This is a genomic window from Nitrospira sp. (genome assembly GCA_029194675.1).
GTDB lineage: Bacteria > Nitrospirota > Nitrospiria > Nitrospirales > Nitrospiraceae > Nitrospira_D.
In genome coordinates this window covers 1,152,299-1,209,969 of record JARFXP010000001.1, presented here as the reverse complement: position 1 = coordinate 1,209,969, position 57,671 = coordinate 1,152,299, and the positions used below count along the sequence as shown (strand labels likewise).

The following is a 57,671-nucleotide window of genomic DNA, read 5'->3' as shown; positions in this document are numbered from 1 at the left end:
CAGGCTTGCCGGTACGACTACCAGCTCGGCGACACGTAAGGCCGGATCGTCGAAACGAAGGGGGGCGAAGCTGGCCGGGCGACCGGACTGAACTTTCGATCGTACGCACTGCACCAGGAGCTGATCGACCTGCCCCGGTGGGGCTTGAGAGACCACGATGGCCTGACCGTCCTGCACGTCACGCCGCAACCGTTCGATCAACCCCCGAGAGAATACGCTATTGACGCTGGCGACCAACGCAAAGCCAGGCACTTCGGCCGCCAAGGCTTCCCATGTCCGAGGATCGTCGAGAGGAAATTCACGGATCGGCATCCATCGGACGGGAATCGTGACGCGCGGCCCTTTGCCGAGCGCCTGTTTCAGCTGCTCCTCCTCAGAACCGGAAAGGACGATTAACTGACGAATCCCCGCCCGTTGCAGGGTGAGCACGGTCCGTTGAAAGAGCCCGATCCCTACGACGCTCGTCAGAGGTCCCACGTCGCGGACCTGTTGCCCGATCGGACCGCCGAATACCCCGACAGATGGCAGCAGAATCGCTGTCGCCAGTCCTTGGATCTCGGCTCTCCTCTGAAGGATGCTCTTACTCATGTTTTCATAGGCAGCGATGCGCGATCACCAGTGCTCTCTTGCGCAGGTCCCCTCTCTATTCTATCGGGCATCCTCCCATGGTGAAGACTTTCTCATAATCTTGGCAAAACTTCCAACTCAGCCTTTCGTACGTCTTCGATGAAGTCGATCTCGGTCCAGGGCAACCCTCCGATCCGTTCATGACCGACCCGCACGTCCTGAAAATACTGCCGCAGCGCGTCCTCGTACTCCATATCCCACGAACCGCTGTCGATGTAGCCTCGGAGCGACGAAACAACACGAGGTGTGTCGGCATGCCGAACTCGAAGAAATCCAACCCCTTCACCGGCGTAGTCATACTGTTCCGGCATATTCTTCGTCAGCGCAATAACTCTCCCCCCTGCCACGACCACCATGCATTCTTCTCCGGTCTGCTTCACCGTCTCATCCATCAACAGCGCATTCTCAGAGGACGACGACACCAGACGCCGTAGGATCTCCGGATGGAACAGCACGTCGGCATCCATCACGATAGTGTCGTCGTCGAGCGCGGTTCGTGCGATCCACAGCGAGGAAATACTGCCTCTGTGAAACTGCTCGTTGACCAAAAACGTGACGTTGACGCCACACGCATCCTGTTCGACCGCCGCACGAATCATCTCCTGCTTGTACCCGACGACGATCTCTGCCCGATGAATGCCGACGGAAACCAGCGACTCTAAGTAGCGACACAGGAGTGACCGGCCGCCGATCTCGATGAGGCATTTCGGGCGATGTTGGGTCACCTCCCACAGGCGTTTTCCCACTCCCGCTGCAAGGATGACCGCCTTCATGCCGATTTGCACACGTGCTCGAAGGCGTCGAGAAACCCGCCAAATTGCGCCTCGGACAATGCCCCCATATTGGCCACGCGGAAAATCTTGTTTTCCAGGTTGCCTTGACCGGCATAAATGACATAGCCCTGCTGCTTCAGACGATCATGCAACGCGTCGTAAGCAACGCCATCCGGCAGGTGATAGGCCGTGATGGTATTCGATTGTCGGTCCGTCGGGAGAAGGGCCTTCACACCGAGCTTGGCCATTCGTTCACGGATCAGGGTCGCCATCGTCTTGTACCGTTGGATTCGATTGGGCACGCCTTCTTCGAGGAGTTCGTTGAGTGCTTCGTCGAAGGCATAGTAGACCTGCACCGCGGGCGTGAAGGGAATCGTGCCTCGCCCCTCGTTGTTGATGTAATGGGTCAGATGGAGATACCACGAGCGCTTCGGGTACGAGCGCATTTTTTCGACGAACCCCTTCCGCACCAGCACGAACGAGACGCCTGGAAACCCCTGAATACACTTTCCTGCCGTCCCCACGACCATATAGATGTGCGACCGTGCGATGTCGATTGTCTCGCCCGCCAACGCACTGACGGCATCGAGCACAAACACCCGATTCTGATTATCGACGACCTCGGCAATCTCGTGGACAGGATTGAGGAGGCCGGTGGTGGTCTCATGGTGCACCATGCCGACGGCGTGCACTTCCTGATGCTGACGCAGGGAAAGCAGTAATTTTTCCGGATCGGGCCGAGCCGTCCATTCATACTTCAATTCGTTCACCCCCAGGCGATGGAGGCCCACGATTTGGGACATCCGTTCACCATAGACGCCGTTGTTGAGGATGAGCATACGGCGGCCGTGAGGAAGCGACGACATCAAGGCGGCTTCGACGGCAGCCGTCCCTGATCCGGTCATCACGACGGCGACATAGTCCGATTCAGCTTCGGGGACAAAGGCTTTGAGCAGTTTGGCTTGGATGCGGTGAAGCAGTTCGTAGAATTCATCCTCTCGATGACAGATGTCAGGTTTCAGCAGTGCCTGCCGTACCCGTTCGGACACGTTCACTGGCCCGGGATTCAGAAGAACCACGCTTCTCTCCGTTATTCGTCAACCGTGAATCGTTAATCGGAAAAGTACGGATTGTTCTTCCCGCACCAACTAGCGATTCACGAATAACGTTTCACGAGTCACGTCAGTCGATCGCTTTCATGAACCGGCGAGTGATGTCCGGCGGATCGTGCAGAACACGGCCGGCATCTTCCACAAATTCGTTCACCTTGATGAGCAACATGCTTGGCCCATCCTTCTTCAGCATCTCCTTGAACTCGTAGACGAGATCATCGCGATCAAGTACCCGTTCCACATTCGCGTAGCCTGCGGCCTTCGCCACTTTCTCCAGCGGGACCACGTTGGAGATTGTGGGCTGGTTCCCGGTCGTTCCGTACACTTCGTTGTCGAATACGACGTGGATGAAGTTTTTCGGTTTCAACGCGCCGACCGTTGCGAGAGTGCCCATTCCCATTAAGACATTCCCATCGCCATCGAAGGTAATCACCTGTTTATTCGGCTTTGCGAGTGCGACACCGAGTGCGATCGCCGGGGCATTTCCCATGGAGCCGATCATGTAGAAATGAGTGGACCGATCCGCAATCTTGTGCGCCTCGCGCGAGGGAAACCCGTTGCAGATAATGACGGGCTGATCGGTCAGCAGCTCCAGTAAGGCCGCCATAGCCTGCGCTCGGCTGATCAATGTGCCTTGCTCGGGTCTCATCTCACCACCTCTTCCCACCTTACGCGCCAACCGTGAATCGCTGACGCTGGCGGCCGCTTATGCCGTTCGATCAGCGACCGACCAGTGATGCATGACCCGCCCACGTTCACGGATGCAACCCCTTCACGACGCCCTTCGTGATGAGCAACGCGACCGGAATCTGGTGCTGCATGAACGTCTGAGCCACCCACCTGAAATCGGCGACGGCCGTTTTTTCGGTCAAGGTACGGTGCAGAATTTTGACTGTATCGAGCAATTGAGGCATCACTTCTCCCATCACCAGATGTTCTGGAGCGTCCTTTCCCCCTTGACCCCGCCATGAAACAATCAGGATGCAGGGTTGCTTATAAATCATATTCAGAGAAATGAGCGTATTGAGAGAGGTGCCGAGTCCAGAATTCTGCATGAGCACGGCGGGCGTTTTCCCGGCCATATAAGCACCGGCAGCCATACCGACCGCTTCATCCTCTCGGACCGCAGGGGTGTACAGCCGACGGTTCATGAGCTCCGCAATGACTCCGCCGAGAATAGAATCCGGTACGCCGGTGAAAAAATTGACCCCCATGTCCTGCAGGGCTTGTACGAACACGTCGCTTTCAATCATTGGAAGTTTCTACCTGGAGTAGTACTGATACCGTCTCGCGGAAACCGGCGCATTATAAGATGCGCCCCACGAAGTTCTCAAGAACGATCCTCGGTTGAGTTGAATTCTCTTGCATGTTAGCGTTGGTGCCAATGCGGTTGTTGTCTGATCCGCTTCCAGAGATGAAGGACCCTATCCGACCAGCATCGCTTACTTGGCCGTTGGTCCTGATCGTTACGATCGTGATCGGTGCTGGCTCAGTATGGGCCGTTCCCATGACAGATGACCCGAAGGGATTCCACGACATTCCTTGGGGCACCTCATTATCTTCTCGCCAGGACCTGGAACCGATCCAGGCAGATCCGCATATCATGGAATATCTCTACAGAACAGAGCCATTGTCATTCGCGGGAACCGAGATGACCAGGATCCTCTATCTTTCGGTGGACGATCAATTCGCGCGAGTCATCATTCGCTATCAAGGGGACCAGGTTCATCGGCAGGTACTGAGCTTCTTGGAAAACCGCTTCGGTCGGCTGGAGCGCATTCCAGGGCAAATGGCGCGGGGCCTTACTCAACAATACAACTGGCGCGGGAGCGACACCGAAATCAATCTGACATATCAAGCCGGTACAGAACGTGGCTACATTTTTATCGATAGTCGCTCGCTCGCACCACGGTTCAACGATTACATCACCGATTTTGCGCAGTAGTTCGATGAAGGCCTCAATCTGAGCAAGTCACACGATCGACGATCGTCATGCTTTGCCTATGCGACTCATGACCGTCCACATTGAGCGTTTCCATCGTAAACGATCGGAACGGATTCGAAGACATTCCCTGAAAGACGATCAAGGTTTATGTTTGGCATAGTTTTCTTTACGGAAGTGACATGACGATTTGAAAATGAGGTCGATCGCGCATCGTATTTTGCGAAAGTCAGCTGCTGCCGGAGAAGCTCGCTGACGAGACCTCGCCTACAGCCTTTCGACCCCGCCATAACCAGGCCGGACAAAAGTTTCCATTGACAAGCACCGTACGCTTTCGCATCATGTGGCCCATATGACCAACGCCGCAAGACTTCGGGCTGCCTTGAGCAGGCCGGGTGCCCTGAAGATAGTCGGGGCCCACGATGCACTCAGCGCCCGTCTCATCGAACGTGCCGGTTTCGACGGTGTTTGGGCAAGTGGGTTCGCCATTTCGGCCTCTCTAAAGTGCATCCCCGACGCCAGTTTTATCACCTCCAGCGAGCAGCTCGATGTCGAACGGAATATCGTTGAGGCCGTGAATATCCCTGTGATCGCTGATTGCGACACCGGGTATGGGAACGCCCTGAATGTCATGAGGACCGTCACCGACCGTGAGCGGGCCGGTGTGGCTGCTATTTGTATTGAAGACAACGTCTACCCCAAACGCTGTAGTTTCTACGCGGGGGTTCGACGTGAATTGATCCCTATCGAAGAGCACTGCGGCAAGATTCGAGCGGCGAAAGCCGCTCAGCTTTTCCCGGAGTTCATGATCATTGCCAGAACCGAGGCCCTCATCGCTGGGTGGGGACAGGAAGAAGCACTGAAACGGGCTGAGGCTTATGCAGACGCAGGTGCCGACGCAGTCCTTATCCATTCGAAATCGAAAAAGTTCGACGAACTGAAGGCTGTATACAAATTGTGGTCCGGGCGCGCCCCGCTGGTCGTGGTCCCGACGATTTTTGACCAGACCACCGCGGCCCAAATGGAGGAAGCCGGAGCAAAGATCATCATTTATGCCAACCAACCAGTCCGGGCGGCCATTCGTGCGATCACAGACACGCTGGATCTCATTAAGAAGGACACGCGCCCCGGAGCGGCGAACGACCGAATCGTCACGCTACCTGAAGTGTACGACATTGTCGGTGTCCCACAAATGGAGCAAGACGAGAAACAGTTCCTGCCGGTGGGGAGCGAACGAATCACCGCGATTATCGCCGCCGCTGGGTTCGAAAAACAGCTCCTGCCGTTGATCGAGGACAAGCCAAAGTGTCTGCTTGACATTAAAGGGAAAACGATCCTCGATCGTCAGATCAACGCACTCAACGAATGCGACATCAAAGAAATCGCTTTAGTTCGCGGGTATAAGAAAGAAGCGATCTCGCTACCCAATATTCGCTACTACGACAATGATCGTTATGAGGAAACCGGTGAGCTAGCTTCGCTTTTCTGTGCTGAAAATGAGTTAAGAGGGCGAACCATTGTCCTGTACGGCGATATCATCTTTGATACCGCGATCCTTGAAAAGTTGCTCAAGAGTCCCGCCGACATTGCTTTGGTGGTCGACCTGGCCTGGTTTGATCAGGAACAGCGCAATGCTCAGCCGACCCATCTTAACCCGGATCTTGTCTCACTGGCCGCCCCACCCGGCAAAAGCTATTTATCCAGATTTGTGATGCCGGAAGGTGAACACCAGGTAGTTAAGATTGGCCAGCAGCTTCCACGCGAACTGGCGCATGGTGAATTTATCGGCATGGCCATGTTCTCAGAGAAGGGCACTCAAGCCCTTCGCGAGTGCTACCACAGGGCCCAGAAGCAGCATCAATCATCCCCGTTCCACGAGTCAGCAAACCTTGCCAAGGCATCTTTCACCGATATGCTGCAAGAACTGATTGACCAGGACTATCGCATCCAAGCCGTACCGATTTTTAAGGGATGGATGGAAGTCGATTCCTTCGAAGAGTACCAAAAAGCCTGGGCAAAGATTCGCCAGTAATTCTCGTCATCGGACAGGAGGTGGTCTCTCTTGCCACCAGAAATATTCCTTAAAGGTGGCGTGCCACCTCGCTTCTGATCCGCAGGCTCCATTGCTGAATTGATTAGGACAATATTCCCAACAAAGCTATGATGGTGACACCGACGATGAGTGGCCGAAAATCTTACGTGCCTTTAGATAACCGTTATGCCGAACGTGTAGCCGTCACGTGTCGAGTACGTTATGTCGGTGAAGTTCCGACACAGCCTCATCAAGGCGAAGGACTCACAAAAAACATCTCCGTTTCTGGTTGCCACGTCATCAGCGACCGTCCGGTAACGCGTGGAACATTATTGACCCTTACCATGGCGCTCCCCGATGGATTACCCCAGCTTTTATTGAAATCGGCGCATGTGGTGTGGGTGTCAGGTTGTCAGTTTTCCGTCCGATTCATGGATCTGAACCGAGACCATCGGAAGCGGCTGCAATCGTTCATTTGGAAAAGCATCTCCCACCACACCGTGAGCAATCAGCGAACTCGATTTCGCCTCATGTAGACGGGTCTCTGCTCCCTCCGTAATAGTCACGATCCTTTTCATGTGCTCGCTGAGAACGCTCGTCATCTTCTAAGGTCTCTCATACTGCGTCCTGAACGAGGCCTCCCTTTAAGCGGTTACATAACACATGGATTTATTGTCAATTATATTCACCCCACTTTTGGTTTTGGCGCTACCCCTCATCTAGTGGGAAGCCAAGAGTGACTCTGAGCGCTAGCCTTCATCCATAAGAGATCTCCAAATAAAGGAAATGATTTTGCAGACTGGCAATGCGGGAGGCAAGAATCATAGGAACTGGTGGGGATCCGACAATTCGAAACAGGCATACAGCCAGGAGGTGTAGCGATGGGGCAGATGAAGCACTTAAGACGATCAGAAACGCCTTGCTCATCTCATTCGATTGAGCGCCGCAGAATGAGAAGGAGCTGTGTCTCTTTTGGCCTTATGTACTCAGGCCTTAATGGGGACGATGTTCTCATTGGAGACGGTAGTGCTGTTGACCTATCCGAAGGTGGGTTGGGCATTCGTGGAAATTGTCCCGTCAAAATTGGTATGGAGTTGACCTTGTTTTTATATGTCCTGGACGAGGAGGAACCCCTGTTTGTTTCGGAAGCGACGGTCGCCTGGACGGCGGGATCTCTGTTTGGTGTGGAAGTGAAGGAAGTGAGCCTCCATGATGCCGATCGGATGCTGTCGTTTCTCCGCGCTCATTCGGTTGGTCAAGCCTAGTTGGTTCGATGACCCGACAATTGCCGCCTGGTTGGGAATGCCAAATAGTAGTTGTTGAGAGCCATGTCGCCCTAGACACCACAAACTTCAGAAGGCCCCACCTACTTCTAGCGTCGCTATACTCTCAAGCGTTCGACTTTATGAGCGATTCCAACTTGTCTCCCATACAAGCATTATGCTAATTCATTGGTGAGTGAATACTTACTCACCATGAATAAAGCAAGGACATCTCCTCGTCATCGGCATCAATCGTCACGAACCTCAGGTCATGGGCGACAAGCCAGCCTGATCAGCGCTGCGACATCGTTGTTTGCGGCCAACGGTTTTACGGGAACGACTACTAAACAAATCGCCAAGGCTGCCGGTGTCAGTGAAGCACTGCTCTTCAAACACTTTCCGACCAAGCATGCACTGTACACAGCAATTCTTGCAGAAAAGGCTCAATACTCTGGGTTGCGAGAAGCCGTTGAAGAAGCAACCAAGAAGCGAGATGATGAACGGCTCTTCACGTTGCTTGCCAGCTATCGAATCAGCAAGAGCGTAGATCCGACGTTGCTTCGCCTACTCCTTTTCAGTGCCTTGGAAGGACATGAGCTGTCCAACATGTTCTTTCAGCAGCAATATCGAGTCTTTCACGATCTGCTCGCCGGCTACATTCGACGACGCATCGAGGATGGCGCTTTCCGTCCGGTCGATCCAGTGCTTGCCGCCAAAGCCTTCTTCGGTGTCATCCTCCACCACCGGCTACTGCACGATATCTTCGGGTTACCCATGCACCTATCCCATGAAGCATCGGTGGTCGAATATGTTTCTCTTTTTCTCGGCGGGCTTGTCCGGTAGTCACCGGACTCGTAGCTGAGCGGCACCACCATGAGTCGACTCGTCCGACATCCATTTCTAGCCCTTGGAATCGGCATCTTTTTTGTCATCACCCTTCTTGTCGTCTTTCGCCTGAGCACGGGTGCCAAGGCCGATACGAAGAAGGCACGGCTCATTACGGTAGGCGTTGTGTCCCCGCTACGACAGGATCTCGATATTCGTCTAGCCTACACAGCGGACATATCACCCAATCAAGTCGTGAATATATTCTCACGGGTCGACGGATACATCGCGAAACTGCATGTCGATAAAGGTGATTTTGTTAGAACGAACCAGTTACTCCTTGAAATCGATCATACCGATTATCAACATGCCGTCAATCAAGCAAAAGCCAACCTTTCATCCGCCAAGGCGAAGGTCTCACAACAGGATGCGGTGGTTCGCAATGCCAAGCTTACGTTCGATCGCATGCAGATCCTCATCAAAGACCAATTTGTCTCACAGCAAGATCTGGATGATGCGCAGGTTAACTTGGACGCTGCCAGAGCAGCACACGAAGCCCTACAAGCACAGCTCAACCAAATGGAGGTGGCCCTGGCCCAGGCGGAGACTAGCTTAGCCTACTCTTACATCCGAGCCCCGTTTCCCGGCTATATCGCAGAACGAAATTTAGACACCGGGGCTTACGTAACCAGTGCAACTGCAAGCACCTCGACAATGTCGCGAGGCATCATGAGCCTGCACGACATCAATACGGTCCGTGTGCTGATCGAAGTCGTCGAGCGCGACATTCCACTAGTGAAGATTGGCCAAAAGGCTGAGCTCCGTGCCGAAGCGTATCCGGACCAGGTGTTCGAAGGAACCGTTACGCGTATCGTCCAGGCCTTGAATCGCTCGACACGTACTATGACAGTGGAAATCGACTTACCTAATAGAGACCGCCGATTAAAAGGCGGAATGTTTGCCCGAGTCGAGGTCATGGTGGCAACCCATCACCAAGCGTTACAGATTCCCATTGATGCCGTCAGTCGACTAGAAGATACGCAATATGTCTATGTCGTCCGAGAGGGGAAAGCCCAGCGGGTGAGTGTTGAGCTCGGTGCCCATAACAACAATCGGGTCGAAATTCTCAAGGGCTTAAGCGGGGATGAACAGGTCGTCGTCTCGGGAAAAGATTTGGTGCACGATGGGACGCCCGTACAAACCCAACCGCCTACGAAGTCATGAGCGCTGAGAACTGAGTCCTGAGTCAAACCATGGATAAGACGTAACATGATTGGTGCCAGCAATTATAGACTGTTTTTCTACTCAGTACCCAGCACTCACTACTCACCACTATCGTTATGTGGCTGACCTTACTCGCCTTGCGCAATCGCATCGGCATTCTGATGCTCTCACTCGCGATGGTGGTATTGGGGCTGACATCTCTGCAGCGGTTGCCGGTTGATCTCTTTCCGAAAATCCAGGTTCCGGTCGCCTTCGTTGGTGTTATTTACAAAGGAGCATCTCCTCTCGACATCGAGCAGAGCGTCGTCTACCCGATTGAAAAAGCCGTCAGTTCCGCTTCCAATGTCAAACATGTCGAATCGTTCAGTAAACAGGGTCTCGGAGCCGTGCAAATCTGGTTCAACTGGGGGGCCGACATTAATGTCGGCCAGATGGAGGTGATGCAGCGCATCACCCAGATTTTGAATAGCCTCCCACCGGGCATTCTGCAGCCCTTTATCGTCAAGTTCGACGTCTCCAACATACCCGTTTCGATCGTTTCGGTATCCAGCGATGGGCTGGACGAGCGGGCGCTTTATGATCTCGCCTACAACACGATCGCCCCACAGATTGAGCAGATCGCCAATGTTGCCGCAGCAACCGTCGAGGGAGGCAAGATCCGCCAAATCAATATCAACCTAGATCCTGCGCTCCTCAGTGCCCGTGGGCTCTCCATTCTCGACGTCGTGAAATCCGTCAAAGCCTCCAATTTGATTCTGCCTTCCGGCAATATCAGAGCCGGCAACCTTGACTACAATGTATTTACGAACAACCAGTTTCGAGCGGTGGATCCGATTCAGGACGTCATCGTGAAGGTGAATCAGCTGGGCAATCCGGTTCGCGTGCGCGACATAGGGACCGTAACAGACTCATCCGATATCCAAACAAACATCGTTCATGCCGATGGTGCGAGATCCGTGTTTCTTCGTGTGAACAAGCAGCCGATCGCCAACACGGTTGAGGTTGTGGATGCCCTGCGCGCAGCCCTCCCCAAGATGTTCGGCATCCCTGGAGGAGTGAAACTTGGCATTTCGTTCGATCAGTCTCTCTATATCCGTCAATCCATCCACAATCTGATGGAACAGGCCCTCCACGGCTCGCTATTGGCCGCAGCCGTGATTCTGATCTTCTTGCGCAACCTCACGAGTACCGTGATCATTTCCGTGGCCATTCCGCTCTCCATGCTCGTGACGTTTATCGTTCTTTATTTTACCGGTCAAACCCTTAACGTCTTCACGCTTGGCGGGCTCGCACTCGGGATTGGGCGACTGGTTGATGACTCAATCGTGGAACTGGAGAACATCCAGCGCCATCTTAATACCAATTCCAGCCGGTGGAATAGTATCCTCGAGGCCGCCCGGGAAGTAGCGATGCCGATCTTTGCGTCGACCGTCACGACGGTGGTGGTCTTCCTCCCGATGTTCTTCGTCGTCGGTATCGCGCGTCTGTTGTTGATACCGTTGACCGTGACGATCGCGATTGCACTTTTCACTTCTTTCTTAGTCTCCCGTACAGTCACACCGGCGCTCTGCTACAAATTCCTCAAACCTGAGCACGAGGCCTGGCGGTCAATGCCGAGCTGGCTTACCAAACTGATGGAGTGGAGCTGCGACCGGTATGAATCTCTCGATGGAAGTTACGAAGGCTCTTTACGGTGGGTCCTGGGACATCACCGGATCTTTATCGCCTTGGTGCTGCTGCTCTTTATCGGCTCACTCACTTTGGTTCCCCTGATCGGAACGGAGTTCTTGCCGGTTTCCGATGAGAGTCAGTTTCGCATTGTCCTCCGGGCGCCGGTCGGCCAACGGGTCGAAAAGACCGAACAGCAGGTTTCAGAAGTCGAACGGGTGCTCCGAGCCAATATTCCCTCGACCGAATTGGAGACGATCGTCTCGAGTACGGGTATCCTGTCGCAAGGTCGTTCGTCGCTCTTCAACCCCAACACAGGACCCCATACATCTTCGATTCAAGTGTACTTGGCCTCGCCGGACAAACGGAACAGAACTCAAGTCGAGATCATGAACGATGTGCGCCCTAAGATCGTCAAACTGTTTCCCGGGGTCTCGATGTATTTCGATCCCGGCGGTCTCGTCAAACGCGTCACGAGCTTCGGCTCTCAAAAGGCCGTTGATGTGGGAATCTATGGCTATGACTTCCAAAAAGCGAGAGACGTCATTGCCCGTGTCAAGGAGATCATGGAGCAAACTCCTGGCCTGGCGGATATTGAACCGAGTCGGGAAGAAAACCATCCGGAGGTCAACGTCACAGTCGATCGAGAGAAGGCGGCACTGCTCGGCATCAGCGAAGCCGACGTGGCCAATGCTGTCCTGTTTTCTCTGAACGGAAACGGCCAAACCGACCCGATCATTTATACGGATTCGCAAAGCGGTAATGAATACTTCATCAGCGCCTGGCTTGCTGAGGAGCATCGAAAGAATCTGAGGGACTTAGAGAGTATTCTCCTCACCACCAAAGCCGGCGAGCCTGTGTTGCTGAAGAACCTGGCTTCGCTCAAGTTGAACGCAGGACCCGTGAAAGTCGATCGAAAGTATTTCCAGCGCGTGGTTCACATCACGGCTAATCCTACTACCCGGACACTTGGCGAGATTGCCGAAGATCTCGAGTCGGCGTTCGCTACACTCCAGTTGCCGGCAGGCTTCAGCATCAAGTTAGCTGGGCAAATTCAGCAGCAGCGCGAAACCTTCCAAGGATTGCAGTTTGCGATCATTTTGGCGCTCTTGTTGGTCTACATGGTCATGGCCGCACAATTTAAGTCGCTCATCGACCCCTTCATCATCATGTTTTCAGTGCCGATGGGATTCCCGGGTGTCATCTTAATGCTGTTCCTGACGAATACGACGCTGTCCACCACATCGATGATGGGCATCATCATGATGTTTGGGATTGTCGTCTCAAACGGTGTCCTGCTGGTCGATTACACCAACGTGCTGCGGCGCAGAGGGGAATTGCTTCACCGAGCAGTCGTGACCGCCGCACGGACTAGACTGCGTCCGATTCTCATGACCTCACTGGCCACGGTCTTCGGCCTTCTTCCCATGGCGATCGGCCTTGGAACAGGCGGAGAAACCAACGCGCCTCTGGCACGGGCGGTCGTCGGAGGGTTGAGCGTCTCTACACTCCTCACGTTATTTCTCGTTCCAACGACGTACGCGATTTTAGAAGAACGGTTCCCGAGAAGACTTGACTTGGAAATGCGAGATCAACAGCAAGCTCAGGCCAGTGGAGGCCTCGCTCGGGAGTAGTGCTCGTTAACCCTCAACAGCGTTTGGGAACAAGGATTTCAGTTGCATAGCCAGCCCGATATCCCCAGTGACTTGCAAACGCCCCGACATCGCCATGGTCATCCCGCTCAGTCGTCCATTTAGGACCCCGATGCAGTCTTCTCCAGTCATCGATAAGATCACATGTGGATCAGTATGGGTTCCATCCTTCACGACGCAGGTCCCATTGTGCACCAGCAGATGGTACTGGCCGCCTTGATTCCCCCGAAGGTCGAACTGGTAGACGGCATCAAGATCCTCAGCTGCATCTTTATCAAGTTTTGATGGAAGTGAGTCGAGCACTTCTTTGACAGTCGTGGTTTTCATGTCTTGACGATACCTATGACATTGGATGATTAAGGTATTCGGGGGCGCTATTCTCACCTAACGCCCCCGAAGCGAGGTCGATATGGACAAAAGTTCAGTACCGGAGTGTGGCGGTCGCAACACTACGCCGAGCGCCGAAAAACTCCTTTGAAAACGACTCAACGACGGTGGGATCATAGCCCTTGCAGCTGAAAATGTCGAGGTAGGCGTGATTGGTTTCATTGGCAAAATGGCCGCTGATCAATGAGGTTGAGATCAGTTGCACCATGGAGTAACCGGCGACACGGCCTTCGCCGAAATTGACGACTTGGCATTTACCGTAGCGCTTCATGCCGATGAGCTCACAGAGCTCAACCACATAGCGCTTGATATGATTCGCATCACGTATAAGATCGGGATTGCAATCGTGGAGATCAACAGCGGTGCAGAGCCCCCATGCCTTGCCGCTTCCCACCATGTCTTTGACAGGATGAGGAGCAGCCGCAGGGGCGTTGGATGGTAAGATCGCGGACTCGGAACTGGCCGAGGTACTCATAGAGGGTTGATCCCTTTCTGTAAAATGGTTGTGTTGACAGGAACTCTCATGCGTGAACTATACCATAAATTCTTTTGCTGCGAATAAGAACCGTGAGGAATATTTTGGCTTTGAGGGGGTGGGGTACGCTATTCTCAATCGGTTGACAAGGTTCTGGAGCTCAGGAACAATATGGAAATGTCATCCGTCCCCAACGCTTCCCGGACCGAGTTGCCCGACCGTTTTTGCACTTGGTGCAAGGTTCTCATGAGGAAGCGGCTAGTGGGCGGCAACCAGTTCATCCATTACACGTGCCCAAAATGCATCTTTCAGCACACCACCAGGCGTGGATCGGAACTTCGGACACCGCGTCGATAGCCTCTCTCCTGAACCTGGTAGTGGTCCTGAAGCTCCGACGCTAATAATATTTCTCCCGATGGATGGGACAGAGTCCTTTGGCTTGGATGGTTGCCGTTACCTCCTTGATCATGTCATTGTTGCCGCACAGATAGACAGCTAAATCGCGAACCGAAGTAACCTATTCCCGGATGAGACCGTTCACTCGCCCTTTAGCTCCGGTCCAGGTAGGTCCAGGCCGAGACAGGGTGATCACAAAGGAAAACTGCGGGTGACGCTCCGCCAAGGCTTGGAGCTCATCTTGGTAATACAAGTCGTGCTCATACCTCAGGCCCCAAATAAGCGTTACCGATTGAGTGCTACTTCGTTCGAGCTGCGTCAATAGCATGGACCGAAACGGGGCAATTCCCGTCCCGGTCGCCACCAAGAGGATCCGCTTGGTCGGATCCTCTCGTAAATAAAAAGAACCGGCCGGCCCCTTAAAACTTACTGTATTGCCTTCGCGAAGGCTGAAGAGGTAAGTCGAACCAGGCCCTCCCGGTACTAGGTTGAAGAGCAGCAGCACGCGGTCAGAGATCAAGGGAGGTGAGGCAATGGAATAGGGCCGTGTGGCCGGGTACGGATATCCTTCCTTTGGCACGTCAAATGAGATAAATTGCCCTGCCTTAAAGATGATCTCTTTGGGTTCGCAGAGTGTGAGCTCTAGTTCGCGGACATCCTGTGTCAAATCCATGACCCGACTCACCTTAGCCCGAAAGAGTCCCATTGTCGTCCTGCTCCCTGCCTTACCCTATAGGACTTTTCTTTACCGTAACACATACGCTCATTCATATCCGGAGAATGCTGATGTGTCATTCTTTGCCGGCTCGCGCTCCTCCTCCTCGGATGCGAGGGCACCGACGACAAGCTGTGTAGGATGGGCGACACGGACCAGCCGGATTCATTTCCAGAAGTGAACCAGGCTACCGGATGGCCTTGGCTATCCCTCCAATATCAACTTTTTCTGATGAGAAATGGGAGCTAGGCGTGGTTTGCCGTGGCGTTATGGTTGGCAACCCCTACCCACGAGAAAAATTACGTTGGATATGATCGTCGAGTGTATGGGTCAATCGCTCTCGATCCTCAGGACTGATCGAAACAATCTTCGCGCCTAATGTAGGCGTACGCACGTGAATGACTTCCAGCTCGCAGGTCAAGGATCTCCCCTGCTCAAGTTCTATCACGAGTTGGAGCACATCACCGCGCTTCACGAACAGCCGGCTTTCGAGACGGACGCCGGACTGGCTGACATCCAGCACCTTACACGGCGCCGAGAGAGCGCCGCGCTGGAGCCGGCCGAGACGGCCGGCATCGACACGCGAGTGCTTGCGCTTGAAACCCATAACCATCCTCCTCGCTCCGGCATCATAACAGGAGGATGGATCATGCCGAAGCAAATGCTTAAAGCTTTCCGCCGACCAAGACTCGCACCTGTTCCATGCGTTTGCGGTTGACGCCAAAATCGCTGTAGCCGGTGCGGGAAGCAGAACGAAAGTGAATTGTCTTCGTGGTCTCATCGAAGAGAAACTCCACGTCATCGACGAAGCGGAGCAGCAGGCTGGTGAACTCGTAGTGGAGATAGGACTCGTCCTCATCGACCAGCTTGGTCCGAGGCAAGGTTGTGAGCACCGCTTTCAACGCCTCTTTCGCTTCCGCGCGAGACTTCGTGTACTGGAACGGCGCGATGGCATGGCTCTCATCAGTGGCATGCGTCGAGACGCAATTCGGACTGGAAGGGCAAGGTGAAAGCGCACGCGGACTCATTTGGTCCGCACTTTACCCGCTTCCATCAGCACCCGCAACCAAATCTCTGCAACGACCACAACATGATGAGAGTCAATAGGAGATACTCGTCAGCGTCGGTATTGTTTCAGCTGGACCCACCACCTCTACCGAGACTTGTCCAATGATACGCCCGTCTTGGGACTCGACATCCACCCGCCAATCGCCTGGATCAAGGCCCTGCTTGAAACTATAGGCTCGATAGCCGCCCTCGCGCCCACCCGAGATCTTGATGGGAATTCTATCCGCATGCATGAACGGCCTCTCGCTGTTGGGACGGAAGTACCAATGGTGGTAAATCGTGGTGTTGAGCTCGACCGGTGCAAAGACGGCGGTGAAGCAATAGATCGGCTGGTTCGAGGGATAGGTCGTATCCGAACGTTTCCAGAACTCATACCACTGTTTCTCAAACGCCAGTTCGAACTGGTCTCCGGCTCGCTTTACGTCATGATAGATTCCACCGAATTTGAGCGACAGCGGCACGGGCGGGATCCAATTCAGGAAATAAAACCCGACCAGGATACCGATCAGTGCCGCGGCAGGAACGGTCACACCGATTGCTTCGCCTCGTGATCGGTCCGGATTATTCCGATAGATCAACTGAGCCACTCGCAAGATGACCCCTACGCTCACGATCGCTCCAACCACAAAAACCGCAGCATTCATGTAGCCGGTCATCACGGGAAAGAAGAACGTGAAGAACGCAAAACAGACCACTGCATAGAGGCTGATCAGCAGCCGAAGATTTGAGAGTCGATCTCGCAAGAACTCGTTGGCTACCAAGAGCATGATAAGCAAGGCAAAGAAGACCGCCGTGCCGGTAAGTGTGGCGCTTCGCGAGTAGAAGATTGTGTAGGCACTGAAGAGACCACCCAACAAGAACTGACTCGCCATGGGATAGTAGGGACGGCTCTCCAATACCCAACGCATGAAGGGAGAACATGATGCGAGCTGGGCACGATCAGGTGGGGGCTCAATTCCCAATCGTCCCGTCAGTACGATCAACACACCCAGTAACGCCAGGTACAGCATCAGCACGAGGTTATCCAAAAGCCGATCGATGCGTGTGAGGGTGAGCGTGTCGTAGATCACACCAGAAAGGAAGAACACGGCCGGCATGAACGGTTTCGCAAGCGTGGATTGGATCTTCGCGAGCGGACTCATGTCATCACTGTGCGAAAATGTCGGGAATTGATCAACGGAAATTTGGATTCACGGGACCGGGTTGATCGGCTGTGCCCGTGAGCAATACGGGCTTCTTGATGGTGACTCACACGAACGCCGGTAAGGGAGCATATACGACGGGGTGACCAATCAGCCGCTCCAACCATGGCGCCATCGCCGATTCGTGGAGCGGAGCGTGATTGAGGCGTGCTTCGATCCTGAACTGCCCGTTGATTCCGACGATGCCGATGATCGCCGAGGCATCCTCAGCATCAGGCAACACCGCGCGCGTTTGAAATTCGCAGAGCGTGGTGTACAGGAGGCCGTAAGGTCGAATCGCATTCTGCACCTCCGGTAGATCATCCAGCGGGCAGTGGACGGAACAACGATACACGAGCCGCGCGCCCGGCTCGATCCTCTGGAATTCTGCTAAGGCTGCTTCTGAAAACCCAGTGAGGTAGGCACGAACTCCGGCCGGTTCCGGATGGAACGTCTCCGCAAGCTTGCTGGCCGGCACGAGGAATTCAAACGCATCGGATGAGTTGTACTCGAACTGGCAGGGGCCAAACGCATCTGGCCAGGAGCAGAAGAACGGAATGGAAGCATCGGTAGGTCGGACGATCACCACGTTCTTCTCTACATGGGTCTCGATTGGCAGGTCCAAAACGGTAATCGCGTCGAGGAAGGCTGCTCGCCTCTCATCCAACCAGCTGGTCCGATCGGCATCCCCGCGAATTTCGCCGGGCGTGATGACGACCTGAGTCTGGAGGCGGACCCGGATGAACGAGTGGGCATGCCGAAACCCAATCCAGAACATGGCACGTTGATCATGAAGCTGCAGGACTTCTCGAATGCGCCAGGGATGGCTGATGGAGCAATACGTGCCGATATTTTGATGACGCTGATAGATCGTATGGTAGGCTCCCGATAGCAGAAAGAAATCCCCGCGCCATTGTTCCCGTACGTGGATGAGCGTGACGTCTTCCGTGGCCCAGGGGTCAAGCTGATCGAAGTCGTCGAGCGACCCGACCGTCCATTCCTCTACATAGCAGATCACGTCGCTGGCGGGCGAGACCGGCTTTAACCCGAGTGAGGCGAGCCGGTCCCCCACGGCAAGCGCATGACCGAAGCTCAAGGACGTCGTCGTTTCCCATCGCCGCTCACGCACCGTGAGGGATCCTTCAAGACAGATTGAGGTTATCGTCAATTTTCAGAAGATCAGTGCCCCTCCCCACGGGGCTGCCACGGGTCACTGTTGCGGGAGACGCCGTGCCGGGCGTAACGCCTTGTTGTCAATCGTCGTGTCGGCGATCAGCCGATCCAGTCCGTCTCTTATGGTCATCGCCAATTGTTCCCGCATATCGTCTTCACTGAACCAAAACACAGTTCGACTCCGCCCCCCTTCAATGGTGCGGATGGTCGTGCTTCGATCGACGAGGTTCCGGGCCTGAATTGTAAACCGGTTGCTGGTGTCGATCACGGTGGAAAAGACGCGGCTCTTCGCGGTAGCGGAGAAATCTTTCACCTGTCCGCTGATGACAATATCGGCATCCGCTGCGGATCCTGGCGAGGCCACACGCACGTCCCATACCCGATCTCGCCACCCGCGAGTTCTTAAGCGATCGGCGAGTCGCTGAGTGATCAAGCCCGCAAGCCCATCACCTGACACATCGAAATATGTGGTTCCTCCCCAGAGATGAGTACGCGTCCCCACACGGCTCTTGTCCGCCCGTCGATCGTCAAACGGTTCGATGGCGATCTTGATCGGATCGATGTCGGTCAATTGCACCATAGGTGGCTTTTCACGCAAATCCAGATGACGCACCTGTCCTGTTCCTCTACAGCCGGCCAACATGGTCGCCATCATGATGACACAGACCAGAACTCGTAATGACGATTGCTTCACGGGCTCCTCCCTGTCAAAGTTCAAAAAGAGTGGCGGCCCAGTCTACCCAAGTTCGGCGCCGGAGACAATTAGGATAAAAAAGTTAGGGGGTGACGAGGGGGTGCATTGACCGAAAGGTTTCGCATGCCACCTGAGCCAGCCGTCCCTCCCGTACTCGGGGGTCGCTTAAGGGCACATAGCGAACGACCTTCAGGAACGATCGTTCTGCCAGCACGGCAGCGATCTGGGCCTTGCGGTCATGGGTGATCGGCAGCGTATAGCCTTCTCCCCATTTCCACTCCCATAACGACGGCGCCAGAGAAAGTTCCAGGTCTCTTCCTGCGAGCTGGTGAAATCGGCCAAGCAGCTGGCGCTTGTATCGTCCGATCTCCGAACCTTCCAGTAAGAGTGCATAGGCCACGTGGTGTCCCCACCAGACCAGCGTACGGAACGTGAACTTGTTCCCGCCGGAGAAGTGTTTGGGACAATCAAGGTATTGATAGGGGAAATCCTCCAGATGCTCGCCTTTTACCAGCTGATGGATGTGGGGATCGAAATCGGGAGGGACGACAAACGACAGACCTTTCAGGTCATTCCGCAATGCGTCATGCGTCGCCTCAAGCATGGCTCGTATTTTGGTCGTGATCGCAGCCTTTTTCCGAAAGAACTGTGCGTCCGCCAGCAGCGCGGTCTCATCGTCGGTGAACAGCATAGACTGGGCAGTTATGGCACGTGGTTGGTTCACGAGGATGATGAAAAAGCTCGTCCAGCAAGGCCGCAGCGAGCGAACGGCCGAGGCGTACGCGGTTGGTACGTTGAGGCCTTGAGTGATGCGAGAACGACGCTGGAGAGCTTTTGCAACATTCTCAAGCTACTTGTGGCGCGTTTCAAACGCCGAGACCGTCAGCTCGTACTGCCGTCGGCAGTCGGCACAGCGCAACCGCACGAGATCCTGAAACACATCCATTTCACGAAGCGACAGCGAGGTATGATGTGTCGAGACGCAAGTTTTAAGGAGCGCCTCGCCGTGCTGTTCATCCTTCGGTGCGTCCTCTTCGGGCCTTCGTGACGCCGAGGGCTCTTTTGAACTGACCGTGGCAACCGTTAGATAATGGGCCGACTTGCATGAACTGCAGGAGAGCACCACCGCACGCTCGTCCGTCATTCGCTTGATGGTCACACACAGGGGATGGACCGACCAGCACTGTTGCAGAAACGCCCCGCTACGGATGACCTGCGCCATGATCGTCTAGCAGAGGCTGTTGAAAAAGCCAGCCAGCGGCGTTCTCGCGGCGCTTAGAGACTCAACGTACGGCTCAGAGTACGCTTCGCCTCTTCGCTTGCTGCGGCCTTGCTGGACGGCCTTTTTGACCAGCCTGCGGGCTCCTGTGAAATGGTGTGAGACTTCTGAAAAGCGCTATGTCACCCCGGGCGCCCGAGCAGAGGGTGGGACGAAGAACCGGAATTCAGAGCATGGCCCCCACGGGCGCCTCATCTTTCTTCGGAGAAGGAGAGACGGCCCCCTCCTGGATCGAACGACAGGTTTTGCACACCCGCGGGCGTGCTTTTAAGAAGGAGACCTTCCCACTGGCAAGGCAACTGTAATGAACAAACTCGTCACAGACCGTGCAACGAGACCAGCCTCCCCGGAGCATCGTCTTGTCCCGATAGAGGTCTTCTCGGCACACCCGGCAAAGGCGCGGCTCGATCGGAAGCGTCATCGGCTCCCACTCGCCACCGGCTTTTCGAATACTCATGGGAAGGGAGTATAGCGGGGCGACCGGCGGAAAAACAAGCGAAGGGGTAGCCGGGCTTCCTGAATCAAGTTTCCGCTTCAGCTGCGCCACAGCCGCCACACAGATGAGTTCCACCAGCCTCCCTATTTTAGTCCCTTTCGGCGCAGTTGCTCGGTCAGCTCCTCATACACATGTCGACGGTGGCCGACGGCCATCAGGTGAACGACTCGCCCCTTCCGATCGACGGCATAGACGATGCGAAAGCGGCGAACGCGATATTTTCGGAGCCCGTCGAGTTCTCGCTGGAGCGGGTTTCCACATTCGGGATCAGCAGCAATTGCACGAATGGCCGCCTTGATCGACCGTTTCAGATCGGGATGGAGCGATCGAATCACCTCCGCCACATGCGGAGGGATGTCCGGACGGAAGAGGGTCACGCCGAGCGGCGTTTCTTGTTGGGCGTCAAGGGTTCGCCGAACACATCCTCAAACGACAGCCCGTTGTTCTTCCTCCTATAAAACGCCCAGCTCTCGGCAATTTGACTCATAAGCGCGGGATCGCTGAGGACATCCAACGTTTCCTTGAGGCGAGTGTACTCGTCAACATTGATCAGAACGGCAGCCGGACGGCCGTTCTTCGTCACGACCACTTCCTCTTCGCGCTCTTGCACCGCCGTCACAAGCTCCGGCAAGCGGGTTTTCACCTCCGACAACGGTAATGTTTTTGCCATAACCAACCTCGTTCTCAATATTGACCATAATTCTGGTCATGATCATATAGTGGCAGAAGGGATGCCGTCAAATTGAGAGAACGGTGGCCGCTGCGCGATGCGAATCGGGGAGTGCGTGAGCCGTGAACATATTGGGGCTAGGCGTAATGTCATCACGACGAGCAATCAGAAAACTATTTCCGATCCCATTGTTTCTCCTCGTCAGCGATCGGGATCGTCCTGCACGATGGCATTGTGTTGGTTCCCCCAAACCGGGAGATGGCAGACGCCGCCTCGAAACGCCAGTCGTAATTCTCCATAATGGAAGAAGAATCGTCAAAATTCAGAACTTGTAGATAGCTTTTAGCTCTCGCTGTAGCACGTGTAATCCCGCTTCAATGTTGTTTTTCGGAAAGGGGATGTAAGCCACCCCGGATAAGTTTGTAGGGATGTTTACTCCATCCTCATGCAGCAAGACGACAAGATTTCTACCATAGCGGCCCTGAAAAAAACCGATCTCGTGCATCACGTTCTCGCGAACCCGAGCCTCGTCCTCATTCGCAACATCGTCACCAGTCATCACGATGACAGCACTGTCACACCGAGCAGCATTCTCGATCAGTTTCTCAATAATTGTTCGGCCCAGATTTGGTTCCTGCGCAAGCTCGATGGTCAGCAGCTCTACATCTTTTTCGATAAACGCTTGTACAGCCCGCCAGTCATTCGAACGCCCATGGGTAATGAAAACGCGTCGAGCTGCCTCTTGCTTAGGTTGTTCCAGCTCACTGTTCGCACGTATCTCAAAGACTTGATCAATATCGCGAACGAGGCGCTCGACCTGTGCACGAGAGAAATGCACAGGTGCGGGCTGTCCCGGGACAGTAGAGACCATCGTAGTATCGGGCTCAGTCTCTATGGGTTGGAAGTCGGCATAGAGATCGGGAAGTAGCTTCTTTAGTGTCTCAAGGTGACCGGCGGCCTGAGCAAAGTAGTGTTGAACCAGCTCCGGGCGGAAATTCGCCCGAGTGAGAACTTGCCCCCCACTTCGGTTTCTGCTTACGTTCTCGCTCATTACAGCGGCGATGGCCTTCCGAATTCCGGAGAGTTTCGCCATTACATTAGACAGGTCGCTCATAGGCGTAAATGATCACTCAGCCGGACAGGCGCTGATGAAACGCGGCGCATTCTCCGCTGATCCAGTAATTCCGTCAAGACTCATCTAGGACGGATGCTGGTTGATCACTTCTACCGTTTGACTCATCCCCCATCGTTGGTTGTTCTCCGTGCGAGTTGAGGAGTTCTCAGGAATACAGACTATATGAACATCGAGGAGTATTCCGAACAGAAACGATTCGATGTCGATCGATTTCTCGATCTCGTCGCACCCCCGTCTGTTACCCCACCGACAACCTTGCACGAAAGCATGCGCTACAGTCTGCTGGCGGTGGGAAGCGGATCAGACCGATCTTGACGATCGCGGCGGCGGAAGCGATAGGCCCCGGGGGAGAATACGATCTCACGGAGGGCGACCTAAAACTCCTTGCGAAGACCAGGGGCATTTTGAGCCTGATCCCCCATACGCATCAATGCCTCTTGAGGGCAAGCAGGTCGAGGCTCGTTGCGGGCTTACTTCTACCCAATCTGGTCTATTCCACTCCTAAGGAAAATTCTCTCTTGTGAAAGAGCAATTGACTGCCGTATTTCAAGAAGAGCCGGAGGGCTATATCGCGTTCGTGTAAGAGCTGCCCGGCCCTGGCCCTAACGGAGTGGCGGTCCATCGACCCGGATCGGGCGCGGCTATTTGCCATCGCCTGCATCCGGCTTGGTGGCTTGTGATATTCCAAGCCATCGGAGCGCGTCTTCAGGCTTATCGAACGCCTTGAGAAGCATGCCACGGTTCACTGCAACGGTTTCGCCGAACCTCCGCGGGTCAAGCACTGGTTCTTTTAGTACATAGGCGAATTGTGTGGAAGGGGAAACACCCCGTTGTGCAAAGTCCCTGATCGTGTGCGCGACGAATTCGCCGAAATAGAAGCGTTCCATGGTTTCAGGTTTTCCGACGAGCTTCCGGCCATCAAAGAACACTCTCTTGGTATTGTGCCGGGCAACAGCCTCAAGGATTTCTACAAAGTTTCGTTTAGCCTCTGCTAACGAAAACTTCCCCATTGCCTCTACGTTGAGGAAGCCTGATTCAAAGCGTATCGCTGATAGCATGCCCATGAGATCACCGGTCCTTCCAGCCAACGACTTGCAAGGACCAGACGCGCGCCGAGGCGTGGACGGGGCTATCGGCTCCAGCCGCAGGCCGCGAGCGCCGTGCGGCAGCGGTGGCTGATTGCGCGGCGTCCTGTGGGATCATAGGGAAAGGTCTACACATGAGTGGCGAATGGACAGCTCTTGTCACCATACAGAGTGATGCTGTCCTTCGCAACCTGCAAGTGCGAGAAGAGAGTACAGACTTAGATGGTTGTGGTACTATGCCGCGCATGAACGCGGCAGTGAGTCTGCTCTGGCTGTTGCTTTCCGTGCTTGGTGCGCTCGCGCTTGCCCACGTTGTCGGTGCTGTTAATCCTTCTGAGAAGGTGAATGGGCTCTGGCTGGTCGTTGCAGCTGCTTGTATCTATGTGCTGGCCTATCGGTTCTATGGGCGATGGCTGGCCAAGCAAGTCGTTGGACTGAACAATCAACACGTGACGCCGGCGGTGCGGTTGAACGACGGCGTGAATTTTCACCCCACCAACAAGGTCGTGCTCTTCGGCCACCACTTTGCTGCGATTGCAGGGGCGGGGCCCTTGCTTGGTCCGGTCTTGGCCGCGCAATTCGGATTCATGCCCGGTTTTCTCTGGCTGGTGATTGGCGCGGTGCTCGCTGGCGCGGTCCAGGACTTCATTATCCTAGTGGCTTCCATGAGGCGCAACGGGCGCTCCCTCCCCGAGATTGCGCACGATGAATTGGGTTCCATCACCGGGACGGCAACTGCGGTGGCAGTGCTCTTTATCGTGGTAGTCGCGTTGGCGGGTTTGGGGTTTGCCGTCGTGAATGCCCTCTATCACAATGCCTGGGGTACGTTTACGATCGCGATGACGATCCCGATCGGTTTCCTCATGGGCTTTTATCTCCAGAGGTTTCGCCCAGGCGCAATCGCGGAAGTGTCGGTGCTCGGTATCGTTCTATTACTGGCCGCAGTGTTCTTTGGCCGCGTGGTCGCTCAATCATCCTATGCGTGGCTCTTCGAGTTCGACAAGCCGGCGCTGGTCTGGCTGTTGGCCGGCTATGGCTTTCTCGCCTCGGTGTTACCAGGCTGGATGCTGCTGGTGCCGCGCGGCTATCTCTCGACCTTCATGAAGCTTGGAGTCGTGTTTCTGCTCGGGTTCGGCGTCATCCTCATGGCACCGACGATCGAGATGCCGCGCGTCACGACGTTTGCAAATGGTGGCGGTCCGATTATCCCAGGCACGCTCTTCCCCTTTCTCTTCATCACGATTGCCTGCGGGGCGATCTCAGGTTTCCACTCCTTGGTGTCGTCCGGCACAACGCCCAAGATGATCGAGAAGGAATCGCAAGCGGTGGTGGGGTATGCAGCGATGTTGCTGGAAAGTTTCGTCGGTGTGATGGCGTTGATCGCGGCCTCGGTGCTGATTCCCGGCGACTATCTGGCGATTAATACGACATTGGATTGGGATGCGCTGACGGCCATGGGTTTTGTACCGTCGCGGATTGCCGAGTTGTCTCAATTGGTCGAAGTTGATGTTGCCGGACGCCCGGGTGGAGCTGTGTCGTTGGCGGTCGGCATGGCGTCCATCTTTTCCGCACTACCCGGCATGTCTGGCTTGATGGCCTATTGGTATCAATTCGCGCTGGTGTTCGAGGCGTTATTCATCCTGACGACGATTGATACGGGAACGCGCGTAGCACGGTATCTCATCCAAGAAATGACGGGGCGGGTCTATGCGCCCTTTCGCCGAATGAATTGGGTGCCGGGCGTTATATTGAGCAGTGGTCTGGTCGTGGGAGCCTGGGCCTATTTGATCGGAACAGGGAGCATTTCGACGATTTGGCCGATGTTCGGTGCCGCGAATCAGCTGCTGGGTATGCTGGCGCTCTGCATTGGGACGACAGTGTTGATCAAGATGTGGAAGTCTCCCTACCTCTGGGTGACGGCGCTGCCGATGCTTTTCGTGGGCGTGATTACATTGACTGGATCTTACGAAATGTTTTGGATGTTCTTGAAGAAAGCCGGATCATTGGCGGCGGGACAGGCCTTTGCCCTCTATCTGGACGCGGTGTTGGTAGCACTGGTGGCGGTGCTGGGTTTGGTTGTCTTGAGCGACAGTATCAGGCAGTGGTATGGCTATGTGGTCTTGAAGAAGCCGTTTACGAGCAGCGAGGTAGTGGTGTTGGCGGGTGGAGGGTCAGCAGGGCGGATGCAGACGGCAATCCATTGCGATGCTGAGAAGGGCTTTAAGTTGCCGCATGGGACCGGGTGCTGTTAGAGCGCCCTGGCCAATCTCCCGTGCTCGCGCACCCTGCACACAAGGTTTATCATATTCATCAGTTAAGGGAGCTGCTCGGTGCATGCGCGCAGTAGGAGATCGACCAGGACGCTCTTTGGAATTAGAAAGTAACAGAAGGAGGCAGTTGTGGCTGATCAGTTTTCATTCGACGTGGTGTCGGAAGTGAATATGCAAGAGCTGAAGAACGCATTGGATCAGGCGACGAAGGAGATCAAGCAGCGGTTTGACTTCAAGGACTCGAAGACGGAGATCACGCTGAAGGAAAAGGAAAAAGAGTTGGCCGTCGTTTCGGATGATGAGTACAAGCTGAAGGCGGTGCAGGAAATTATCAAGGCCAAATGTGTGAAACGCGGCGTATCGCTGAAAGCGTTCACACAGGGCGCGATTGAGCCGGCATTGAGCGGGACTGTGCGGCAAGTGGCCAAAATTCAGAGTGGACTTGCCTCGGACAAAGCGAAAGAGATCACCAAAGCGGTCAAAGATTCCAAACTGAAAGTCCAAGCGCAAATTCAGGGTGAACAAGTGCGGGTGTTGGGCAAGAGCAAGGATGAATTGCAGTCCGCGATCGCGTTCTTAAAGGGCGAAGATTTCGGCATCGACTTGCAGTTTACGAATTATCGCTGAGTGAAGAATGGAACGGCACCCGTGTCGGTTTCCGTGCTCACCGAGTGCGCACCACGGAGATTCCTAGGTTAAGGTGCCTGCTCATGTGGCGGCTGCCATCCTGTCTACTTTTCCTTTTGGTTGTCGCGCTCTGCGGCTGCGATCGCAGCGATGCAATCGTCGTCATTCAACTCCATCCGAAGAATCCGGATATCATGTATGTGGCGACGAACGACTATATCTATAAGACTCGTGACGGCGGGCAGACATGGACGAATCTGTCCAAAGGAATGAGTTACTCCCGTGTGATCGCCATGGCGATCGATCCTGTTTATCCCGCGACGGTCTATGCAGGGACGAAGGGCGATGCCGTCTATAAGAGCCATGACGGTGGGCAGCGCTGGACCTCGATGCGTTCCGGGCTTGATGATGCGACAATCACCTCCGTGGTGAATCAGTTTCTCTTCGATCCGGCCGATGCGCAACACATCTTCCTTGCCACGACGATGGGCGTGTTTGAAACCAAGAACGGCGGTGAGCATTGGACGAAGAAAATGGAAGGGATGAAAGAGGTATTGATGGTTGTGACGCTGGGCATGGATCCGACCAGACCTTCCATTCTGTACGCCGGCACCAGCGGCGGCGTCTACAAGTCGATAGACCAAGCCGGCCGTTGGGAAAAAGTGAACAACGGTTTAGTTCCACCGGATATGCTGAAAACGTCGCGGGCGCTGAATGTTACTTCGGTCCTGGTCGATCCATACGAGCCCGATACCATCTATGCGGCCACGCTCGCGGGGCTGTATAAATCAACGGATGCGGCCAGGTCTTGGAAGCGAATCGGAGAGTCGCTTGCCGACCAGATGATTGTTGCCATGGTGCTGGATCGAACGCGTCGAGACGTGATCTACATAACGGGGCGCGATGGAGTGCATCGCAGCGAGGATGGCGGTGTGATGTGGAAGCTGATGAACAGTGGGCTTGTGACCACAAACGTCAGAACAATCGCACAAAGTGCGACGGAGTCGAAGGTCTTCTATGCCGGCACGAACGGCAGCGGTTTGTATCGCAGCAAAGATGCGGGGGAGACTTGGGAGGCGATGCCCGCGCTTGTGGGTAAGTCGTAAGCATGGGGCTATCGTCTCCGGCTGTTCAGGTCGGAGTCTCCGATAGAGGCACCGACTCCGCGTTGCGGAAGTGCGGAAGTTCCGTCACGATTTTGGGCGCGGTCGACTTCGAAGCCGATGCTGCTGGGCATGGTGGTGTCCTGTATGTCCGTCCCTGGCCGATGCGGGAGTTGGCTGTCCTGTACATCCTCCCCTCTCCGCGGGCGAAGTGACTCTGCCACATTGCTATAGGGAGATACCGAGGCTCCGATGTCCGCACCGAAGTGTGAATTCAACTTGGTGTCCTCGATGTCTCCTCCAATGCGTGAGCGCAATGTCGTGTCTTGAATCTCCATCCCGGTCGGTGCTGACGATGGCGGACTTTTGGCTTTGAACTCCTTCTTGATCGTCTCTTCATCCGCTTGGATCTGCGCTTTGGCTCGGCCGCTGGCTTCATAGTCGACTTCGCTGAGACCTTGCTGTGCCTCGTTCAATTTATCCAGGTGTCCCTTGAGTCGAAACAGTTTTGCACGTGCTTGTGCGACGGTTCCGACAATCTCGCTGAGCGTGAATTGTCGAGCAAACGTGCCGAGCTTCGGGCTTTGTCCGGGGCCCCCGCCTAATCCGGAGTTTCCAGATCCCACACCGAATCCGGTGGAATTGAAAATGCCCTTTTGTTGTACGGCTTTGAGTATGTGGTTAGCTTCATCGATTAGGTTAACGATTTGTTCCGGGGCGTCACTCTCGGTCAGGCAGCATGAGACAAACGCCCGATAGCGACCTGAAAATTTGGAGGCTACATTCTGCAAGTCCACGATCTTTATCGGATCTCGGTCGGGGAGATCGAATCCCTGTTGGCGTGCACTTTCTCTGAAAGATTCTGCCGCCTGTTGGTCGTAGAGTGCCTCGCACTCCGAGCTCTTTTTCGTCGAAATCTGCTGGTCGGGCGTCTTGCTTGAGCACCAATAGATCGGTGCCGGCTGGTTGAGCGGATTATTAGGATTGAAATCCTTTGCAACGGCCTGTTCTAAACAGACGAACGGAACGATGAGGAACAGGAACTGTCTTGAGTATGAGCAAATCGAATGACAGGTATACATGAAAGCATTCTCTAATCGAAACTCCTTGAAGTCAACGAAACTCTACGAGTCGGATGGGCTAGGAATATTTCGGTACTGGCTACAGGACTGGGACGTAGCTTGTTGTAATTGAAAACAAATTGATCGGGCCCGATCAGTTCCACGTGGTCGGTTATCCTTTCTCCTGCATCTGCATTAAACTCACTAAGTAACTTAAAAGTCAGTTGACAACCAAAAATGCGCGAGTATACTTCGCTTGACGTGGGCAAAAGTGGAGAGTAGTGGGAAATAGTAATTCAAGCGAAGGCTTTCATGTTCCTGTGCTTGGACAAGAAGTGTGTTTCTGGCTTATTTCTGATCGATCAAGGACGATTTTGGATTGTACGGTGGGATATGGTGGGCATGCAGAAATGCTCCTAACAGCCAGCTCAGTTAAGACCACGGTCATAGGGCTGGACCGAGATTCTCAAGCCATTGATTTCTGTCGGCGGCGTTTGAACCGATTCGGAGACCGTGTTGTGTTGCGACAGGGGAATTTTCGGAACTTGAAGTCGCATCTTGCTGAAACCGGAATCGCGACGGTCGATGGTGTGCTTTTCGATTTTGGGGTTTCGTCTCCACAGTTGGATGATCCATCGCGAGGGTTCAGCTTTCAGCGAGAAGGTCCGCTTGACATGCGCATGGACCAAACGATCGGGGAAACTGCCTCCGATCTGGTGAACCGCAGTTCCGAACACGAGCTCGCGGACATCATCTTTCAGCATGGAGAGGAGCGATATGCCAGGCGAATTGCTCGAGCAATCGTGCAGGGCAGGCAACACCGTCCGGTCGAGACCACAGGAGCACTCGTTTCCATCATCGCTCGGTCCGTGCCGGCGTCTTATCGCCACGGACGGATCCATTGTGCAACGCGGACATTTCAGGCACTACGGATTGCGGTGAATCATGAGATGGATTTCTTGGAGCCGTCGCTTCGAGATGCAACCGAAGTGCTGGCCTCCAGGGGAAGAATCTGCGCAATCTCCTTTCATTCCCTCGAAGACCGTATCGTCAAGCATGCTTTCCGGTCCCTCTCGCAAGGACCGGAAGCCGCCCTTTCCATACTCACCAAGAAACCGGTTCTTCCTTCTCAGGCAGAGTGTGAAGCGAATCCCAGGTCGCGAAGCGCGAAATTGCGAGTCGCTGAACGTCAACCGAGGATGGGGCTTTTATGAAGACCGTCGCCGCTTTTGTAGGATTCTGTCTCGTGTTGGTGTTTGTGTGGGAGCGTGTAGACGTGGTTCGGATCGGTTATGAAATCGAGCGGTTGAAGCGTGACAAGACGACGCTGGAACGTCAACGGGATGAACTCCGCGTCAAGGTTTCCGCATTGAGTGCCTCCGACCGGATCGCGAAATTGGCGACTGAAAAACTCGGTATGAGTTTGCCTCAGCAAGGGCAGATTGTAGTGGTTCAGTCCGGGCCGCGTGGTTTCCATCCCCCGGATATTGCGCCGGTTGGGCTGAAAGTCGCCAGGAATTATCTTCCCAGCGGGAGGCTCTAATGGCCGGCTCTCTTTCTCGCGGTCGTCGGTATGTCCTATTGCTGCTGCTGCTCTCTGGTTTTGGGGTGGTTCTGTTCCGGTTGGTCACGTTGCAAGTATTGCAAGCGGCTGAACTCTCGGTCAAAGCTGATCGACAGCATCAAAAGACGGTGACGTTGGAAGGGGCGCGCGGTACGATTGTCGACCGACACGGCAAGATTCTGGCCATGAATGTGGAAGTACCGTCCGTATTCGGAGTTCCGAACACATTGGATAACCCTCTCAAGACCGCTCGACAGTTGTCGCCGATTCTGCATGTGAGGACCGAGGAGTTGGAACGAAAACTTCGACAGGACCGGAGTTTCGTATGGTTGGCTCGAAAGCTGGATCCTGAGCAGGGGCGTCAACTCGATCGTTTGTCGCTTGATGGAATTGGTGTTGTAATGGAAGGCAGGAGGTTCTATCCCAAAGGGCCGCTCCTGGCTCATGTGTTGGGTTTTGCGGGAATGGACGGTGAGGGTTTGGAAGGCGTCGAGCATCGCTACGAATCGCACTTGCGCGGTGAAAAGCGGATGATGGTTCTGCAACGTGATGCCCTGGGGCGTACGGTGTTTCCCAAGGGAATGACGGAAGGAAGTCCGACGTCCGGCCATAGCCTCACGCTTACGATCGATGAGGTGATTCAGTATATCGCTGAGCGAGAGCTTGAGGACGCGGTTGGACGTGCGCAGGCAAAGTCAGGAACAATCATCGTGCTCGATCCAAAGACCGGAGCGGTGTTGGCCATGGCGGTCAGTCCGCGGTTTGATCCCAACACCGTATCGGCTCTCAGCCCTGATCGCTGGCGAAACAGAGCGCTTACGGATGCCTATGAACCAGGGTCTACGATGAAGGCGATGATGGCTGCCGCCGCCATTGAGGAACGAGTGGTACGGCCGAATACGATGGTATTCGGTGAGCATGGTCATATGACGGTCGCGAACACCGTGATTCATGATCATGAGCGACTGGGATGGGTCTCTTTCGCGCAGGTGATTCAGAAGTCCAGCAACATCGGAGCGGCGAAAACCGGTATGGCGCTGGGGCAACAGCGTCTCTATCGATATCTCCAAGCGTTCGGTTTCGGACAGCGAACGGAGATCGACCTTCCGGGAGAGGGGGCCGGATTGGTGAGAAATCCAAGAGACTGGGGGCGTCGTTCAGTCGCGTCTATCTCCATAGGGCAAGAGATAGGTGTGACTCCGCTTCAAATGGTAGCTGCGGTCGCGGCTATCGCAAACGGGGGCGTGTTGATGAAACCTTATGTGATTTCAGAAATACGAGATGCTGATGGCCACATCCTTAGACAGATACCTCCTCAAGCCAAGCGACGGGTCATTTCTCCGGAAACGGCGCGCAGCGTGACGAAGATTCTTGAAGGTGTCATCACGGACGGCACCGGCGCGAAGGCGGCTATCCGAGGGTTCCGGGCGGCCGGCAAAACCGGTACGGCCCAAAAGATCGACTCCCGAACAGGTTCCTATTCGGCCACTCGATTTGTCGCATCTTTCACCGGATATGTACCCACAGACAACCCTCAGCTGGCCATGATCGTGGTGATCGATGAACCTCAACGTGATGCATGGGGTGGGGCTGTCGCCGCTCCCGTGTTTAGCCGTGTTGGGGAACAGGTGTTAAGTTACTTAGGCGTGCCGCCGAATGAGCCTGTCATGTTGGCGATGGCGTCGCGAAGATTGTGATCGTATTTGGACATGTCGATGACCTTGGCAACCTTGCTTCAGGCGCTGGAAGGACAGGTGAAGATTCTTGATCGTCACGGAGACTTGGACCTGTCCGTACATGCGATCACCGATGATTCTCGGGCCGTCTCTGCCGACAGTCTCTTTGTAGCTGCAAAAGGCGAGCGGGTCGATGGACATGAATTTATTTCAGAGGCGAAGAGAAGAGGAATGCTCGTATTAGTGTCGCAGCAGCCGGTGAGGGAGGTGTCTCTTACGTTCGTCCGCGTTGACGACTCCAGAAAGGCACTCGGTTTGCTGGGAAGCCGCTTCTATGGAGATCCCTCGTCGCACATTCGGATGATCGGCGTGACTGGGACGAACGGAAAAACCACCACGACGTATGTCTGCAAAGCGCTCCTGGAAACCCTGGGCCATCCGGTGGGTTTGATCGGAACCGTCGTCTATCAGATCGGTGAGCGCATGATGCCGGCGACGCACACGACGCCAGGTTCTCTTGAGCTGCAACAGCTGCTTGCCAAGATGGTCGCAGGCGGATGCACCACGGCGGTTATGGAAGTGTCTTCTCATGCTCTGGCGCAGGATCGCACGAGCGGATGCGAATTTGACGTGGCGGTCTTTTCGAATCTGACTCAGGATCATCTCGATTTTCACAAGACCTTGGAGGAGTACTTTCGCGCAAAACTGAGACTTTTTACAGGATTGAAGAGAGGGCTGAAGGCGAATAAGCGAGCGATCATCAACATCGATGACCCCTATGGAAATCGTATTGTCGAGCGAAGCCCAGCGCCGGTTTGGACCTATGGAATAAAGGCCAAGGCGGATCTGCGAGCTGAAGCGGTGCGGTTGTCTCTTCAGGGAACAAACTTTACCGCCGCGACTCCGGTCGGAAGCTTCCCCATCGAGAGTCGGCTCGTGGGCGAGCACAATGTCTACAATTTGCTAGCCGCCATCGGGGTTGCGCTTCACGAAGGGGCCACTCCTGCGCAAATTCGTGAGGCTGTGGCAAAGATCATGAACGTGCCGGGACGGTTCGAACGTGTGATCGCAGGCCAGCCGTTTACAGTGGCCGTGGATTACGCCCACACCGAAGACGCGCTCGTCCGATTGCTGACGGCGGCACAAGCGCTGAAAACGGGACGCATCATCACAGTCTTCGGGTGCGGTGGAGACCGTGACCGTGGAAAGAGGCCGAAGATGGGAGAAGCGGCCGTGCGCTACAGTGACGTCGTGATATTGACTTCAGACAACCCTCGAACCGAGGACCCCCTCTCAATTCTGGAACAAGTCGAAGTCGGGGTGATCGAGGCGCTGCGGCAACGGCCACACGTACAGTACCGAAAAGTGCCTGATCGGCGAGAAGCCATCGAAGAGGCGGTGCGTGAGGCCCGCAGTTCGGATATGGTTTTGATCGCCGGTAAAGGGCATGAAGACTACCAGATCATCGGCACGAAGAAAGTTCATTTCGATGATCGCGAGGTGGCGCGCGACGCCATCGAACGACTCTGAACCCGCGTCTAGCTCACGCGAGCAGGGGCCGGTCGGTGCCTTGAAACATCAGATGACTCTGTTTACCGTCGAAGAATTGCGGGAAGTAGTCAGCGCGAGGGTCTTGGCCGGTGAAGGGACCGGTTGGACAAAGCACCGTATCCGGAGGATCAGCCTGGATACTCGGTCTCTTCGACCTGGAGATCTCTTTCTCGCACTGCGAGGAGATCGATTTGACGGCCACGACTTTGTGGCCGCAGCGCTGTCGCGCGGGGCGGTGGGAGCGATCGTGCTCGATTCCTATGATGTGTCGAGGCTTGCCTTGAACTGTGACTCGAAGCGCACCCAACCATTTATCTTCGGCGTCAGCGATCCGCTCCATGCCTACCAGCAGTTGGCCGCGTACCACCGAAGTCGATTTCAAATCCCCGTCGTTGCTGTCACGGGAAGCAACGGCAAGACGACGACGAAGGAAATGGTCGCCAATGTCATGGCCCAGCGCTGGAAGATTCTCAAGACCGAAGGCAACCTGAACAACCGTGTGGGCGTTCCGCAGACCGTGCTCCACCTCAACGATCGACACAAGGGGGCTGTCATCGAGATGGGAGTTGATAATCTCGGCCAGACCGCCAGGCTGTGTGAAATAGCCCGACCCACGATCGGGATCATTACGAACATCGGCCCCGACCACTTGGAGTTTTTCGGAACCATGGAGGTATCAGCTCAAGCAAAGGCGGAGTTGCTCGATCTGCTTCCTTGCGATGGGACCGCCATCCTGAACGCAGATGATCCGTTTTACGACTATCTTGCCGCGCGCCCTCGATGTCGTGTGGTGTCATTCGGCCTTTCATCAAAGGCTGATGTGCGGGCAAGGGATGTGAAATCCGACGGCCGCAATGGGACGATCTTTCAGCTGCTGTTACCAGGAACAGTATGCCACGCCCTTGTTCATATTAGAGTCCAGGGTGATCACAACATCACGAATGCCTTGGCGGCTGGAGCGGTCGGTTCTATCCTGGGTTTGCCCGGTGGGGTCATCGCTCAGGGGCTGTCCCGTTTCCGGTCCGCTGCCATGCGGTCACAGGTCTTAGTCAAGCAGGGCGTGAAGTTGATCATCGACTGTTACAATGCAAATCCTGCCTCCATGAAAGCGGCGATGCAATTGCTGGTGCAAACGGAGGCGAAAGGAAAAAAAATTGCAGTTCTTGGAGACATGCTGGAACTCGGTCCGAATGCCGATCAGATGCACGAGGAAGTCGGCAGATTCTTGGCACGCCAAGGAGTCGATCTGCTGGTGGCTTGCGGCGGGTTAGGGCGAAGTCTCGCCACAGGAGCGAAACAGGCAGGACTGGATCCATCCCATATTCTCGAAGCGCCGGATGCACGCGCCGCCGCGGCCGCCGTGAAAACTGTCGTAAGAGCGGGTGATACCGTGCTGATCAAAGCCTCGCGCGGCATGAAATTGGAGCTGGTCGCTGACGCACTCCGAGGAGCAACACGTACGACGAAAAAGGCTTCGTAACGGTCGCCCAGGCTATGCTGTATATCTGGCTCTATCCGCTCCACACAAAGTTCTCGTTTCTAAATGTTTTTCGTTATCAGAGCTTTCGCATTATTTACGCCGCCGTCACGGCGTTCCTGATCGCATTCGTGCTCGCGCCGTGGGTGATTCGCAAGCTTCAAGAGATCAAGCTGGGGCAACAAATACGTGACGACGGTCCAAAGCGACATCTGGCGAAAAGTGGAACACCGACGATGGGCGGCATCCTCATTATCTTTGCGGTCACGCTGTCGACGCTGCTCTGGGCCGACATCTCACGTCCCCATATCTGGCTGGTTCTTGCCGCGACGCTGGGGTTTTGCGCCATTGGGTTTGTGGACGACTATCTCAAATTCATCAAGGCTCGTTCGAAAGGACTCTCGGCATCGCAAAAGTTCACGGCTCAAATAGCCATTGCGCTCCTCGTGGCGCTGATTTTGTACTCGCTGCCCGGCTACACCACGAAGCTGAGTGTGCCGTTTTTCAAGAATTTCATGCCCGATTTAGGATGGTTTTATGTTGTCTTTGCCGTTTTGGTGATCGTTGGAAGTTCCAATGCCGTCAACCTCACTGATGGTCTCGATGGGCTGGCGATCGGTCCGGTGATGATTGCGGCGTTGGCGTACACCGTGGTCGCCTACGTCACCGGTCACCGGTTGATGTCGGAGTATCTCCTGATCCCCCACATCGACGGTGCCGGAGAGATGGCGGTCTTTACGGCAGCCATCCTCGGTTCAAGTCTGGGGTTCCTTTGGTTCAATACCTATCCGGCCTCCGTCTTTATGGGAGATGTCGGTTCACTCCCGCTTGGAGCGGCCCTTGGGACGGTGGCGGTCATCAGCAAGCATGAGTTGTTGCTGCTGATGGTTGGTGGTGTCTTCGTGATCGAGGCTGTCTCGGTCATTTTTCAGGTTGCTTCATACAAATCCCGAGGGAAAAGAATCTTTCTCATGGCTCCGATTCACCACCATTTTGAGATGAAAGGCTGGGAAGAACCGAAAGTCGTCGTGCGTCTGTGGATCATCGCCATTTTGCTGGCTCTCTTGAGTTTGAGCACGCTGAAGTTGAGGTAATGGGCATGGTGGGGATGGACATCACGCAGTTGACAGGAGCTCGCGTCACAGTCGTGGGACTGGCACGGAGCGGCGTAGCGGCTGTTCGCTTGTTGCAGGAGGCCGGAGCGTTGGTGACGGTGGCCGACCGGAAAGATCGAGGAGAGCTGTTCGAAATGCTTGGATCTCTGGATCAGGCGGCAACCAGGCTCGTGCTGGGCAGTGATTATGAATCGGCTCTCGACCAGGCTGAACTTGTGATTGTTAGTCCTGGAGTTCCCTATCGGTTGGAGGCCCTTGAACGGGTTCGTCGTCGAGGTACGAAGGTCATCAGCGAACTTGATCTCGCATCGCGGTTTCTTTCCGCTCCTATTCTGGCCTTGACCGGCACCAATGGGAAGAGCACGACGGTTACACTGATCGGAAGGATGCTGCAAGAGAGTGGAAAGCGGATATTTGTCGGCGGGAATCTTGGCACGGCGATCAGTGAAGCCGCCGTACAATCGCTGCGAGCCATGAAGATGGGCGGTCCATGCCCGTACGACGCGTTGGTCGTGGAAGTGTCCAGCTTCCAGCTGGAAACCATCGAGCAGTTTCATCCATGGATTGCCGCGATTCTCAACGTGACGGTGGACCATCAGGATCGCTATGAGTCGATCGACGAATACGTCGCGGCCAAAAACAGAATCTTCGAGAACCAAACTCCGTCCGACTACGCCCTCTTCAATCTGGATGATTCGAGGGTGGCACCTCTGCGGCGAAGCGCGAGGGCCAACGTACTCGGTTTTACGAGGACCCAGACGTTGCCTTCTGATCTGACAGGGGGAACCTATCTCGATCGAGATCGCATCATGACGACCATTGGAGGCCGGACTCGGGAGATCTGTGCGCGGAACGAGATCAAGATCATCGGCAATCACAACATCGAAAACGCCATGGTGGCTGCAACCTATGCGCTCTTGAGCGGGTGTCCGCTCGGTATCATTCGTCAGGTCCTCAGTGAGTTTCCTGGATTGGAACATGCGTTGGAGGTCGTTCGTGAGTGGCGGGGCGTACGGTTCATCAATGATTCTAAGGGCACCAACGTGGATGCGACGCTCAAAGCATTGGAGAGCATCGATCAACCGATTTGGCTGATCGCCGGTGGACGCGACAAGGGAGGGGATTTTTCTCGGTTGGCTCCCACAATTCATCGGAAAGTGAAGCGGCTCATTCTGATCGGTGAAGCGGCGCCGCTGATTGCGAAGGCGATGGAAGGCTATCAGGCGATCGAACGAGCAGGCACATTGCGGGAGGCCGTTGAATTGGCGGCATCCGAAGCTGACGCCGGCGATGAGGTACTTCTCTCGCCAGCCTGTGCAAGTTTCGACATGTTCGTAGATTATCAAGATCGGGGGCGACAGTTTAAAACTCTCGTGCAATCCTTGCCGGTGTAGTCGACTCACAAGAGCTCGCAGGCTGTTCAAAAAGGCCGTCCGGCAAGGCCGCAGCGAGCGAGGAGGCGAAGCGTACTTTGGGTCGTACGTTGAGCCTCTAAGCGATGCGAGAACGCCGCTGGCGGACTTTTTCGACAGCCTGCAAGGCAGAGGAGCATTGACGCAGGAAGATGCCACAAAGATCTGCAGGGACCTTGGCCTTGCCCTGGTCTACCGTCAGCCCGCGCGCTCCGAAGCGGGTGGGGATGGATCATATGTTGCTGTTCGTGACCATCACCCTGACGCTGGTCGGCCTTGTGATGGTCTTCAGCGCGAGTGCTGTGGTGGCGGGCAATCGATTCCACGACTCCTGGTACTACCTGAAGCGGCAACTGGCATGGCTGGCGTTTGGTTTGGTGCTTCTGCATGCGGCGTCCCGGGTCGATTACATATGGTGGAAGCGTCTTGCGCCTCCTCTCCTCGGTCTCATCATCGTGTTGCTGGTGGTTGTCCTTATTCCATCGATCGGTGTTGCCGCCAATGGGGCCCGGCGTTGGTTACGGCTGGGGTTTATTTCGATTCAGCCGGCCGAGGTGGCGAAGTTGATCGCGGTGAGCTATCTGGCCGTGTACCTCGCAAAAAACGAAGATCGACTTCAACATTTCTCAACAGGGCTGCTGCCGGTGCTGCTCATAATTGGGGTCATCAGTGGGTTGGTTCTCATGGAACCAGATTTGGGGACCATTGTGGTGCTCGGATTGGTGACGGCTGGCATGTTGTTCCTCGGTGGAGCAAGGGTCACCCATCTTCTCAGTCTCGTGCCGGTTGCTTTGGTTGGGGTGGCGGTGTTGATATGGTCATCACCCTATCGCTGGCAACGATTCATCGCATTTTTCTATCCGGAGCAGGATCCGACCGGAACGGGGTTCCAGATCAACCAATCATTTCTCGCATTCGGCAGCGGGGGACTTTTCGGCGTCGGATTGGGGGAAGGCAAGCAGAAACTGTTCTTTCTCCCGGAAGCGCATACCGATTTTGTGCTGGCACTCGTCGGCGAAGAGCTGGGGTTCCTTGGAACGGGGATCATCGTTCTGTTCTTTGCACTCTTCGTGATCCGGGGATTTCAGATCTCCACCAGAGCTCGAATTCCGTTCGGTCGCTATCTGGGAATCGGCATTACGACGCTCATCGGTATACAGGCGCTGATCAACGCCTGTGTCGTGACGGGATTGTTGCCGACCAAAGGCCTCACACTGCCGTTCGTCAGTTATGGCGGATCTTCCTTGGTAATCAGCCTGATCGGAGTAGGGATTTTGTTGAACATTTCGCGGGATCGTCAGGCTGGACGAGAAGAGACGAGACGGCAAAGCGGACGTGGGTGGGCGAGTCGACGATGACGATTGTGATTGCCGCGGGTGGGACCGGTGGGCATCTCTATCCGGCCGTCGCGCTGGCTCGAGAATTTCTGCGCCGCGATCCTTCCACAAACATTCTCTTTGTGGGGACGGTGCGCGGGGTCGAGTCCAAGGTGCTCGCTCATGAGGGATTCGAATTAGCGTTGATCACCGCGAAGCCAGTCATGGGTAAGGGACTGCTGGATGTCGTAAAGGGAGTGCTTTCTGTGCCTATCGGGATCCGGCAATCACTGGACATTTTGAAGCGGCGGCGGGCTGATTTAGTCATCGGAGTAGGTGGCTATACGAGTCCGACCATGTTGGTAGCTGCCGCCTTGAAAGGAATTGCCCGCGTGATTTTGGAGCCAAATGCCCATCCAGGACTGGCCAACAAAGTCGTCGCTTCATTTGCTCAGAGGATTTTTTTGGCCTTTGAGTCGGCCGGGATTTTCTTTGACCAACGAAAGGTTCGCCTCGTCGGGACACCGATCCGACAGGAGTTCTTGGTGCAACCAACCGACAACGCGTCAACCAAGCAGGATGGCCGGCACGTGTTGATTTTCGGCGGGAGCCAAGGAGCCAGGGCCATCAATACCGCGGTCCTGGAAGGGTTACCTCTACTGAACCAACGTCTTCCCAGCCTGACCATCACGCATCAAACCGGAGAGGGAGATTTTGAACGAGTCAGAGATGTGTACCGATCGCTGGGTATCCAAGCCAAGGTCGTCGCTTTTCTCTACGAGATGCCCGCCGTTCTTCGGACGGCCGATCTGGTGGTGGCTCGCGCCGGTGCGATGACCATCGCCGAACTGACGGCCTGTGGGAAAGCCGCGATTCTGATTCCTCTGCCGACGGCTATCTATGATCATCAGATGAAGAACGCGCGAGCGATGGAAGCGGCGGGAGGTGCCATTGTTCTTCCGCAGGCAGAACTTACCGGAGGGAAGCTGGGCGAACTGATCGAAGCTGTTTTATCGAATCCGCAGCGACTGGAGACGATGCAACGGAAGAGTTTGGAGATGAGGCGAATCGATGCCGGTGAAGTGATCGTCGATGAATGTTATGCGCTGATGGGAGTGATACATGACATCAACCAGCCTGCGAGAGCGACCGGAGGTTAAGGTTGTTGGGGAACGGGGGATTCGATCACAGACTTCTGCGGGACGACAAAGGCTAAACCGTATGACGCTCTTTCGCAAGACACAACAGATTCATCTCGTCGGCATCGGCGGGGCCGGTATGAGCGGCATCGCAGAAGTCCTCCTCACGATGGGATACAAAGTGACCGGTTCCGATTTGCACGCTTCGGAGACGACGAAGCGACTGGAAGAACTCGGTGGAAAAGTGTTCATCGGTCATCAGGAGTCCAATGTGGGGGAGGCTCAAGTTGTGGTCATTTCTTCCGCCGTGGCGGTGAGTAACCCCGAAGTTGTAGCCGCGAAGGCGAAGCAGATTCCGGTGATTCCGCGGGCAGAGATGTTGGCGGAACTGATGCGGCTGAAGTTTGGGGTGGCTATAGCCGGCGCTCATGGAAAAACCACCACAACATCAATGGTCGCGAACGTGTTGGCGCAGGGTGGTCTTGACCCCACGATGGTCATTGGAGGCAAGGTCAACGCCTTGGGCAGTCACGCCAGGCTTGGACGAGGCGACTTGCTTGTGGCCGAGGCAGACGAAAGCGATGGATCGTTTCTTCGGCTCTCCCCGACCATCGTGGCGGTGACCAATCTGGACCGCGAGCACCTTGACCACTACGGGTCGATGGAACGCATCAACGAAAGCTTCTTGGAGTTCATCAACAAAATCCCCTTTTATGGGTTGGCGGTGCTGTGCGCCGATGACGATCATCTGACCGCACTGTTCCCTCGCTTGGTCAAACGATATCACACCTACGGGCTTCGCGATCGGGACGGGGTGGCACCGGATTTCAAGGCGACCGACGTCAGCCTGAGACAATGGGGTGCCGAGTTCAGGACGTATTTTCGTGGAAAGAATCTTGGCCCCTTCCGATTGGCCGTGCCGGGCATCCACAACGTTTCAAATGCGTTGGTTGCCATTGCCATCGGTTTCGAGTTGGAGATTCCTGTAGATCTGATTCGCAAAGGGCTGGCGGCCTTCACGGGAGTCGAGCGGCGGTTTCATTTGCGAGGCGAAGCCGGTGGCATCATGGTGGTCGACGACTATGGCCACCATCCCACCGAGGTGAAAGCGACCCTCGTTGCCGCCAAGCAGGGCTGGGACCGCCGATTAGTAGTTCTTTTTCAGCCGCATCGATACAGCCGGACGAGGGATTGTATCGGAGAGTTCGCGCATGCCTTTGATGATGCCGACCTGCTGTTCACGACGGAAATTTATCCGGCTGGTGAATCGCCGATCCCGGGAGTTTCTGGAGCCGTCCTCGCTGAAACAATCAAGTCGGCAGGCCATCCATCGGTGAGCTTTATCGAGCGCAAGGAAATGCTGCCGGATCAGGTACTCCCCCATCTAAGATCGGGCGATCTCGTCCTCACACTGGGCGCGGGTGATATCTGGAAGGCTGGAACCGGGATTCTTTCCCGGCTTGAGTCTGCTTGATGGCTTATGAAGCCGCGAGTGCAAACGGATGGAACGAAGGTACGACCGTTGCGAGTACAACACAGATTGGAATCTGCCGTGGCGGGCGTTCGCGGGCTGGTTCGCTTCGATGCACCGCTTAAAGAGTACACATCGTTCCACATCGGTGGTCCGGCCGATGTGTTGGTGGAACCGGCCGATGTCGAGGATATTGTCCGTCTTGCAAAGCAGACGCGCGCACAGAAACTTCCGATCTTTGTATTGGGTGGCACCAACGTCCTCGTTCGTGACAAAGGAATTCGAGGTGTGGTGGTCAATCTGGCAAAATTACGCGCGATCAAAGCAGAACCGGGAGCCGTGTTGTATGCAGAAGGCGGCGTCGGCATGCCGACGCTGATCGGCCAGGCTATCCGTCGGTCTTTGGCCGGATTGGAGTGGGCGGCTGGTATTCCCGGCACTGTCGCAGGCTGTGTCGTGATGAATGCAGGGACCAGACTCGGTGAAATGAAGGACGCGGTGAAAGCCGTCCGGATCGTATCGCCAAAAGGTGCACTGATTGACTGCCCGGCAGAGGCAATCGAATTTCGATATCGTCGGGCGACGTTGCCGCCGGGTGTTGTCGTCGGAGTATGGCTGCAGTTGAGGGCGGGAGTGCGGGCGGACATCGAAAAGGTTGTGAAGGACTATCTCCATTACCGTCGTGATACGCAGCCGCTTGCGCTACCGAGCGCCGGCTGTGTGTTCAAGAATCCACTGAATGATTCGGCTGGACGAGTCGTCGAAGCGGCAGGACTCAAAGGAACATCGGTCGGTGATGCACAGGTTTCAACCAAGCATGCCAATTTTATCGTGAATCAAGGGCATGCCAGCGCCGCCGACGTGCTTTCGTTGATCAGGAGGGTGCGCGCTCGAATCGCTCAACAGACGGGGATCAAATTGGAGCTGGAATTGAATATCGTGGGTGAAGCATAGCGAAAGGGGATGGTCGTGACGATGGGTCGACTGACACATGACCGGATCGGCGTGCTCATGGGAGGACGATCCTCGGAGCGGGAGATTTCGTTGAAGACCGGTCAGGCCGTCTATCAGGCGCTGATCCGTCGGGGATACGACGCGGTGACTATCGACGTCACCGATCGTTTGTACCGGGATTTGGAGGACCACAAAGTCGCCATCGCCTTTCTCTCGTTGCATGGACCGGGCGGTGAAGATGGAACGGTCCAGGGATTTCTCGAGACATTGGGAATTCCCTATACCGGCTCCGGCGTGCGCGCGAGTGCCGTGGGAATGCATAAGGCGGCCACAAAAATGATATTGGCCGCACATGGTATTCCGCTCCCGGTCGGAACCGTTGTGCGGGAATGCGACAGGCCGTCATTGGCGAAGGTCCTAAGGCAGGCAAAACTGACATTACCGATTGTCGTCAAACCGGTTTCACAGGGATCCACGATCGGCGTCTCCGTCTTGCGCCGAGCCGGCCAATGGGGGGAGGCTTTCGACCTAGCTCATCGCTATGATCCAGAGGTGATGGTGGAGAGTTATATTCCCGGACATGAAGCGACCGTGTCCATTCTGGGAACAGCGGCGAAAGGTCCGAAAGTACTTCCGGCCATTGAGATCGTGGCGCCCGATGGTTTTTATGACTACTCGGCAAAATACCAGAAGGGCAGGACTCGGTATCTCTGTCCCGCTCCGCTCCCTTCCAAGGTGACGCACCGCATCAATGAGTTAGCGAGACGAACCTACGAGGTATTGGGCTGCGAGGGAGCCGCTCGTGTAGATTTTCGCATCACTCCGAGAGGTCGCCCGTATGTGTTGGAAGTCAATACGGTTCCCGGCATGACGGAAACGAGTCTGCTGCCTATGGCCGCAGCTCAAGCGGGAATTGCGTATGACGACTTGGTCGAACACATTCTAAAGTCGGCGCTCGATCGCGCGAGTCGCTTTGCACGGGTAGTCCCAAAGGGGTGAGTGTCATGCGATTCTTTGGAAGAAAGCGACGACCTCGTCCAGCTGGGCCACGAAAGAATCAGTGGAAGGAGCCGCAAGGAGAGAGAGCAGTGAAGGAAGCCAGCCGGGCAACAATAGCCAGACGGAAAGCTCTTGTTCGAAGGGTCGGACTGGCGACCGGTACGGGGCTGATGGCATGGCTCGTCGTGATGGGCACGCGATATTCCGGTCCTGCTCTCCAATCGTTGTTGGAAATCAAGACGATCACAGTCGAAGGAGAGCACCACATCGATAAGCAGAAAGTGTTGGAGCTTGCAAAGGTGAAACCCGGTACAGGACTCCATCATATTGTGGCGAGAGTTATTAAGGAGCGGGTGGAATCTCATCCGTGGGTCAAAGAGGCCGAAGTGACCCGGGTTCCGTTTCATGAGTTACGCATATCCCTGGTCGAACGAATACCTGCCGCCGTCATCCGTGCAGATTCCCAAAACTTTCTGACTGATGTGGAGGGGCATGTGCTGACCAAGCTTGGTCAGACCGATGATGATGCCTTGCCTCTCGTGACGGGAATCGATTCCAAAGGCTTGTTGGAAGGAGCTGAATCGGTGAGACAGGTCATCGCGTCGGGTATCAAGCTTGCCAAATTGGTCGGGCAAACATTCGAAGGCCGGCTGCGAGTGAACGTGGAAAACCCGTCAAACCTTGTCGCACTTGTCCAGGGAATGCGATTCCAGTTCGGTGCAGAAGCGGTCGGAGAGCAGTGGGAACGATTCCGACGCGTCAAACCGACCCTCAAGACTCTGAACGTTGACGGTCATGGACGCAGAGCGAACGAAGTGGACCTCCGGTACGAAAATCGAATCGTCGTACGGGAAGGGGGGTGATTGCGGTGCCGAAGCGGGATCAAATTCTGGTCGGACTCGACATCGGAACCACGAAGATTTGTGCGATCGTGGCGGAGATCAACGACGCCGGAGGACTCAGCATTATCGGTGTCGGATCGTGTCCTTCCCGCGGCCTGCGGAAAGGAGTCGTCGTTGATATCGAAAGTACCGTCGAATCCATCAAGAAAGCGGTCGAAGAAGCGGAGTTGATGGCGGCCGTCCAGATCAACTCGGTCTACACGGGCATTGCGGGCAGTCACATTTCCGCAGAAAACTGTAAGGGTGTCGTGGCGCTGAAACGGGCTGAGGTGACACGCGAAGATATTCAACGGGCCATCGAAAGCGCGCGGACACTCGCCGTGATCCCCCACGAACGCCGGATTCTTCATGTGTTACCGCGAGAGTTTATGGTGGATGGGCAGGAAGGTGTGCGCGAGCCGTTGGGTCTGTCGGGTAATCGTTTGGAAGTCAACGTGCATGTCATCACCGGCGCCGTGACCTCCGCTCAGAACATCGTGAAGAGTGTGAATCGAGCCGGACTCGACGTTGTCGACATCATTCTCCAACCGCTGGCGTCCAGCGAGGCGGTGTTGAGTCAAGAGGAGCGCGACTTAGGCGTGGCGATGGTGGACTTGGGAGGAGGAACGACGGACCTGGCTATTTTTCTGGACGGCAGCATCCGTCACTCAGCGGTCCTTCCCATCGGCGGCCAAAACTTGACGAAGGATTTAGCCATCGGCCTCCTTACCTCGCAGACTGAGGCTGAGAAAATCAAAACTCAGTATGGTGTTGCGCGGACTGAGTTGGTGACCGGACATCAGATCGTCGAAGTGCCGTCGGTTGGGGATCGGCCGGCTCGAACATTTTCCAGGCGGGATATTGCCGAGATCTTGGAGCCGCGTGTCGATGAGATGTTCGAGCTTGTCCGGAGAGAAATTGTGCGCGCCGGCTATGAAGGGATGTTGGGTGCCGGCGTCGTGATTACCGGCGGCACGTCCTTATTGGACGGTATGCTCGATGCCGCCGAGAAGGTCTTGAACTTGCCGGCACGACGAGGCGTGCCTTCCGGTGTGGGAGGATTGCGCGATATTGTCGGCCATCCCAGTCATTCGACTGGGGTCGGTCTGTTGTTACACGGCCGGCGACATGTCGATGAACTGGAAACGGCCGGGCTTCGCAATGGGGGAACCTGGGCCAAAATGCGTGGGTGGACGAAACGGGTGTTGGAGGTCTTTTAACCTTTGAACCCTTGCGGGCGGCAGGTGGGTCGTCTTGCGAGGCGATGTGAGGAGGTGCCCCAATGTTCTCATTCCAAGAAGATCTACTGTCGCCGGTCCGCATCAAGGTGATTGGAATCGGCGGAGGCGGGTGTAATGCGATCAATACGATGATCACCTCCGGACTCGCGCGCGTCGATTTTATCGCGGGTAACACCGACCTACAGGCGCTTGATCGATCGCTGGCACCGTATAAGATCCAGCTCGGGCCGGAACGAACCCGCGGGTTGGGTGCGGGGGCAAAGCCCGAGATCGGGAGAGATGCCGCGCTTGAGAGTAAAGAGCACATCCGAGAATGTCTCGAAGGGGCCGACATGGTTTTCGTCACGGCCGGGATGGGGGGAGGGACCGGCACAGGAGCGGCACCCATCGTGGCCAGTATCGCCCGTGAAATGGGCATCCTTACGGTAGGCGTCGTCACGAAACCGTTTCAGTATGAAGGCCAACGGCGACAGAAGCATGCGGAAGAAGGAATCCGCGACTTGCGTCGGCATGTGGATACATTGCTCATCATTCCGAATCAGCGGCTCTTGGGGATCGTCGATAAATCGACTCCGCTTCTCGAAGCGTTCAAAGTCGCGGATGACGTGTTGCGGCAAGCGATCCAAGGCATCGCCGACGTCATTACGACCACGGGACATGTGAACGTCGATTTTGCCGATGTCCGTACCGTGATGTCACACACTGGACGAGCGGTCATGGGCATGGGCGTTTCCTATGGGCCGAATCGGGCGATCGAAGCCGCTCAGAAGGCCATGTGTAGTCCGCTCCTTGAGGAAGGAAGCGTCGAAGGGGCCCGCGGCGTCCTCCTGAATATTACGGGAGGCCCCAGCATGTCGCTGCACGAGATCGAGGAAGCCGCCTCCATCATCCAACAGACGGCAGATCCCGAAGCCAACATCATTGTCGGGCAGGTCATCAACCCAGACATGGGCGAGGAACTGATCATTACGGTGATCGCGACCGGGTTTGAACGAGAAGAGGACTCAGCGGCAGCCACGATCGGAGCTGATAGGGGAATGAGTCGGCCGGCCAAACCCGTCCCATCAGTGTTGGCAGGCATGGGCGCGTCACTGGCGGTAGATCGCCCGATGAAAGACCTCGATCGTCCCGCCTTTTTGCGGAGAATGAACGAGGTGCGGGAGTCGATGGATCGGGCGGTGTTGACTGCCGAAGATGAATGGGATGTGCCGACATTTCTTCGTAAACAAACTGACTGACCTCACGGATCTCTTTACGTGATGAGGTGTTGAGCCTGAATATGACAAGCGCATCAGTTATTACCGTGCCGGCGTTTGCGGATGCCGGGAGTCAGGTTTGCCATTTTTTCGGGACTCGTCGACATGCCATGGGTCTTGGTCTTGAAGTGGGAATCCCGCGGAGGGGGATCGCAGGCGCGGTATCGTCCTCATGGACGCTCTCAGTAAAGCAAGTCCATGGAACGGAAGCGCTGGTGGTGGACCGTGCCTTGGCTCCAACAGACCGATTTCTGGGAGGTTGGGATGCCTTGGTCACTGATCAACCTGGGATCATGGTGGCGGTGCGGACGGCAGATTGCGTGCCAATCCTGATGCATGATCCTAAACGCCGGGTCGTGGCCGCTGTCCATGCCGGCTGGCGGGGGGCTGTTGCCGGCATTATCCCCAAAACACTGGCCCTGTTGGAGTCTCGCTTTGGCTCGCGTCTGGAGCATGTACGGATCAGTATCGGCCCATCCGTTGGGGTTTGCTGTTACGAAGTGGATGAGCCCGTTCTCGACCGTCTGTGTCAGGGATTTCCGCGTTGGAACAAAGTGGTACGAACGAGAGGAGGCGGAAAAGCGCATCTTGATTTGAAATCGCTCGTCAAAGAACAGGCGCAACACCTCGGGGCGCCTCTGAAGTCCATCACGACCGTCAACCTCTGTACGATTTGCCATGAAGACCTCTTTTTTTCCTATCGGCGAGAGAGGAAAGTCAACGGCACCATGGTCAGTGCCATCGGGTTGTCGATGAGGCGAAGAGAAGATAAGTCAGACTCTGCCAATTCCGAGCTTCTTCCGCTAGAATAAGGACGGTCGCTGAATGAGCGGCCGCGACTCGTGAGAGAGGACGATGGAAGCGCTCAACCCGGAAGCGATAGCAAAAGGTGTTCGATCGGTTCTCACAAAAATTCGGTCGGCCGAAGAAAAAGCCGGACGTCCTGCCGGTACGGTGCGATTGGTGGCCGCGACGAAAACCGTGACGGTTGAACACATTGCCGAAGGTGTGCGTGCCGGCTTGTCCATCTTGGGTGAAAATCGTGTACAGGAAGCGCTTCCTAAAATAGCCGCCTTCACCCAGGCACCGGTTCATTGGCATTTTATCGGGCAGCTGCAACGAAGGAAGGTACGGTCCGTGATCGGTCTATTCGACCTGATTCAATCGGTGGATAGTTTAGACTTGGCGCAAGAAATCGATCGCCGTGCGGGAGAGGCTGGCCGTCAGCAGAATGTCTTGCTGGAGGTGAATATCGGGAGGGAACCGACAAAGGCAGGGTTTCAGCCCGATGACGTTGTGCGATCGATACCGATGATGGCGCAGCTTTCTCATACCTGTATCAAAGGCTTAATGACGATCCCTCCGCCGACTGCTGATCCGGACTCGGCCAGGCCGTATTTCCGCCAACTCCATGATCTTGCACGGCGGATTGCAGCACTCGACTTGCCGACCGTGAGGATGGATGAACTGTCGATGGGAATGTCGAACGATTATGAAGTCGCCATTGAGGAAGGGGCGACATTAGTCCGTGTCGGTACTGCCATCTTTGGAGCACGCCATGTCTAATCCCGCACTCACACACAGATAGAAGAGCCTCGATGTACTCCGTGATCTCTCGCCGAGCCTGCTCCCGTGTTTCATACCGCCGGTGGTGCACCAGCTCATTCTTGAGCGTTCCCCAGAAACTCTCCATCGGCGCGTTATCATAGCAGTTGCCCTTCCGACTCATAGACGGGGTCAGGCCGAACTGCCGCAATTGCGCTTGATAGTCCTGGGCACAATATTGAGAGCCGCGATCAGAATGATGAATGAGCCCCGGGGCCGGGCGCTTGGTGTCGAGAGCGTTCCTGAGCGCCCCCTGCACCAAGTCCGTCGTCATCCGCGCCCCCTCGCATGCCCAACCACCTCACATGTATACAGATCTTTGATCCCCGCCAGATACAACCACCCTTCTGCGGTGGGGATATACGTGATGTCGGTGACCCAGGTCTCGTTCGGGCGCGTGGCGACAAACGTTTGGGCCAAGACATTCTCCGCCACCGGCAGCGAGTGCTTTGAATCCGTCGTGGTCGTGAACCAGCGCACCTGTTTGCAACGTAGTCTCAGTTTCTTGCGTAGCCGTTTGATGCGTCCGACCCCAGCGGGGAACCCATCCTCACGCAATTCCGCTTGGAGACGTTCCGGCCCATAGGTCTGCCGGGTGCGCACATGCGCGGCCTGGATCGCCACTTCTAGGCGCGCGTTCTCCTGAGCGCGCTTCGAGGGACGGCGCGTGCGCCAGGCATAGTACCCACTTCGGGACACCTCCAGCACCCGACACAACACACTCAGGGGATACTGGGGCCGCAGCGTCCTCATGAGCGCGTACCGGGCAGCTGCGCCTTGGCAAAGTACGCGGTGGCTTTTTTTAAGATGTCGCGCTCCATCCGCGCCTCGGCCAGGTCGCGCTTCAGCCGAGAGACCTCGGCCTCCAGCTCTGTCACGGGCCGTCGGCTCTCCCCCAGCGTCGCGAGCTGACCGCGCCGGGCTCGACACACCCAGTTCTCGAGCGTCTTGCCCGACATGGCCAGGCGTCTTGCTACCTCTGGAATCGTCAACTTCTGTTCCAGGACCAGCTGCACCGCTTGCTCACGGAACTCCTTCGTATACTGCTGTCGCGGAACTCGTTCCATCTCACACCTCCAGACCTCAGATCATAGGTTGAAGGCGTCCACTTTTTCGAGCCTAGCACAAGGACACCCACCAGGCTGTGGGCGTGAGTCCGGGCCTGGTTCTGGGGGAAGAGCGGGCGCAGCCCCACGGCGTGTGTGTCGAGACGGAAACGGTCTTCGCCCTCGGTCAGCTGGCTCGCGGTCTTCCCCACGGTCTTGGGATCACGCGCAGTCCCGCGGCGGGCGTGGCCGCCGGGTTCACGCGCCCAGTGGGACCGGGCTTCGTTCTGTGTGATGGGGAGGGAGCGTCGGGCGTCTGTTCCGCCGCTGACCGCGTTGCCGGTGACCGTGAACCGGGCGGCAGCCCGGCTCAATAGCCGTCCGATCTGCCGCGCGACGTTCTGTGGGGCCCTGGCTCTGCCGAGTGCCCCCGGTTCGGCCAGTTTGCCCAGTGTGTGTTCCAGGCGGAGCACGCCGCGGGTGAGGCTGGCGTTCGCTGGCTCCGTTCTCCTGGCGGCCCGGCCCAGCTTCTTCCAGAGCAGCAAGCCCCGGTCGCCAGCGCCCACATGCCGCACCCGCTCGACACGCACCCCTGGGATGTTGCCCGTCGTCCCTGATGGGGGCCGAGTATTGACGGCTGCCCATGTCCGGGCAAGGGGGCGGACTGCACGACACGCCCTGGCCTGAGAGCAGGCCCTGAACTCAGGCTGCGTTCAGGACAGCAGAAGAGCAAGCGCGTCACTTTCCCACGGCAAACTGCGGAAGACGGGCTAAAGGTGAGAAGCGATCATAATAGCCGTGACTCGCAGCCAGGTGCAGTAACCTGCCCATAGAAACTGACCCCGGTTGTCAATAGTGGACGCCATGAGTTGCAGTCTCACGCCGCCGGCAGCTGACGGGCCCACTGCTGGGCAAATGCCGCCGGGGAGCGATTCCCGAGCCGGGAGTAGCGCCGGTGCCGGTTAGAGAAGATCTCGATGTACTCCGTGATCTCACGCTGGGCCTGCTCTCGCGTGTCGTAGCGCCGGTGGTGCACCAGCTCATTCTTCAGCGTTCCCCAGAAACTCTCCATCGGTGCGTTGTCATAGCCGTGACCCTTCCGACTCATGGACGCAGTCATGCCCAACTGGCGCAATCGACCTTGCTACTTGTGGGCACAGTACTGTGAGCCGCGATCGGAGTGGTGGACGAGTCCCGGTCGCGGACGCTTCGCCCCTACGGCTTTGTCCAAGGCATGGCTCACCAAGTCCGTCGTCATCCGAGCGCCCATCGCATGCCCGACCACCTCACACGTGTACAGATCTTTGATCCCCGCCACATACACCCACCCTTCCCCCGTGGGGATATAGGTGATATCAGTGACCCAGGTCTCATTCGGACGCGTTGCGGTGAACGTTTGAGCCAGGAGATTGTCCGCCACCGGCCATTGATGCGCCGAATCCGTGGTGATTGTGAACCGGCGCATCTGCGCGCAGCGGAGGCCCAGCTTCTTCCGCAGCCGCTTGATGCGTCCAATCCCGGCTGGGAAGCCGTCCTCACGCAATTCCGCCTGGAGGCGCTCCGGCCCCTACGTCTGTCGCGTGCGCATATGGGCGGCTTGGATCGCCACTTCCAGCCGTGCATTCTCCTGGGCGCGTTTCGACGGCCGTCGGTGCTGCCAGGCATAGGAGCCGCTTTGGGACACCTCCAGCACCCGACACCACAGATTCAGCGGATACTGGGGCCGCAGCGTTCTCATGAGCGCGTACCGGGCAGCTGCGCCTGGGCAAAGTACGCGGTGGCTTTTTTTAAGATGTCGCGCTCCATCCGTGCCTCGGTGAGTTCACGCTTCAGCCGAGAGACCTCGGCCTCCAGCTCTGTCACGGGCCGTCGGCCCTCCCCCAGCGTCGCGAGCTGGCCTCGCCGGGCTCGACACACCCAGTTCTCGAGCGTCTTGCCCGACATGGTCAGGCGTCTTGCTGCCTCCGGAATCGTCAACTTCTGTCCCAGGACCAGCTGCACCGCTTGCTCACGGAACTCCTTCCTATATCTCTGTCGCGGTAATTGTTCCATCCCCCACCTCCAGACCTCAGAGCATAGGTTGAAGGCGTCCACTTTTTCGAGCCTAGCACAAACATTCCAGACCCCGTTGTCTCTCGCCGCAGTCCCCCGGGAAACCATCGGCGCTCGCATTGGATCGTTGAACGGCGAACTCATGGTGCGCGTTGATCGATCCCTTGCCGTATTCCTCGGAATCGTCTGACAACGAGAAACCCTGCGGCCTGATTCCTTACATCTGGGCCATAGGAATCGCATCCGTTGAGATCGAGAGTGTTCATGGGAAGGGGCACCATGATGGAGCACAAACCTCAGGCCTGGTACATCATGCTATGGAACCGCTTGCGCAGCCGGCATCGACCCTCTGACGAACGTCTCGCTGCTTCCGCAAATGGTCTGTTCGATAACGACTGCTCATCGCCGGTGCGGTCGAGGAGGTACGGCTTGCCCACTTTTAGCACCTCAGGTAGAGTAAAGAACATGAAAACGGTTGGGTACAGACGTGAGCGACCGATTGTCAGACAGGGCGATGGAACCTTGCTGGCGGAAGGGGCGCGCTTTAGCGAGGTGATCGCACATTTGGCCAAAAGTATGTTTATTCTGAAAGGGGTGTACCGTTTTCGATCGCATACGGACGCGAACAAACAACAGGAAGACTGCTTGGTACAGGGCATAGGACGATTAGCCGCCGAGCGAGCGTGATGGAGGAGTACAGCCGACCCGCCACGCTCGAGGATCTCAAAACCCTCTTACGTTCTCTCAATCAACATCACGTTGACTATTTCCTCATAGGTGGTTATGCGCTGGCGGCCCATGGCTACCAACGGGCAACGACCGATATTGATATTGTGGTTCCGGCTTCTGCCACGGCGGGACAACGGGTCAAAGAGGCGCTGCTGATCCTTCCTGATCAAGCGGCCAAGGAGATCGAACCGGTTTGGTTCGAAGAGGGTGAAAATATTCGAGTCGCCGATGCATTTGTCGTGGACGTCATGCTGAATGCCAACGGCATGACCTATGACACGCTCCGGCCGTATGCCGAAACCATCGCGTTCGAAGGCATTCCGGTGAGCACCATCAATCTGGAAGGACTTCTGCTCACCAAACAAACACGCCGTGAAAAAGACCTGCCGGACCGCCTCATCATCGAGCGTGCACTGGAGGTCATGCGTGCGTCACGGAGCATAACCAAATCCAGATAACTCAGGATGACCTGCGGTTCCTTTCGTTATTGGTGCTCACCCAGATGTTCCACGCGAAAAAACTACGGTGGGACGCAATGAGCAGAGGAGTGGCTGGAGAACAGGAGGGGTGTCTGGAACAATGAGCGGCAAGATCGAATCGGCTCTCCTGCGCCATGCACGGTTCAAGATCCGACCCCAACTTCTCGATGCTATAGTCTTCCAGACCTTTAGCAGTACAGAGCTAAGACCCCCCAGACTTTTTGCTTTTCACGACTTTAACCAATTAATCACAGCAGTTTCGACCAGTACGGACGCGTCATCATGCAAAAATTCATACATGCACAAGACAAACCTTGACTCTATCTGGGACACGAATCGAAAATGACAAATTAAGTCCTTATTGTGGATCCGTCTAAAACATGGTTAGGTGACGATAGATTTCACGTTAGGAGCGGAACATGAGAAAATTGACAGTGTCTCTTATTGGGCTTCTGCTTATAGCCGGATTTGGGGAATCAATGGCACAGACCCCAGCTGCTGGCCTTTCGTCCAAAGGTGACCTGCCTGGTCTGATTACGGTTGAGGGAACCATATTCGTCATAAGGGTATATCGCGGAATTGGTGATAAAGGAATTCAGCTAGATACTCCTGGCGCTGTCATGTCCACTGCCGGCGCAAGGTACAACCTCACATTCTCCCAGCCGAGCCAGTTACAAGAAATTGCTCTTGGGGCACTGTATAGCGTGAAAGGGGTCGTCGGAGATGCACTGCCCCCGAACGAATACGACACGCATCCCGGTTCGTGGTTTAAGGTTCAAGAACTCAGCTTGAAGAAAGCCTACACATCGAACGACCATAGGCTTTTACAGGCAGCTAAAAAGAACGACTATGCGTTGATGAAGGAATTGATTGAGAATGGGGCGGACGTAAATGTTACTGAGCCGACCACCAAATAGTGCGTACTGTATCAGGCCGCCTATCGGACATGTTTCTCTTGAAACAGGTTCTTGATCACCTGGGGTTGTTTCTGTCGCCGATGCAGATAGCTCCGCACGGTCTTGATGAGTTCGGTCCGGTTGGCCGGACGGTGCGTCCCCAGCCCGTTAGTTTTGACGTCCTGGTTCAGGAGTTCATCCGGATTGAGTTCGGGACAGTAGCCAGGCAGAGGGATTAGCCGGAGTCGTCTGGCATGCGGGGCAATGAACCGCGTCACCACCGCGGAGCGATGCACGGGATGCCCGTCCACGATGAGATAGATCCGGCGGCGGACTGACTTCAGCAGCCGTGTGAGGAACTGCACAAAGACCGGCGCACGAAACCGCCCGTGAAACACCATGAAGGCAAGCGCCCCTTTGTTGGTAATCGCCGAGACATGTTACAGCCGAAACGCTGACCGGTTGCCCGGGTTACGGGAGTCTGCCCCAGGGGCGCATAGCTGCGGCCTGTCACGTGATCGCTGCGAAGCCCCATCTCGTCCCCCCAATACATGACGGCATGTTCGCGTTTGGCCTGGCGGGCCAGCGCCGGATACTCCTGTGTCAGCCAGCGCGTGATGGCCGTGTCCTTACGCTCGTAGGCCCGACGCACTGGTTTCTGTGGGCTCATCCCCCAGGCCGTGAGAGAGCGTCCGACCGTCACGAGCGACAGCTCGATGCCGTACTCCCGCCGGATGAGCGCGGCCACGGCGGCCCGCGTCCACAGATAAAACGGGAGCCTCAATTGATCCGGCATTTGCCCCACAATCAGCGCCCGAATGCGTCCGGCCCGCTTCTCGTTCAGCAGCCCCCCACCGACCCGCCGCCCCCGGCGCTTGAGCATCAGGGCCCGCAGCCCTCCCCTTCGGTCAAGCCGCATCCAGTGGCTCACCGCCCGCAGACTGGCACCATAGGTCCGCGCCGCGTCCGTCTGCGTCATCCCACCCCGAACCGCCTGCACGACCTGGCGACGCAACAGCTGCTGTGCTGCTGCCCCCAACTTCCTGGCATCCGGTCTCGTCCGCATGCCAGAAGGTATACTATACTACGCACTATTTAGTGAACTGATCAGTAAGTCTGCCAGATTCGAGACGCCTTTGAATCAGGTGCTTTCATGGCCATACTCATCCACGGACAGTAAGGCCCTGGTAGATCCGTCGGAGATCATTGGACTTCTCATCACGCATGGAGCTGATGTTGATGCTATAGATGAGGGTGCATGGTCTGCCCTCCATGGCGCGGCTTCTCACGGACTCGATCATGTTGCCAAGATTCTCTTACAACACGGTGCAAACGTCCGAGTTCGAAGCGTGTTGGGCAGCACCCCACTCCATATCGCAGCCAAGCGTGGAGCAAAATCGACCAATGTGGCGGTGATGCTTGTGGCTCACGGTGCAGATCTGAATGTCCGTGATGCAGAAGGAAAGACCCCTCTAGAGATAGCAAACACTGCAATGCAAAAGGCTATGCTGAAAGCGCATCCAAGCATACAGTCGAAAGACCAGCCTATGTAAGAAACAAATGGACTGGAGTCTTAGGCAAATTAATGGTGTCAGCAACTGTTATGAAAACAGTTGCTCTGTGGGCCCGTTGTTTTCTCAGGCTCCAGCCGGGGCCATGGGGACTGTATAGCCGAGGTGCGTAAGCCGACACAACAGCTGCTTCCCTCGCCGGGCTTTATCCGACCGATCGAGATAGGTCGCTCCTAGGAGAAGTGGGTCAGCAACTATCTTGAAAATCGGCGGAGTGGGTAAGTCTTGCCTTTTGATATAGGCATGGAGAATCATAGACACCGTCGAGATCCTTCCGCTCCCACTTCGATCGCCCATGTCGGCGAGAAAGCGTCGGGGGACTGCTTCGAGCCATGCAAGGTGTTCTCGATGGGCGGGGCGGCATCTTCGCGGTGGGCATAGACCAGCACATTACTCAGAAGATGGATATTTGGACCACACAAGATTCTTATTACCTTTGTTCCATGCGGGTTTCATTGGCATCGGTGTTGTCTTAATTACTGACTACTGAGTAACGTCAACCATGAGGCCGCTCCATGAAGGTGAGGAGGGCGGCGGAATCGTCGATGTCCACGCCGGAGCGAAGGCCATATCCAGAGACCATGGTGAGTTTTATCGGTTTGCGCGCCGGTTTGGCCGTGCGACGGGCGAGTGTATAGCGCAGAGCATCTTCCATCAGTTTAATCAGAGACTGTCCGGTCTCATGGGCGAAGCGCTTAGCTGATCTGAGGAGTTGGTCAGCGATGCGAATCGTTGTCCGCATATGTCAGACGTATTCGCATAGCATCACTATGTCAACGGAGAATTATTTGATGGCTACCACAGTGCGTGGGGAGCTGTGCCATCCCACGTTGCGGTTGCCTTCGATGTAACGCTGAAGGACATACATTTCTTGGCCGATGATCCCTTGCTTCTTATGAAAGCCGCTGTGCTTGGAGAAATTGTTTGATGTGTCGGAGATCTTCGACGAAGCGGCGATATTCTTCTTCACGCTGCGCTGCTTCCGGATGTCGAAGAATTGCCGATGGGTGGACAGTCACAAAGACGTTCGAAGCGATAGGCGTGCTCCAAGGCCGTCCTCGTAGATCATTCAAACGAACAGGCTTTCCAAAAACCGACTGGGCTGCCGTCACGCCGAGACACACGATGACACATGGTTTCACTACTTGTACTTTTGCTTCAAGCCATGGGCGGCAGGCGGCGATTTCTGAGGCCGACGGTTTCTTGTGCTTGCGGCGCTTGTCTTACGGCTCCCATTTGAAATGTTTCACGGCATTCGTGACGTAGATCTTCTCTCGGGCGATTCCGGCTTCGGCCAAAGCCTTGTCCAAGATTTTGCCGGCCGGTCCGACAAAGGGATGGCCGGCTCGGTCCTCCTGATCGCCCGGCTGTTCGCCGACAAAAACGACGGTGGCATGAGTCGTCCCTTCTCCGAACACGATTTGCGTGACTCGTTGATACAAATCGCAATCGGTACAGGCTGCGGCGGCCTGTTGCAGACTTGGGATGGTCAGTTTGACCGGAAGGAATGGGGCGGCGGATCGGACGTGGCGTCGCATGATTCACCATACACCGGTTCTCGCAGAGGGGCAGCGAGTGATTTCCCTCATCCGCCACGACTTGTTGCCGGGGGTTGAATTCGGCTACAGATTGATCTTGTAGTGCGTGCTTCGGCCGCTGCCGGTAGGGATGAGGATGTTCTCCTCGGCCAGATCTTGTAAATCGCGCGTGGCCGTGGCTATTGGCAATTCTTGTTGCGCGGGATGCGGCAGGTCCGTGGGGAATGGGCGCTGATCTGTACGACCCACAATGTGCGTAAGCTCTGGACCGCCCTCTGTCGGCAACGGCGACGTCCCGGCGAGGGGCAGTGGGCAGAAGCCGGAAGGCGGAGCGGAACGTCGAAGGGTAGTCGAAGATCGTAGGCGCATCCGTCTGTGGGTCCGCGAATACGGGCTCACCTGGAACGATCAGCCGGCGCTCAGGTCAATGTCGGACAGGCTCCTAGATTCTAAATGGGACTTGGAGTTGTTGTTTCGGGGGAGAGAACTGGTCTGGTAGCAAACTCCCTCAAGATACTGAAACAATTATAAAATTCTAATTTCGCTATTCTTTAATAGCCTTGGGTCAATCGAATGTTGTAGGATTAACCTCCATTTTATTTTCATTCCTGAGGTATTTTTTTAAACAGCCATAGGTCTTCATAGCCCCTCCAAAGATGGGTTGTGCTTTTCCAGAGTTATGGGAAAGTGTACCCCTGATGGGGACATGTTCATTGGCCAAAGGGGAGATCTGTGAATGAAAGACTTTTTGCCTTTTCATAGGTCTGATGT

Annotated in this window: 60 protein-coding genes and 3 pseudogenes (2 of these 63 running past the window's edge); 33 read left to right on the top strand and 30 right to left on the bottom strand. The window is 55.7% G+C overall.

Annotated features, from left to right (window positions below; all coding sequences use genetic code 11):
* The 5 genes from P0120_05730 to P0120_05710 all read right to left on the bottom strand — a co-directional run.
* On the bottom strand, positions 1–588 hold the 5' end (the start) of the coding sequence (locus P0120_05730; protein MDF0673827.1) for a CDP-alcohol phosphatidyltransferase family protein. It extends 849 nt beyond the left edge of the window; 588 of the gene's 1,437 nt are visible here — the first part of the coding sequence; it begins with the start codon at positions 586–588; the stop codon falls past the left edge of the window.
* Between the two features lie 92 nt (positions 589–680).
* Complete coding sequence (locus tag P0120_05725) at positions 681–1,400, bottom strand: phosphocholine cytidylyltransferase family protein (protein MDF0673826.1); 720 nt, start codon at positions 1,398–1,400, stop codon at positions 681–683.
* A complete protein-coding gene (locus tag P0120_05720; GenBank protein ID MDF0673825.1) occupies positions 1,397–2,479 on the bottom strand; it encodes an aminotransferase class V-fold PLP-dependent enzyme in 1,083 nt (360 codons plus the stop codon). Before P0120_05720 ends, P0120_05725 begins: the two co-directional genes overlap by 4 nt.
* Before the next feature lie 103 nt (positions 2,480–2,582).
* On the bottom strand, positions 2,583–3,161 hold the full coding sequence (locus P0120_05715) for a thiamine pyrophosphate-dependent enzyme (protein MDF0673824.1): 579 nt from the start codon (positions 3,159–3,161) through the stop codon (positions 2,583–2,585).
* 106 nt (positions 3,162–3,267) lie between these two features.
* Positions 3,268–3,765 carry a thiamine pyrophosphate-binding protein gene (locus P0120_05710; protein MDF0673823.1) on the bottom strand — a complete coding sequence of 166 codons (498 nt, stop codon included), beginning with the start codon at positions 3,763–3,765 and terminating at the stop codon, positions 3,268–3,270.
* Positions 3,766–3,878: 113 nt separating this feature from the next.
* Between P0120_05710 and P0120_05705 the strand changes: the two genes are divergently transcribed.
* The 7 genes from P0120_05705 to P0120_05675 all read left to right on the top strand — a co-directional run bounded on the left by P0120_05705 (position 3,879) and on the right by P0120_05675 (position 13,099).
* A complete protein-coding gene (locus P0120_05705; protein ID MDF0673822.1) occupies positions 3,879–4,457 on the top strand; it encodes a hypothetical protein in 579 nt (192 codons plus the stop codon).
* Positions 4,458–4,806: 349 nt separating this feature from the next.
* Complete coding sequence (locus P0120_05700; GenBank protein MDF0673821.1) at positions 4,807–6,486, top strand: isocitrate lyase/phosphoenolpyruvate mutase family protein; 1,680 nt, start codon at positions 4,807–4,809, stop codon at positions 6,484–6,486.
* 146 nt (positions 6,487–6,632) lie between these two features.
* On the top strand, positions 6,633–7,022 hold the full coding sequence (locus P0120_05695; protein MDF0673820.1) for a PilZ domain-containing protein: 390 nt from the start codon (positions 6,633–6,635) through the stop codon (positions 7,020–7,022).
* Between the two features lie 345 nt (positions 7,023–7,367).
* A complete protein-coding gene (locus tag P0120_05690) occupies positions 7,368–7,751 on the top strand; it encodes a PilZ domain-containing protein (GenBank protein ID MDF0673819.1) in 384 nt (127 codons plus the stop codon).
* 210 nt (positions 7,752–7,961) lie between these two features.
* The gene (locus P0120_05685) at positions 7,962–8,591 is read left to right on the top strand and encodes a TetR/AcrR family transcriptional regulator (protein ID MDF0673818.1); all 630 of its coding nucleotides are present in this window, start codon (positions 7,962–7,964) and stop codon (positions 8,589–8,591) included.
* Positions 8,592–8,621: 30 nt separating this feature from the next.
* Entirely contained in the window at positions 8,622–9,797 is a 1,176-nt protein-coding gene (locus P0120_05680; GenBank protein ID MDF0673817.1) for an efflux RND transporter periplasmic adaptor subunit, read from the top strand.
* 116 nt (positions 9,798–9,913) lie between these two features.
* The gene (locus P0120_05675; GenBank protein MDF0673816.1) at positions 9,914–13,099 is read left to right on the top strand and encodes an efflux RND transporter permease subunit; all 3,186 of its coding nucleotides are present in this window, start codon (positions 9,914–9,916) and stop codon (positions 13,097–13,099) included.
* Positions 13,100–13,105: 6 nt separating this feature from the next.
* Here P0120_05675 and P0120_05670 read toward each other — a convergent pair whose 3' ends face one another.
* The 14 genes from P0120_05670 to P0120_05605 all read right to left on the bottom strand — a co-directional run bounded on the left by P0120_05670 (position 13,106) and on the right by P0120_05605 (position 22,765).
* Positions 13,106–13,444, bottom strand: a complete 339-nt coding sequence (locus tag P0120_05670) for an SCP2 sterol-binding domain-containing protein (protein MDF0673815.1) — start codon at positions 13,442–13,444, stop codon at positions 13,106–13,108.
* A 94-nt stretch (positions 13,445–13,538) separates the two neighbouring features.
* Positions 13,539–13,979, bottom strand: coding sequence for an S-adenosylmethionine decarboxylase (locus P0120_05665; GenBank protein MDF0673814.1), 441 nt, complete (start codon positions 13,977–13,979; stop codon positions 13,539–13,541).
* A 517-nt stretch (positions 13,980–14,496) separates the two neighbouring features.
* A complete protein-coding gene (locus tag P0120_05660; GenBank protein MDF0673813.1) occupies positions 14,497–15,081 on the bottom strand; it encodes an FAD-binding oxidoreductase in 585 nt (194 codons plus the stop codon).
* A 292-nt stretch (positions 15,082–15,373) separates the two neighbouring features.
* Entirely contained in the window at positions 15,374–15,697 is a 324-nt protein-coding gene (locus tag P0120_05655; protein ID MDF0673812.1) for a PilZ domain-containing protein, read from the bottom strand.
* Positions 15,698–15,755: 58 nt separating this feature from the next.
* The gene (locus P0120_05650) at positions 15,756–16,118 is read right to left on the bottom strand and encodes a DUF1499 domain-containing protein (GenBank protein MDF0673811.1); all 363 of its coding nucleotides are present in this window, start codon (positions 16,116–16,118) and stop codon (positions 15,756–15,758) included.
* Positions 16,119–16,190: 72 nt separating this feature from the next.
* Positions 16,191–17,300: a DUF2914 domain-containing protein gene (locus tag P0120_05645; protein ID MDF0673810.1), complete on the bottom strand. Its 1,110-nt coding sequence runs from the start codon at positions 17,298–17,300 to the stop codon at positions 16,191–16,193.
* A gap of 106 nt (positions 17,301–17,406) precedes the next feature.
* The gene (locus P0120_05640) at positions 17,407–18,468 is read right to left on the bottom strand and encodes a hypothetical protein (protein ID MDF0673809.1); all 1,062 of its coding nucleotides are present in this window, start codon (positions 18,466–18,468) and stop codon (positions 17,407–17,409) included.
* Positions 18,469–18,549: 81 nt separating this feature from the next.
* Positions 18,550–19,206, bottom strand: coding sequence for a hypothetical protein (locus P0120_05635; protein MDF0673808.1), 657 nt, complete (start codon positions 19,204–19,206; stop codon positions 18,550–18,552).
* 82 nt (positions 19,207–19,288) lie between these two features.
* The gene (locus P0120_05630; protein ID MDF0673807.1) at positions 19,289–19,930 is read right to left on the bottom strand and encodes a hypothetical protein; all 642 of its coding nucleotides are present in this window, start codon (positions 19,928–19,930) and stop codon (positions 19,289–19,291) included.
* A 126-nt stretch (positions 19,931–20,056) separates the two neighbouring features.
* Positions 20,057–20,428 (bottom strand): hypothetical protein, encoded by a 372-nt coding sequence (locus P0120_05625; protein MDF0673806.1) that lies wholly within the window; start codon positions 20,426–20,428, stop codon positions 20,057–20,059.
* 223 nt (positions 20,429–20,651) lie between these two features.
* Positions 20,652–21,056: a hypothetical protein gene (locus P0120_05620; GenBank protein ID MDF0673805.1), complete on the bottom strand. Its 405-nt coding sequence runs from the start codon at positions 21,054–21,056 to the stop codon at positions 20,652–20,654.
* Positions 21,057–21,064: 8 nt separating this feature from the next.
* A complete protein-coding gene (locus tag P0120_05615; GenBank protein ID MDF0673804.1) occupies positions 21,065–21,358 on the bottom strand; it encodes a type II toxin-antitoxin system RelE/ParE family toxin in 294 nt (97 codons plus the stop codon).
* Positions 21,355–21,651 (bottom strand): type II toxin-antitoxin system Phd/YefM family antitoxin, encoded by a 297-nt coding sequence (locus tag P0120_05610; GenBank protein MDF0673803.1) that lies wholly within the window; start codon positions 21,649–21,651, stop codon positions 21,355–21,357. Before P0120_05610 ends, P0120_05615 begins: the two co-directional genes overlap by 4 nt.
* Before the next feature lie 322 nt (positions 21,652–21,973).
* The gene (locus P0120_05605) at positions 21,974–22,765 is read right to left on the bottom strand and encodes a nucleotide-binding protein (GenBank protein MDF0673802.1); all 792 of its coding nucleotides are present in this window, start codon (positions 22,763–22,765) and stop codon (positions 21,974–21,976) included.
* A 183-nt stretch (positions 22,766–22,948) separates the two neighbouring features.
* On the opposite strand from P0120_05605, the gene P0120_05600 reads away from it, so the two are divergent.
* Positions 22,949–23,101, top strand: a complete 153-nt coding sequence (locus P0120_05600; GenBank protein MDF0673801.1) for a hypothetical protein — start codon at positions 22,949–22,951, stop codon at positions 23,099–23,101.
* Positions 23,102–23,427: 326 nt separating this feature from the next.
* On the opposite strand, the gene P0120_05595 is transcribed toward P0120_05600, so the two are convergent.
* Positions 23,428–23,850: a hypothetical protein gene (locus P0120_05595; protein ID MDF0673800.1), complete on the bottom strand. Its 423-nt coding sequence runs from the start codon at positions 23,848–23,850 to the stop codon at positions 23,428–23,430.
* A 257-nt stretch (positions 23,851–24,107) separates the two neighbouring features.
* Between P0120_05595 and P0120_05590 the strand changes: the two genes are divergently transcribed.
* The 3 genes from P0120_05590 (at position 24,108) to P0120_05580 (ending at position 27,874) form a co-directional block, all read left to right on the top strand.
* Positions 24,108–26,123 carry a carbon starvation CstA family protein gene (locus P0120_05590; protein ID MDF0673799.1) on the top strand — a complete coding sequence of 672 codons (2,016 nt, stop codon included), beginning with the start codon at positions 24,108–24,110 and terminating at the stop codon, positions 26,121–26,123.
* Positions 26,124–26,270: 147 nt separating this feature from the next.
* Positions 26,271–26,768, top strand: a complete 498-nt coding sequence (locus P0120_05585; protein MDF0673798.1) for a YajQ family cyclic di-GMP-binding protein — start codon at positions 26,271–26,273, stop codon at positions 26,766–26,768.
* Positions 26,769–26,851: 83 nt separating this feature from the next.
* Positions 26,852–27,874 carry a hypothetical protein gene (locus P0120_05580; protein MDF0673797.1) on the top strand — a complete coding sequence of 341 codons (1,023 nt, stop codon included), beginning with the start codon at positions 26,852–26,854 and terminating at the stop codon, positions 27,872–27,874.
* Between the two features lie 8 nt (positions 27,875–27,882).
* Here the strand turns inward: P0120_05580 and P0120_05575 are convergent, their stop codons facing one another.
* Positions 27,883–28,953, bottom strand: coding sequence for a hypothetical protein (locus tag P0120_05575; GenBank protein MDF0673796.1), 1,071 nt, complete (start codon positions 28,951–28,953; stop codon positions 27,883–27,885).
* A 260-nt stretch (positions 28,954–29,213) separates the two neighbouring features.
* Here P0120_05575 and rsmH point away from each other — a divergent pair, with 260 nt between their 5' ends.
* The 17 genes from rsmH to P0120_05490 all read left to right on the top strand — a co-directional run bounded on the left by rsmH (position 29,214) and on the right by P0120_05490 (position 48,550).
* Complete coding sequence (gene rsmH, locus P0120_05570) at positions 29,214–30,146, top strand: 16S rRNA (cytosine(1402)-N(4))-methyltransferase RsmH (protein MDF0673795.1); 933 nt, start codon at positions 29,214–29,216, stop codon at positions 30,144–30,146.
* Positions 30,143–30,475, top strand: a complete 333-nt coding sequence (gene ftsL / locus P0120_05565; protein ID MDF0673794.1) for a cell division protein FtsL — start codon at positions 30,143–30,145, stop codon at positions 30,473–30,475. The genes rsmH and ftsL overlap by 4 nt, the downstream gene beginning before the upstream one ends.
* Entirely contained in the window at positions 30,475–32,193 is a 1,719-nt protein-coding gene (locus P0120_05560; GenBank protein ID MDF0673793.1) for a penicillin-binding protein 2, read from the top strand. Before ftsL ends, P0120_05560 begins: the two co-directional genes overlap by 1 nt.
* Positions 32,194–32,211: 18 nt before the next feature.
* Entirely contained in the window at positions 32,212–33,702 is a 1,491-nt protein-coding gene (locus P0120_05555; protein ID MDF0673792.1) for a UDP-N-acetylmuramoyl-L-alanyl-D-glutamate--2,6-diaminopimelate ligase, read from the top strand.
* 40 nt (positions 33,703–33,742) lie between these two features.
* Positions 33,743–35,203: a UDP-N-acetylmuramoyl-tripeptide--D-alanyl-D-alanine ligase gene (locus P0120_05550; protein ID MDF0673791.1), complete on the top strand. Its 1,461-nt coding sequence runs from the start codon at positions 33,743–33,745 to the stop codon at positions 35,201–35,203.
* A 14-nt stretch (positions 35,204–35,217) separates the two neighbouring features.
* Positions 35,218–36,294 (top strand): phospho-N-acetylmuramoyl-pentapeptide-transferase, encoded by a 1,077-nt coding sequence (mraY, locus tag P0120_05545; protein MDF0673790.1) that lies wholly within the window; start codon positions 35,218–35,220, stop codon positions 36,292–36,294.
* A 5-nt stretch (positions 36,295–36,299) separates the two neighbouring features.
* Positions 36,300–37,709, top strand: coding sequence for a UDP-N-acetylmuramoyl-L-alanine--D-glutamate ligase (murD, locus tag P0120_05540; GenBank protein MDF0673789.1), 1,410 nt, complete (start codon positions 36,300–36,302; stop codon positions 37,707–37,709).
* Between the two features lie 170 nt (positions 37,710–37,879).
* A complete protein-coding gene (ftsW, locus tag P0120_05535; GenBank protein MDF0673788.1) occupies positions 37,880–39,085 on the top strand; it encodes a putative lipid II flippase FtsW in 1,206 nt (401 codons plus the stop codon).
* A complete protein-coding gene (gene murG, locus P0120_05530) occupies positions 39,082–40,203 on the top strand; it encodes an undecaprenyldiphospho-muramoylpentapeptide beta-N-acetylglucosaminyltransferase (protein ID MDF0673787.1) in 1,122 nt (373 codons plus the stop codon). The genes ftsW and murG overlap by 4 nt, the downstream gene beginning before the upstream one ends.
* Positions 40,166–41,656 (top strand): UDP-N-acetylmuramate--L-alanine ligase, encoded by a 1,491-nt coding sequence (gene murC / locus P0120_05525; protein MDF0673786.1) that lies wholly within the window; start codon positions 40,166–40,168, stop codon positions 41,654–41,656. Before murG ends, murC begins: the two co-directional genes overlap by 38 nt.
* Positions 41,657–41,662: 6 nt before the next feature.
* Positions 41,663–42,607 carry a UDP-N-acetylmuramate dehydrogenase gene (gene murB / locus P0120_05520; protein ID MDF0673785.1) on the top strand — a complete coding sequence of 315 codons (945 nt, stop codon included), beginning with the start codon at positions 41,663–41,665 and terminating at the stop codon, positions 42,605–42,607.
* Positions 42,608–42,628: 21 nt separating this feature from the next.
* A complete protein-coding gene (locus tag P0120_05515; protein ID MDF0673784.1) occupies positions 42,629–43,606 on the top strand; it encodes a D-alanine--D-alanine ligase in 978 nt (325 codons plus the stop codon).
* Between the two features lie 89 nt (positions 43,607–43,695).
* Complete coding sequence (locus P0120_05510) at positions 43,696–44,469, top strand: FtsQ-type POTRA domain-containing protein (protein MDF0673783.1); 774 nt, start codon at positions 43,696–43,698, stop codon at positions 44,467–44,469.
* Positions 44,466–45,707, top strand: coding sequence for a cell division protein FtsA (gene ftsA, locus P0120_05505; protein MDF0673782.1), 1,242 nt, complete (start codon positions 44,466–44,468; stop codon positions 45,705–45,707). The genes P0120_05510 and ftsA overlap by 4 nt, the downstream gene beginning before the upstream one ends.
* A gap of 62 nt (positions 45,708–45,769) precedes the next feature.
* Positions 45,770–46,966 carry a cell division protein FtsZ gene (ftsZ, locus tag P0120_05500; GenBank protein MDF0673781.1) on the top strand — a complete coding sequence of 399 codons (1,197 nt, stop codon included), beginning with the start codon at positions 45,770–45,772 and terminating at the stop codon, positions 46,964–46,966.
* A gap of 41 nt (positions 46,967–47,007) precedes the next feature.
* Positions 47,008–47,796 (top strand): peptidoglycan editing factor PgeF, encoded by a 789-nt coding sequence (gene pgeF, locus P0120_05495; GenBank protein MDF0673780.1) that lies wholly within the window; start codon positions 47,008–47,010, stop codon positions 47,794–47,796.
* 43 nt (positions 47,797–47,839) lie between these two features.
* Positions 47,840–48,550: a YggS family pyridoxal phosphate-dependent enzyme gene (locus P0120_05490; protein MDF0673779.1), complete on the top strand. Its 711-nt coding sequence runs from the start codon at positions 47,840–47,842 to the stop codon at positions 48,548–48,550.
* A 28-nt stretch (positions 48,551–48,578) separates the two neighbouring features.
* On the opposite strand, the pseudogene P0120_05485 reads toward P0120_05490, so the two are convergent.
* Positions 48,579–49,656: pseudogene (locus tag P0120_05485) on the bottom strand (IS3 family transposase).
* An 83-nt stretch (positions 49,657–49,739) separates the two neighbouring features.
* On the opposite strand from P0120_05485, the gene P0120_05480 reads away from it, so the two are divergent.
* Entirely contained in the window at positions 49,740–50,012 is a 273-nt protein-coding gene (locus P0120_05480) for a hypothetical protein (GenBank protein ID MDF0673778.1), read from the top strand.
* A gap of 500 nt (positions 50,013–50,512) precedes the next feature.
* Here P0120_05480 and P0120_05475 read toward each other — a convergent pair.
* Positions 50,513–51,687 (bottom strand): annotated as a pseudogene (locus tag P0120_05475) (IS3 family transposase).
* Between the two features lie 465 nt (positions 51,688–52,152).
* On the opposite strand from P0120_05475, the gene P0120_05470 reads away from it, so the two are divergent.
* The 3 genes from P0120_05470 to P0120_05460 all read left to right on the top strand — a co-directional run bounded on the left by P0120_05470 (position 52,153) and on the right by P0120_05460 (position 53,812).
* A complete protein-coding gene (locus P0120_05470; GenBank protein ID MDF0673777.1) occupies positions 52,153–52,374 on the top strand; it encodes a hypothetical protein in 222 nt (73 codons plus the stop codon).
* Entirely contained in the window at positions 52,371–52,874 is a 504-nt protein-coding gene (locus P0120_05465) for a hypothetical protein (GenBank protein MDF0673776.1), read from the top strand. The genes P0120_05470 and P0120_05465 overlap by 4 nt, the downstream gene beginning before the upstream one ends.
* A gap of 440 nt (positions 52,875–53,314) precedes the next feature.
* On the top strand, positions 53,315–53,812 hold the full coding sequence (locus P0120_05460; protein ID MDF0673775.1) for a hypothetical protein: 498 nt from the start codon (positions 53,315–53,317) through the stop codon (positions 53,810–53,812).
* Positions 53,813–53,832: 20 nt separating this feature from the next.
* On the opposite strand, the gene P0120_05455 is transcribed toward P0120_05460, so the two are convergent.
* The 7 genes and pseudogenes from P0120_05455 to P0120_05425 form a co-directional block, all read right to left on the bottom strand.
* Complete coding sequence (locus P0120_05455) at positions 53,833–54,192, bottom strand: transposase (protein ID MDF0673774.1); 360 nt, start codon at positions 54,190–54,192, stop codon at positions 53,833–53,835.
* Positions 54,132–54,857: a winged helix-turn-helix domain-containing protein gene (locus tag P0120_05450; protein MDF0673773.1), complete on the bottom strand. Its 726-nt coding sequence runs from the start codon at positions 54,855–54,857 to the stop codon at positions 54,132–54,134. Before P0120_05450 ends, P0120_05455 begins: the two co-directional genes overlap by 61 nt.
* Positions 54,858–55,428: 571 nt before the next feature.
* Positions 55,429–55,623, bottom strand: coding sequence for a hypothetical protein (locus P0120_05445; protein MDF0673772.1), 195 nt, complete (start codon positions 55,621–55,623; stop codon positions 55,429–55,431).
* Positions 55,624–55,858: 235 nt separating this feature from the next.
* A complete protein-coding gene (locus P0120_05440) occupies positions 55,859–56,104 on the bottom strand; it encodes a CopG family transcriptional regulator (GenBank protein MDF0673771.1) in 246 nt (81 codons plus the stop codon).
* 42 nt (positions 56,105–56,146) lie between these two features.
* Positions 56,147–56,332, bottom strand: a complete 186-nt coding sequence (locus P0120_05435; GenBank protein ID MDF0673770.1) for a hypothetical protein — start codon at positions 56,330–56,332, stop codon at positions 56,147–56,149.
* Positions 56,256–56,900: pseudogene (locus tag P0120_05430) on the bottom strand (UdgX family uracil-DNA binding protein). The gene P0120_05435 and the pseudogene P0120_05430 overlap by 77 nt, the downstream one beginning before the upstream one ends.
* An 84-nt stretch (positions 56,901–56,984) precedes the next feature.
* Positions 56,985–57,185 carry a hypothetical protein gene (locus P0120_05425; GenBank protein MDF0673769.1) on the bottom strand — a complete coding sequence of 67 codons (201 nt, stop codon included), beginning with the start codon at positions 57,183–57,185 and terminating at the stop codon, positions 56,985–56,987.
* Positions 57,186–57,636: 451 nt separating this feature from the next.
* On the opposite strand from P0120_05425, the gene P0120_05420 reads away from it, so the two are divergent.
* Positions 57,637–57,671, top strand: partial view of a DegT/DnrJ/EryC1/StrS family aminotransferase gene (locus P0120_05420; GenBank protein ID MDF0673768.1) — the 5' end (the start) only. 1,123 nt of this gene lie beyond the right edge of the window; only the first 35 of its 1,158 coding nucleotides appear in the window; its start codon is at positions 57,637–57,639; its stop codon lies beyond the right edge, outside the window.

Coding starts and splice junctions, on each gene's coding strand:
- P0120_05555 (MDF0673792.1), top strand. CDS start 32,212: ATGACCTTGGCAACCTTGCTTCAGGCGCTGGAAGGACAGGTGAAGATT.
- P0120_05715 (MDF0673824.1), bottom strand. CDS start 3,161: ATGAGACCCGAGCAAGGCACATTGATCAGCCGAGCGCAGGCTATGGCG.
- P0120_05695 (MDF0673820.1), top strand. CDS start 6,633: ATGAGTGGCCGAAAATCTTACGTGCCTTTAGATAACCGTTATGCCGAA.
- P0120_05650 (MDF0673811.1), bottom strand. CDS start 16,118: ATGAGTCCGCGTGCGCTTTCACCTTGCCCTTCCAGTCCGAATTGCGTC.
- P0120_05490 (MDF0673779.1), top strand. CDS start 47,840: ATGGAAGCGCTCAACCCGGAAGCGATAGCAAAAGGTGTTCGATCGGTT.
- P0120_05705 (MDF0673822.1), top strand. CDS start 3,879: ATGTTAGCGTTGGTGCCAATGCGGTTGTTGTCTGATCCGCTTCCAGAG.
- P0120_05660 (MDF0673813.1), bottom strand. CDS start 15,081: ATGGGACTCTTTCGGGCTAAGGTGAGTCGGGTCATGGATTTGACACAG.
- P0120_05670 (MDF0673815.1), bottom strand. CDS start 13,444: ATGAAAACCACGACTGTCAAAGAAGTGCTCGACTCACTTCCATCAAAA.
- pgeF (MDF0673780.1), top strand. CDS start 47,008: ATGACAAGCGCATCAGTTATTACCGTGCCGGCGTTTGCGGATGCCGGG.
- P0120_05460 (MDF0673775.1), top strand. CDS start 53,315: ATGAGAAAATTGACAGTGTCTCTTATTGGGCTTCTGCTTATAGCCGGA.
- P0120_05560 (MDF0673793.1), top strand. CDS start 30,475: ATGGCCGGCTCTCTTTCTCGCGGTCGTCGGTATGTCCTATTGCTGCTG.
- P0120_05690 (MDF0673819.1), top strand. CDS start 7,368: ATGGGGCAGATGAAGCACTTAAGACGATCAGAAACGCCTTGCTCATCT.
- P0120_05625 (MDF0673806.1), bottom strand. CDS start 20,428: ATGGCGCAGGTCATCCGTAGCGGGGCGTTTCTGCAACAGTGCTGGTCG.
- P0120_05580 (MDF0673797.1), top strand. CDS start 26,852: ATGTGGCGGCTGCCATCCTGTCTACTTTTCCTTTTGGTTGTCGCGCTC.
- P0120_05595 (MDF0673800.1), bottom strand. CDS start 23,850: ATGGGCATGCTATCAGCGATACGCTTTGAATCAGGCTTCCTCAACGTA.
- P0120_05515 (MDF0673784.1), top strand. CDS start 42,629: ATGGGTCGACTGACACATGACCGGATCGGCGTGCTCATGGGAGGACGA.
- murC (MDF0673786.1), top strand. CDS start 40,166: ATGACATCAACCAGCCTGCGAGAGCGACCGGAGGTTAAGGTTGTTGGG.
- P0120_05590 (MDF0673799.1), top strand. CDS start 24,108: ATGCCGCGCATGAACGCGGCAGTGAGTCTGCTCTGGCTGTTGCTTTCC.
- P0120_05600 (MDF0673801.1), top strand. CDS start 22,949: ATGAACATCGAGGAGTATTCCGAACAGAAACGATTCGATGTCGATCGA.
- mraY (MDF0673790.1), top strand. CDS start 35,218: ATGCTGTATATCTGGCTCTATCCGCTCCACACAAAGTTCTCGTTTCTA.
- P0120_05655 (MDF0673812.1), bottom strand. CDS start 15,697: ATGGGTTTCAAGCGCAAGCACTCGCGTGTCGATGCCGGCCGTCTCGGC.
- ftsL (MDF0673794.1), top strand. CDS start 30,143: ATGAAGACCGTCGCCGCTTTTGTAGGATTCTGTCTCGTGTTGGTGTTT.
- P0120_05680 (MDF0673817.1), top strand. CDS start 8,622: ATGAGTCGACTCGTCCGACATCCATTTCTAGCCCTTGGAATCGGCATC.
- P0120_05645 (MDF0673810.1), bottom strand. CDS start 17,300: ATGAGTCCGCTCGCGAAGATCCAATCCACGCTTGCGAAACCGTTCATG.
- ftsZ (MDF0673781.1), top strand. CDS start 45,770: ATGTTCTCATTCCAAGAAGATCTACTGTCGCCGGTCCGCATCAAGGTG.
- P0120_05710 (MDF0673823.1), bottom strand. CDS start 3,765: ATGATTGAAAGCGACGTGTTCGTACAAGCCCTGCAGGACATGGGGGTC.
- P0120_05610 (MDF0673803.1), bottom strand. CDS start 21,651: ATGGCAAAAACATTACCGTTGTCGGAGGTGAAAACCCGCTTGCCGGAG.
- ftsW (MDF0673788.1), top strand. CDS start 37,880: ATGCCACAAAGATCTGCAGGGACCTTGGCCTTGCCCTGGTCTACCGTC.
- P0120_05575 (MDF0673796.1), bottom strand. CDS start 28,953: ATGTATACCTGTCATTCGATTTGCTCATACTCAAGACAGTTCCTGTTC.
- P0120_05725 (MDF0673826.1), bottom strand. CDS start 1,400: ATGAAGGCGGTCATCCTTGCAGCGGGAGTGGGAAAACGCCTGTGGGAG.
- P0120_05450 (MDF0673773.1), bottom strand. CDS start 54,857: ATGCGGACGAGACCGGATGCCAGGAAGTTGGGGGCAGCAGCACAGCAG.
- murG (MDF0673787.1), top strand. CDS start 39,082: ATGACGATTGTGATTGCCGCGGGTGGGACCGGTGGGCATCTCTATCCG.
- P0120_05685 (MDF0673818.1), top strand. CDS start 7,962: ATGAATAAAGCAAGGACATCTCCTCGTCATCGGCATCAATCGTCACGA.
- P0120_05470 (MDF0673777.1), top strand. CDS start 52,153: ATGAAAACGGTTGGGTACAGACGTGAGCGACCGATTGTCAGACAGGGC.
- P0120_05700 (MDF0673821.1), top strand. CDS start 4,807: ATGACCAACGCCGCAAGACTTCGGGCTGCCTTGAGCAGGCCGGGTGCC.
- murB (MDF0673785.1), top strand. CDS start 41,663: ATGAAGCCGCGAGTGCAAACGGATGGAACGAAGGTACGACCGTTGCGA.
- P0120_05455 (MDF0673774.1), bottom strand. CDS start 54,192: ATGGTGTTTCACGGGCGGTTTCGTGCGCCGGTCTTTGTGCAGTTCCTC.
- P0120_05665 (MDF0673814.1), bottom strand. CDS start 13,979: ATGAGTACCTCGGCCAGTTCCGAGTCCGCGATCTTACCATCCAACGCC.
- P0120_05605 (MDF0673802.1), bottom strand. CDS start 22,765: ATGAGCGACCTGTCTAATGTAATGGCGAAACTCTCCGGAATTCGGAAG.
- P0120_05675 (MDF0673816.1), top strand. CDS start 9,914: ATGTGGCTGACCTTACTCGCCTTGCGCAATCGCATCGGCATTCTGATG.
- murD (MDF0673789.1), top strand. CDS start 36,300: ATGGTGGGGATGGACATCACGCAGTTGACAGGAGCTCGCGTCACAGTC.
- P0120_05440 (MDF0673771.1), bottom strand. CDS start 56,104: ATGCGGACAACGATTCGCATCGCTGACCAACTCCTCAGATCAGCTAAG.